The 57,671-nt window shown below is 40.8% G+C and carries 55 protein-coding genes and 1 other annotated feature (1 of these 56 running past the window's edge); of the genes, 30 read left to right on the forward strand and 25 right to left on the reverse strand.

Translation table 11 applies throughout. The annotated features are described in order from the left end of the window. Positions 1-155: 155 nt before the first annotated feature. On the forward strand, positions 156-371 hold the full coding sequence (locus CSV70_RS02615) for a hypothetical protein (RefSeq protein WP_099626680.1): 216 nt from the start codon (positions 156-158) through the stop codon (positions 369-371). Positions 372-464: 93 nt separating this feature from the next. Here CSV70_RS02615 and guaC read toward each other — a convergent pair whose 3' ends face one another. From guaC to CSV70_RS02650, 7 genes are all read right to left on the reverse strand, one after another. Beyond that, positions 465-1,448, reverse strand: a complete 984-nt coding sequence (gene guaC / locus CSV70_RS02620; RefSeq protein WP_085132109.1) for a GMP reductase — start codon at positions 1,446-1,448, stop codon at positions 465-467. Between the two features lie 95 nt (positions 1,449-1,543). After that, a complete protein-coding gene (locus tag CSV70_RS02625; RefSeq protein ID WP_099628499.1) occupies positions 1,544-2,308 on the reverse strand; it encodes an ABC transporter permease in 765 nt (254 codons plus the stop codon). Beyond that, the gene (locus CSV70_RS02630) at positions 2,305-3,210 is read right to left on the reverse strand and encodes an ABC transporter ATP-binding protein (RefSeq protein ID WP_233191748.1); all 906 of its coding nucleotides are present in this window, start codon (positions 3,208-3,210) and stop codon (positions 2,305-2,307) included. The genes CSV70_RS02625 and CSV70_RS02630 overlap by 4 nt, the downstream gene beginning before the upstream one ends. After that, on the reverse strand, positions 3,185-3,412 hold the full coding sequence (locus CSV70_RS02635) for a PLDc N-terminal domain-containing protein (RefSeq protein ID WP_099628500.1): 228 nt from the start codon (positions 3,410-3,412) through the stop codon (positions 3,185-3,187). Before CSV70_RS02635 ends, CSV70_RS02630 begins: the two co-directional genes overlap by 26 nt. After that, positions 3,409-4,509: a helix-turn-helix domain-containing protein gene (locus CSV70_RS02640; protein ID WP_099660788.1), complete on the reverse strand. Its 1,101-nt coding sequence runs from the start codon at positions 4,507-4,509 to the stop codon at positions 3,409-3,411. Before CSV70_RS02640 ends, CSV70_RS02635 begins: the two co-directional genes overlap by 4 nt. A gap of 150 nt (positions 4,510-4,659) precedes the next feature. After that, positions 4,660-5,256 (reverse strand): N-acetyltransferase, encoded by a 597-nt coding sequence (locus CSV70_RS02645; protein WP_085132105.1) that lies wholly within the window; start codon positions 5,254-5,256, stop codon positions 4,660-4,662. A 408-nt stretch (positions 5,257-5,664) separates the two neighbouring features. Beyond that, complete coding sequence (locus CSV70_RS02650) at positions 5,665-6,279, reverse strand: DUF421 domain-containing protein (RefSeq protein ID WP_085132104.1); 615 nt, start codon at positions 6,277-6,279, stop codon at positions 5,665-5,667. Positions 6,280-6,397: 118 nt separating this feature from the next. Between CSV70_RS02650 and CSV70_RS02655 the strand changes: the two genes are divergently transcribed. Then, positions 6,398-7,348, forward strand: coding sequence for a hypothetical protein (locus tag CSV70_RS02655; protein ID WP_099660789.1), 951 nt, complete (start codon positions 6,398-6,400; stop codon positions 7,346-7,348). Between the two features lie 6 nt (positions 7,349-7,354). Here the strand turns inward: CSV70_RS02655 and nhaC are convergent, their stop codons facing one another. Together nhaC and CSV70_RS02665 are read right to left on the reverse strand one after the other, a co-directional pair. Further along, entirely contained in the window at positions 7,355-8,734 is a 1,380-nt protein-coding gene (gene nhaC, locus CSV70_RS02660) for a Na+/H+ antiporter NhaC (protein ID WP_099660790.1), read from the reverse strand. 669 nt (positions 8,735-9,403) lie between these two features. Continuing rightward, the gene (locus tag CSV70_RS02665; protein ID WP_099660791.1) at positions 9,404-10,915 is read right to left on the reverse strand and encodes an APC family permease; all 1,512 of its coding nucleotides are present in this window, start codon (positions 10,913-10,915) and stop codon (positions 9,404-9,406) included. A gap of 235 nt (positions 10,916-11,150) precedes the next feature. On the opposite strand from CSV70_RS02665, the gene CSV70_RS02670 reads away from it, so the two are divergent. The 3 genes from CSV70_RS02670 to CSV70_RS02680 are packed head-to-tail and all read left to right on the forward strand — an operon-like array spanning position 11,151 to position 13,412. Beyond that, positions 11,151-11,972 (forward strand): amino acid ABC transporter substrate-binding protein, encoded by an 822-nt coding sequence (locus CSV70_RS02670; protein ID WP_099660792.1) that lies wholly within the window; start codon positions 11,151-11,153, stop codon positions 11,970-11,972. Beyond that, positions 11,962-12,678 (forward strand): amino acid ABC transporter permease, encoded by a 717-nt coding sequence (locus CSV70_RS02675; protein WP_085132099.1) that lies wholly within the window; start codon positions 11,962-11,964, stop codon positions 12,676-12,678. Before CSV70_RS02670 ends, CSV70_RS02675 begins: the two co-directional genes overlap by 11 nt. Next, positions 12,675-13,412: an amino acid ABC transporter ATP-binding protein gene (locus tag CSV70_RS02680; protein ID WP_099628506.1), complete on the forward strand. Its 738-nt coding sequence runs from the start codon at positions 12,675-12,677 to the stop codon at positions 13,410-13,412. Before CSV70_RS02675 ends, CSV70_RS02680 begins: the two co-directional genes overlap by 4 nt. Before the next feature lie 74 nt (positions 13,413-13,486). Here CSV70_RS02680 and CSV70_RS16335 read toward each other — a convergent pair whose 3' ends face one another. Both CSV70_RS16335 and CSV70_RS02685 read right to left on the reverse strand, forming a co-directional pair. Then, on the reverse strand, positions 13,487-13,780 hold the full coding sequence (locus CSV70_RS16335) for a hypothetical protein (protein ID WP_143560913.1): 294 nt from the start codon (positions 13,778-13,780) through the stop codon (positions 13,487-13,489). Between the two features lie 125 nt (positions 13,781-13,905). Next, positions 13,906-14,220, reverse strand: a complete 315-nt coding sequence (locus tag CSV70_RS02685) for an MGMT family protein (RefSeq protein ID WP_099628507.1) — start codon at positions 14,218-14,220, stop codon at positions 13,906-13,908. Positions 14,221-14,337: 117 nt separating this feature from the next. Here CSV70_RS02685 and kynU point away from each other — a divergent pair, with 117 nt between their 5' ends. The 4 genes from kynU to CSV70_RS02705 all read left to right on the forward strand — a co-directional run bounded on the left by kynU (position 14,338) and on the right by CSV70_RS02705 (position 18,761). Next, positions 14,338-15,609 (forward strand): kynureninase, encoded by a 1,272-nt coding sequence (gene kynU / locus CSV70_RS02690; RefSeq protein WP_085132095.1) that lies wholly within the window; start codon positions 14,338-14,340, stop codon positions 15,607-15,609. Then, positions 15,606-16,238: an arylformamidase gene (kynB, locus tag CSV70_RS02695; protein ID WP_085132094.1), complete on the forward strand. Its 633-nt coding sequence runs from the start codon at positions 15,606-15,608 to the stop codon at positions 16,236-16,238. Before kynU ends, kynB begins: the two co-directional genes overlap by 4 nt. Then, positions 16,235-17,053, forward strand: coding sequence for a tryptophan 2,3-dioxygenase (gene kynA, locus CSV70_RS02700; protein ID WP_099628508.1), 819 nt, complete (start codon positions 16,235-16,237; stop codon positions 17,051-17,053). Before kynB ends, kynA begins: the two co-directional genes overlap by 4 nt. Before the next feature lie 67 nt (positions 17,054-17,120). Beyond that, positions 17,121-18,761, forward strand: a complete 1,641-nt coding sequence (locus CSV70_RS02705) for an S-layer homology domain-containing protein (protein WP_099660793.1) — start codon at positions 17,121-17,123, stop codon at positions 18,759-18,761. Between the two features lie 106 nt (positions 18,762-18,867). Here CSV70_RS02705 and CSV70_RS02710 read toward each other — a convergent pair whose 3' ends face one another. After that, positions 18,868-20,100 carry a dicarboxylate/amino acid:cation symporter gene (locus CSV70_RS02710; RefSeq protein ID WP_099628510.1) on the reverse strand — a complete coding sequence of 411 codons (1,233 nt, stop codon included), beginning with the start codon at positions 20,098-20,100 and terminating at the stop codon, positions 18,868-18,870. A gap of 183 nt (positions 20,101-20,283) precedes the next feature. Here CSV70_RS02710 and CSV70_RS02715 point away from each other — a divergent pair, with 183 nt between their 5' ends. Further along, positions 20,284-20,703, forward strand: a complete 420-nt coding sequence (locus CSV70_RS02715) for a MarR family winged helix-turn-helix transcriptional regulator (RefSeq protein WP_099626689.1) — start codon at positions 20,284-20,286, stop codon at positions 20,701-20,703. Positions 20,704-20,715: 12 nt separating this feature from the next. Beyond that, the gene (locus CSV70_RS02720; protein ID WP_085132089.1) at positions 20,716-21,900 is read left to right on the forward strand and encodes an MFS transporter; all 1,185 of its coding nucleotides are present in this window, start codon (positions 20,716-20,718) and stop codon (positions 21,898-21,900) included. 48 nt (positions 21,901-21,948) lie between these two features. On the opposite strand, the gene CSV70_RS02725 is transcribed toward CSV70_RS02720, so the two are convergent. From CSV70_RS02725 to CSV70_RS02735, 3 genes are all read right to left on the reverse strand, one after another. Continuing rightward, positions 21,949-22,893: a GGDEF domain-containing protein gene (locus tag CSV70_RS02725; protein WP_099660794.1), complete on the reverse strand. Its 945-nt coding sequence runs from the start codon at positions 22,891-22,893 to the stop codon at positions 21,949-21,951. A 3-nt stretch (positions 22,894-22,896) separates the two neighbouring features. After that, entirely contained in the window at positions 22,897-23,709 is an 813-nt protein-coding gene (locus CSV70_RS02730; protein WP_085132087.1) for an alpha/beta fold hydrolase, read from the reverse strand. 124 nt (positions 23,710-23,833) lie between these two features. Beyond that, on the reverse strand, positions 23,834-25,024 hold the full coding sequence (locus CSV70_RS02735; protein WP_085132086.1) for a coenzyme F420-0:L-glutamate ligase: 1,191 nt from the start codon (positions 25,022-25,024) through the stop codon (positions 23,834-23,836). 112 nt (positions 25,025-25,136) lie between these two features. Here CSV70_RS02735 and CSV70_RS02740 point away from each other — a divergent pair, with 112 nt between their 5' ends. Next, positions 25,137-26,021 carry a LysR family transcriptional regulator gene (locus CSV70_RS02740; protein WP_099626692.1) on the forward strand — a complete coding sequence of 295 codons (885 nt, stop codon included), beginning with the start codon at positions 25,137-25,139 and terminating at the stop codon, positions 26,019-26,021. Between the two features lie 89 nt (positions 26,022-26,110). Here the strand turns inward: CSV70_RS02740 and CSV70_RS02745 are convergent, their stop codons facing one another. The 5 genes from CSV70_RS02745 to CSV70_RS02765 all read right to left on the reverse strand — a co-directional run bounded on the left by CSV70_RS02745 (position 26,111) and on the right by CSV70_RS02765 (position 31,105). After that, positions 26,111-28,183: a catalase gene (locus CSV70_RS02745; protein WP_199171586.1), complete on the reverse strand. Its 2,073-nt coding sequence runs from the start codon at positions 28,181-28,183 to the stop codon at positions 26,111-26,113. A 55-nt stretch (positions 28,184-28,238) separates the two neighbouring features. Beyond that, complete coding sequence (locus CSV70_RS02750) at positions 28,239-29,906, reverse strand: ABC1 kinase family protein (RefSeq protein WP_085132083.1); 1,668 nt, start codon at positions 29,904-29,906, stop codon at positions 28,239-28,241. Positions 29,907-30,020: 114 nt separating this feature from the next. Further along, positions 30,021-30,590 (reverse strand): manganese catalase family protein, encoded by a 570-nt coding sequence (locus tag CSV70_RS02755; RefSeq protein ID WP_085132082.1) that lies wholly within the window; start codon positions 30,588-30,590, stop codon positions 30,021-30,023. A gap of 36 nt (positions 30,591-30,626) precedes the next feature. Beyond that, positions 30,627-30,890, reverse strand: coding sequence for a spore coat protein CotJB (locus CSV70_RS02760; protein ID WP_085132081.1), 264 nt, complete (start codon positions 30,888-30,890; stop codon positions 30,627-30,629). Then, positions 30,890-31,105, reverse strand: coding sequence for a spore coat associated protein CotJA (locus CSV70_RS02765; RefSeq protein ID WP_085132080.1), 216 nt, complete (start codon positions 31,103-31,105; stop codon positions 30,890-30,892). Before CSV70_RS02765 ends, CSV70_RS02760 begins: the two co-directional genes overlap by 1 nt. A 279-nt stretch (positions 31,106-31,384) precedes the next feature. On the opposite strand from CSV70_RS02765, the gene CSV70_RS02770 reads away from it, so the two are divergent. The 7 genes from CSV70_RS02770 (at position 31,385) to CSV70_RS02800 (ending at position 40,007) form a co-directional block, all read left to right on the forward strand. Next, entirely contained in the window at positions 31,385-32,632 is a 1,248-nt protein-coding gene (locus tag CSV70_RS02770) for an EAL and HDOD domain-containing protein (RefSeq protein ID WP_099628511.1), read from the forward strand. Between the two features lie 185 nt (positions 32,633-32,817). Then, positions 32,818-34,503: a BCCT family transporter gene (locus CSV70_RS02775; protein WP_085132078.1), complete on the forward strand. Its 1,686-nt coding sequence runs from the start codon at positions 32,818-32,820 to the stop codon at positions 34,501-34,503. Between the two features lie 65 nt (positions 34,504-34,568). Continuing rightward, positions 34,569-35,345: an ABC transporter ATP-binding protein gene (locus CSV70_RS02780; protein ID WP_099628512.1), complete on the forward strand. Its 777-nt coding sequence runs from the start codon at positions 34,569-34,571 to the stop codon at positions 35,343-35,345. A gap of 109 nt (positions 35,346-35,454) precedes the next feature. Next, the gene (locus CSV70_RS02785) at positions 35,455-36,903 is read left to right on the forward strand and encodes a phospholipase D family protein (RefSeq protein WP_099626698.1); all 1,449 of its coding nucleotides are present in this window, start codon (positions 35,455-35,457) and stop codon (positions 36,901-36,903) included. A 113-nt stretch (positions 36,904-37,016) separates the two neighbouring features. Beyond that, positions 37,017-37,634 carry an NAD(P)-dependent oxidoreductase gene (locus tag CSV70_RS02790; RefSeq protein ID WP_085132075.1) on the forward strand — a complete coding sequence of 206 codons (618 nt, stop codon included), beginning with the start codon at positions 37,017-37,019 and terminating at the stop codon, positions 37,632-37,634. Positions 37,635-37,774: 140 nt separating this feature from the next. Then, the gene (locus CSV70_RS02795) at positions 37,775-39,346 is read left to right on the forward strand and encodes a sensor domain-containing diguanylate cyclase (protein ID WP_085132074.1); all 1,572 of its coding nucleotides are present in this window, start codon (positions 37,775-37,777) and stop codon (positions 39,344-39,346) included. A 49-nt stretch (positions 39,347-39,395) separates the two neighbouring features. Further along, positions 39,396-40,007, forward strand: coding sequence for an SAM-dependent methyltransferase (locus tag CSV70_RS02800; protein WP_099660795.1), 612 nt, complete (start codon positions 39,396-39,398; stop codon positions 40,005-40,007). Positions 40,008-40,033: 26 nt separating this feature from the next. On the opposite strand, the gene CSV70_RS02805 is transcribed toward CSV70_RS02800, so the two are convergent. The 3 genes from CSV70_RS02805 to CSV70_RS02815 all read right to left on the reverse strand — a co-directional run bounded on the left by CSV70_RS02805 (position 40,034) and on the right by CSV70_RS02815 (position 45,022). Beyond that, a complete protein-coding gene (locus CSV70_RS02805; protein ID WP_232319235.1) occupies positions 40,034-41,335 on the reverse strand; it encodes a uracil/xanthine transporter in 1,302 nt (433 codons plus the stop codon). 312 nt (positions 41,336-41,647) lie between these two features. After that, positions 41,648-44,065 (reverse strand): bifunctional diguanylate cyclase/phosphodiesterase, encoded by a 2,418-nt coding sequence (locus CSV70_RS02810; protein WP_099628513.1) that lies wholly within the window; start codon positions 44,063-44,065, stop codon positions 41,648-41,650. Positions 44,066-44,317: 252 nt separating this feature from the next. Then, positions 44,318-45,022, reverse strand: coding sequence for a pseudouridine synthase (locus CSV70_RS02815; protein ID WP_085132071.1), 705 nt, complete (start codon positions 45,020-45,022; stop codon positions 44,318-44,320). A 174-nt stretch (positions 45,023-45,196) separates the two neighbouring features. After that, positions 45,197-45,416, forward strand: a binding site (T-box leader). A gap of 88 nt (positions 45,417-45,504) precedes the next feature. Between CSV70_RS02815 and CSV70_RS02820 the strand changes: the two genes are divergently transcribed. From CSV70_RS02820 to CSV70_RS02865, 10 genes are all read left to right on the forward strand, one after another. After that, a complete protein-coding gene (locus tag CSV70_RS02820; protein ID WP_233191749.1) occupies positions 45,505-46,887 on the forward strand; it encodes an anthranilate synthase component I family protein in 1,383 nt (460 codons plus the stop codon). 65 nt (positions 46,888-46,952) lie between these two features. After that, complete coding sequence (trpD, locus tag CSV70_RS02825; protein WP_369802568.1) at positions 46,953-47,984, forward strand: anthranilate phosphoribosyltransferase; 1,032 nt, start codon at positions 46,953-46,955, stop codon at positions 47,982-47,984. Further along, a complete protein-coding gene (trpC, locus tag CSV70_RS02830) occupies positions 47,981-48,769 on the forward strand; it encodes an indole-3-glycerol phosphate synthase TrpC (RefSeq protein WP_085132068.1) in 789 nt (262 codons plus the stop codon). The genes trpD and trpC overlap by 4 nt, the downstream gene beginning before the upstream one ends. Continuing rightward, positions 48,766-49,398: a phosphoribosylanthranilate isomerase gene (locus tag CSV70_RS02835; RefSeq protein ID WP_099628515.1), complete on the forward strand. Its 633-nt coding sequence runs from the start codon at positions 48,766-48,768 to the stop codon at positions 49,396-49,398. The genes trpC and CSV70_RS02835 overlap by 4 nt, the downstream gene beginning before the upstream one ends. Then, positions 49,382-50,572 carry a tryptophan synthase subunit beta gene (trpB, locus tag CSV70_RS02840; RefSeq protein WP_085132066.1) on the forward strand — a complete coding sequence of 397 codons (1,191 nt, stop codon included), beginning with the start codon at positions 49,382-49,384 and terminating at the stop codon, positions 50,570-50,572. The genes CSV70_RS02835 and trpB overlap by 17 nt, the downstream gene beginning before the upstream one ends. Continuing rightward, on the forward strand, positions 50,569-51,363 hold the full coding sequence (gene trpA / locus CSV70_RS02845) for a tryptophan synthase subunit alpha (protein ID WP_085132065.1): 795 nt from the start codon (positions 50,569-50,571) through the stop codon (positions 51,361-51,363). The genes trpB and trpA overlap by 4 nt, the downstream gene beginning before the upstream one ends. 250 nt (positions 51,364-51,613) lie before the next feature. Beyond that, a complete protein-coding gene (locus tag CSV70_RS02850; protein ID WP_085133593.1) occupies positions 51,614-52,543 on the forward strand; it encodes a S66 peptidase family protein in 930 nt (309 codons plus the stop codon). Continuing rightward, the gene (locus tag CSV70_RS02855; RefSeq protein ID WP_085132064.1) at positions 52,544-53,653 is read left to right on the forward strand and encodes a mandelate racemase/muconate lactonizing enzyme family protein; all 1,110 of its coding nucleotides are present in this window, start codon (positions 52,544-52,546) and stop codon (positions 53,651-53,653) included. Continuing rightward, entirely contained in the window at positions 53,646-54,530 is an 885-nt protein-coding gene (locus CSV70_RS02860; protein WP_158232374.1) for a C40 family peptidase, read from the forward strand. Before CSV70_RS02855 ends, CSV70_RS02860 begins: the two co-directional genes overlap by 8 nt. A gap of 90 nt (positions 54,531-54,620) precedes the next feature. Then, positions 54,621-55,100 (forward strand): acyl-CoA thioesterase, encoded by a 480-nt coding sequence (locus CSV70_RS02865; protein ID WP_085132062.1) that lies wholly within the window; start codon positions 54,621-54,623, stop codon positions 55,098-55,100. 457 nt (positions 55,101-55,557) lie between these two features. On the opposite strand, the gene mscL is transcribed toward CSV70_RS02865, so the two are convergent. Both mscL and CSV70_RS02875 read right to left on the reverse strand, forming a co-directional pair. Beyond that, positions 55,558-55,956, reverse strand: a complete 399-nt coding sequence (gene mscL / locus CSV70_RS02870) for a large conductance mechanosensitive channel protein MscL (protein WP_099626705.1) — start codon at positions 55,954-55,956, stop codon at positions 55,558-55,560. A gap of 45 nt (positions 55,957-56,001) precedes the next feature. After that, positions 56,002-56,643, reverse strand: a complete 642-nt coding sequence (locus tag CSV70_RS02875; RefSeq protein WP_158232375.1) for a phosphatase PAP2 family protein — start codon at positions 56,641-56,643, stop codon at positions 56,002-56,004. Positions 56,644-56,948: 305 nt separating this feature from the next. Between CSV70_RS02875 and desA the strand changes: the two genes are divergently transcribed. Then, a protein-coding gene (gene desA, locus CSV70_RS02880; RefSeq protein WP_099628518.1) for a Delta(5) desaturase DesA crosses the window boundary here: on the forward strand, positions 56,949-57,671 show its 5' portion. Its footprint extends 324 nt past the window's final position; the window shows 723 of its 1,047 coding nt (coding positions 1-723); the start codon lies at positions 56,949-56,951; its stop codon lies beyond the right edge, outside the window.

Raw genomic sequence — 57,671 nt, forward strand, 5'->3', positions numbered from 1 at the left:
CCGCACGCCCTCCGGAACGCGTCCGGCTGCAACGCAGATCAACGGCTTCAAACTACTACTCCTTTATCATGAACGGTCTGCTGTAAAGGATCTTCACTCATGCAATCAAAGAAACAGGTTGTTAAGTTAAAAGTTATCCAAAAGGAGCAAACAGAATGGATGTATGGTTTATAATGAAAGAGCGTTATATGCTTCTTTCTATTTTTTTAATCATTATAGTAGTGAGCTTGTTTTTACTTATAGCGATTTGGAAAACTCGTTCTGATATGCCGAAAAGCCTAACCCTAATCATTACGATAATCTGTTCAATCATCATTGCCTTATCAATATTCGCATTGGTATTTGCGGTTTTGTTTGGATATAATTCTTAAAACCACTTCAATGACCTCTACGTTAAGTATAAATACAATACAATACGACATAAAAAACCGGTTAGAGAATAGTCTCTAACCGGTTGAGTTTCATCAAAATACTTTATCACCGTTGAAGATCGAGTTCTTTACAATCACATAATCGACAGTGCGAATTGAACTGAGTGTCTTGCCGCCTGAATAGGAAATAGCAGACTGAAGATCTTGTTCCATTTCAATCAACGTATCTTTCAATGGACCTTTATATTCCACGAACATTTTCTTGCCTTCCACATTCTTCTTTTCACCTTTTTGGAATTCAGAAGCTGAACCGAAGTATTCTTTATACAATTGACCATCTTGTTCTACAGTCTGTCCTGGCGATTCTTCATGACCGGCGAATAGTGAGCCGACCATGACCATGCTTGCCCCGAAACGTACGGATTTTGCGATATCGCCATGTGTACGGATTCCGCCATCCGCTATGATTGGTTTGGAAGCAGCTTTCGCACATAGGCGAACAGCTGCAAGTTGCCAGCCGCCTGTCCCGAAACCAGTTTTGATTTTCGTGATACAGACTTTTCCTGGTCCGATACCAACTTTTGTAGCGTCAGCGCCAGCGTTTTCGAGTTCACGAACAGCTTCTGGTGTGCCTACATTACCGGCAATGACGAAGCTCATCGGCAAATGCTTTTTAATGTGCTGGATCATGCGAATCACTTGATTGGAATGACCGTGCGCAATATCAATCGTGATGAATTCAGGAACCTGCGCGTCAATTGCAAGTTGCTCAACGAACCCATATTCTTCTTCTTTGACACCCACACTGATCGACGCAATCAAACCGCGTGCATGCATATCTTTAATGAAATCTACACGTGTTTCAGGATTGAATCGATGCATAATATAGAAATAGCCTTCTTCTGCTAATTGAATCGCAATCTTTTCATCAATGATCGTCTGCATATTGGCAGGCACGACAGGTAAACGGAACGTATGACCACCTAACATAACGGATGTATCACATTCTGAGCGGCTTTCTACCACACATTTTGCTGGAACTAGCTGAATATCTTCATAATCAAATACAGTTTCCATTACAATCACCTCTATAAACGAATGTTTTCATAAAAATTCATTGGATTGTTCGTCCTTTTGTAATTTACATGATTTTTAATTCGATGTCAACGCTTTCAAAGCAACTTTCTCTTGAATTGTGACATAGTTAGTAGAATGAATAGAAGCGCCGCGACTAGTGTAGTAGTATATGGAATCCATATGTCACTTGGCATGAGTTCCCCAGTTAGCAAGGGGATAGCTGCCGTCAAAAGTTCAAGTGGATTCCAAGAGGTGGACTTTGGAAATATAGCAGCAATAAATAAGATGACTACTCCAATTAAAGTAACGAGTATTCCCCCGTAAGAAGTAGCAAAAAGTGTGTTTCCCCATAATGTAACGGCTAGTAATAGTACCCCAAATACATAAAGACAACTAGCGGCAAACAATAAATGTTGCAGTTGGCTTTGATCCCAGTAATAAGCAGTGTAAGCGTAGGTGATGGTGAATGACAGTGCGATGGCCAGAGTCCAATAGCAAAGTGCCATAAAGAATTTAGCTGTGATTACGGTATTGCGATGTAATCCTTTTGTCAGTAAAATCACAAGCGTACCTTTTTCCAATTCCTTCGACATCATCGTACTGAATAATAGTATGAACACAACCAATCCCATCTGCGGAACATTTTTATAGAATTGTATCCATGAATCCAGTGCAGTAGGTTCAGGTAGATTGACGAATGCACCTTCAGGCATGAATTGTTCTAATAGAGCTGGAGTGATTTTCGCTGTAAACGGATTTAGTATGCCCAGAATTGAAAAAATCACGATAATGAGCAGTAACTTATACGTCTTCACACTCTCAAACCATTCCTTCTTCAAAAAGCCAAACCATTGATTCATCCAAGCACCTCCAATACGAGTTGCTCAAGCAAACGAGTTTTGGGTTGCATCGACTGTATCAAGATTTTCTCGGTAGTGAGTTCGTGCATGAAAGCCAATTGAGTACTTTCATCAGGTAAACTTACAACTAATTGCTCGTTGTCGATCTTCATGTTGAATGGGGTATGTCGCAATCGTTCATGTACTTCTGCGACGGGTATAGTAAATGTAAAAATAAATTGTCCTGTGATTTGCTGTTTTAGATTGGTCAGTTCATCTTGAAATATAATAGTTCCTTCATGCAACATCGCGACGTGATCACAGATTTGTTCCGCATCCGATACAATATGTGTTGAAAAGAATACAGTCGTCTCTGCTTTTGCCTGCTGTAAAATAGAAAGAATCTGTGCACGACCCGCTGGATCCAAAGCGGAAGTAGGCTCATCGCAAATGAGTAGTTTCGGACGATTTAATAGTGCCTGGGCAATTCCCAAGCGCTGTTTCATTCCCCTAGAATACGTACTAATGAATGAGGTCGTGTCAGCTAATCCGACTAGTTTCAATAGTTCCTGGATCCGTCCTCGTCGTTCTGTTTTCGTCATATTCGTAATAACGGCGCAGAGCTCCAAGTATTGCGTTGCGGTATAGAAGGGATAATATTCGGGAACGTCAGGCAAGTATCCGACATGTTGATTGGACTTTGTCTCGCCAAATGATACGGGTTCACCTGCAATTGTAATGGATCCTCCATTGAGTGGTAATAATCCCAGCATGCATTTCATCAGAGTTGTTTTGCCCGAACCATTTGCACCGACGAACCCAAAAACTGTATGTTCAGGAATATCAAGATGAATATCTTTCAGCACTTCACGATCGCCAAAACGCTTCGTCACACCATTAATTTGTACGACTATTGTAATCACCTCTTCCAAAAACGAAATAGATTAATGGACCGATAAATTGAATTAATAAAACAATCAGCAACCACATAACTTGATTGCCGAAGCGATAGTGAGGATGGCGAATAACATGTATCGCTGAGAAAAAAGCTAACCCTAATTGCAAAATGATAAGAGGAATTAAAAATGGTAGATACTCCATAAGTAAATCTGTGTCGTTATTCATGAACGTCCCTCCAATCCAAAGCGTAATCGTTGTCGTAACTCTTGCATTTCATCATCTTGCCTAAATGGTTCAAAGTAATCGGCATCCATCGATTCTATGATCGATCGCTTAATAATCTCTGTGTTGCGAAGTGCATTCGTTCCTAAATCTAATTGTTCTAACCAATCATCTAATAAATCGAAGTATTCATCCCCGCGTAATGAAAAGGGGAGTAGATCATGAATACATACATCCACGTACTTTTTAAGATACGGATAAAGTAGCTCATGGTTACCGGAGAGTGCAGCACATTGCGCAACGCTGAAATAAAATTGTAGACACATATTCGGATGAAGTGTACGCAAAGCATATAGCTCAATCAATCCATTGATTCGATGTATGGTTTCGTTAAAAGTTTGTGGATTGGACGTGGAAAGTCGTAAATAAAGCGGGCTACTGCCAACAAGTTGAATAACGTTTTGATACATCATGACTTGAATGACACGCTTCGCTTCCTCTTGATTGCCAAGTTGTTCGTAAGCAGTGGATAGTAAAATCTCATCCCCTATACTAGGCTTAATTACTCCGTCTAATAATTCCAATGTAGTTTCAGGATTGGACTGCATGAGGGAAACAGTAGCCTGTAAGGAATTTGCTTGACGCAAGACCCATACATCTTCACTTACTTGTCGAATTCGCTCCAACCAGCGATTGGCTTTCTGCAAAATAGAGGAGCTATCACTACTTAACATATGGTGATTGAGCAGTAATATACTCATCTGTAGTAAGAACGCAGGATCATGGTAGTACAATTTAACTTGTTCTTCTACGTCAATAAAAACTGATTCAAAAGATTCCTTACCGAAACGAGACGCGAATTCATAATAGTGGTGTTGGATGGATTCTTTAGAAAGCTGTCGTTCAAAGCCAAGCAGTTCATCAACAGTTAGTTCAAAATACGAAGCGATTTTCGGCAACAGCGTAATATCGGGATAGCTTAATCCTTTTTCCCATTTCGACACGGAAGCTTTCGATACTTGGCAATAAGAAGCTAGTGTTTCCTGGGTAATTTGAAGTCGCCTTCGTTCTTGTAGAATCACAGCGCCTATTTGAAGCATATCCTCACACCTTTCTCTTTTATTCAGTGTAAGGTTAAACGTTTGTTGATTCAATCAACTGTTAGGAGATTATTTAGAGGAGAAGTCAACTAACAAGATATTATGTATCAGTATACAAAAAAAGTCGGTCTATGAAAGACCGACATTTCCTCACACACTCACTGTTGTGAAAGGTTCTAGAATATTCTTTTTTGGTTTCGTTTGATAGTGTAGAACTTTGTCAGTAGAATCGTATGAATCTCCATAGAAATCTTGGTCTTTGTAGGTGTGAATTTCTTCGTAGGTTGTCTTCATCGCGTTGAATACATCTTGTTCATCCGCTTGTGATGACTGCGGGGGTGCCCAGTATAGAATTTCGAGGATGGTTTGTTCGCCAGTAGCTAATGAACGACGGTTATAACCGATTTTCTGTGCATGTGTGAATTTTTCACGTGCATAGAACTTTAGTCGTTTTTTAGTATCTGGTTCAGATTCGTCTACTGGTTCAACTTCCAGTAAGATCGGTTTTTTCTTGGTTTTCAACGAATCCAGCAGTGTTTTTCCTAACCCTTCACCACGTGCGGCTGAAGATACGAATAGATAGTCTACGAAAACGAAGTCCTCCGTTTCCACGTACATCAATACGTGTTTTGGTCCTTCTTCCTTGTAGTAGACATTCCCTTTATCGTTTAGCAATGTCTCCATATGTTCCTGTGACTTCATCTCTTCGATTGGAAAATACTCTTTCAATTTGTTGTACCAATGCATGTGTTAAATTCTCCTCCATAGGTAATGAATGTACCCGGAGCTTTTTGTTTGGGGATCAAACAATGTGAGGAAAAAAGAGGTCAGAAAAAAATCCTCATACGTAGTATACTCTTTTTTTAGTAATAAATAAACCTTTTTTATAAAATAAGTTTTACTTTTTCATTATAATAAATCAACCCCCATGTCAGATGACTATATGACATGGGGGTTGATTACGTATTACCTACGGCTTTTAGAGCCTGAATAAGCTTCTTTTTTCTTCTTCTCATTCATCACAGTTTTAACGACAGGATATAACACCATTCCCCATTTTACTAATTTTTTTATAACTCTTATCATATATGCTTCTTCCTCTCGATTTTGGAGTTGTTATAAGTAACTTCCCCCTTTCACTTGCTTATTAAACTTTTATTCAAGAGGTTTAGGGACAGAAGTGGGGTTTTCTATTTCTGTGAATAGGTTGGAATTCTCAATGATAGGTGTAGTCTTGAATGTGGAGGGAATAGTAAGTTCCAGTTGTTTGCTCATATCTTCCAACATCAGTTGAAGTCTTGCAATGTCTTCTTTTGTGGCATATTTCTTGCGATCAATTAAGACATAACCAAGCTGTCCACTCATTTCTATAGTCGCCCATTTTACATCATCAATTCTTTCAATCCCACTTTGTCGCAAATGCATTTCCAATTCATCCACAGTGAGGCGGAGTTTTTTCATAGTAGATATTTTGAGGATCCCATTTTCAATCACTACTTTAGATCTTCCACGTAAAATTCCTTCGAAAAAATTCCACTTCAATGCCAATAATTCAAATATAAATAGTGTCAGCACTAAAATAAGTGAAAGGAATAACGTTTGCCACAAATTTTTACTTGCTACAGGCTGAATTAGTAATGTACCGACCGCAATCATTAATACAGTTTGACCAATTGTCATTTGTGAAATCGATTTGCGGCCGGAAATATGCAACAAAACAATTCCTGCCACAATAATGAGTACCGCTTTCCAAATTGAATCAAATTCCATTAGGCTCACGTCTTTTCATGCGTTTAGCTTTAATATGGAATAAACTTTGAATAGTATGCATGAAGATTATGAATCCTTCCTTAATACATCATCGTATAGTAGGAAAGGAGTGATTAACATGCGGCAAGATATTCAAAAACAACAAAATACTCTACAGGAAAAACGAGTGAATCAGCGACGTTTGATGAAACGTTTAGAGCAGACGAACGAAAAACTACTCACTATGAAACAAAAACGTGATCAACTTCACCGTCAGTTAACGAAAGAACAGCGAGATATTGTGAAGCTTGGTAAGTTTTCATTTACGAAAAAAATTAGTGAATGGACAGGTAAATGGGACGAAAAGATGAAAAAGGAGATAGAAGAAGCAGCAGAAGTAGAATTGAAATATAATGAGGCAGAAAAAAACGTATTAGATCTGACTGCGGAAGTGGAAGATCTGCGTAATGAACTGGATAAACCAGATTTCATGCATATTGCTGAAGACTGGGAAGACTTCTTGAAGGAAAAAGAATCATGGATTCGTATGAATGATTCTGTTACTACTCAAACACTTCAGAAGATTTCCGACGATCGCGTACGTGTCTATTCTATGTTGCGTGAAATAGGGGAAGCGTTTGAAGCGGGGGAAAAGGCGGAACGAGCTTTGGCGGGCGCAATGAAGAAACTAGATTCAGCGGAAGGGATATCGATGTGGGACACATTTTTGGGAGGAGGAATTTTTGTTTCCGCATTAAAGTACTCCGAAATCAACAGTTCGGATGATCATGTCCATCAAGCACAACGAGCACTACGTCATTACGAGACAGAATTGATGGATGTGCAAGACGCTGCGACAGATTCTTACCAAGTAAATAAAAATGATATCTTTACATTCACAGACGTGTTTTTCGATAATATATTCTCCGACTGGATGGTCCATACACGAATAACGGACAGCAAAAAGAAGCTACACGCAGTCATGCAAGATGTCCGTCGCATACAGGACCGACTTGCAAGAAAACGTGCAGCTTTAGACGAAGAAATCCGACGACTTGATCAGCAGCAAGATGATATTATCATGTCGTAACCAGCGTTAAATACGGGTCAGCGTCTTCCCCAAATAGCCGAATAATACAGTTAAAATCGGGCTCAATAAACAGAAGAACGCAAAAGGTAAATAAGCAATCGTTGGAACATCAAGCACAGTCGTGATGAAAATTCCTGCCACACTCCATGGGACAAGAGGATTAATGACGGTTCCGGCATCTTCCATTACACGGCTCAAGTTTTTATTGGCTAGTCCAACCTTTTCGTAGCTGGATTGGAAGGCCTGGCCCGTCAATAAGATAGATAAATACTGCTCACCAATCAATACGTTGATGCCAACTGCGGTAAGTGCAGATGTCAAAATAACTGACGACACTTTACGTAACGCACTATCAATTTTTGCAAGTAAGCACTGGACAATACCTAATGTGAACAGCATGCCACCCATACTAAGTGCGAGCAGCACAAGCGAAATTGTAAACATCATGCCTTCCATTCCATCACTGCGAGACAGTAATTCATCTACAACTGCTACGCCTGTAGATCCTTCATAGCCACTAAATAAAATACTCAATACTTCGGAAACTCCATAAAACGTATGAATATATGCAATGACAATTGCGGACAATGCACTAACAGCCAGTGTTAAAATAGCTGGTACTTTAACGAATGTCAAAATGATCAGTACTACGACAGGGATCAATGTATACCAATGTATCAAGTTTGTACCGATGAGTGCATCACTGTATTTCTCAATTGTCGTAAAATCACTAGACGTCACGTTGGGTGATAATATGCCAAATAAGATAAGTGAGATGAAGAACGCAGGAAATGTCGTCCAACCCATATTTCGTATATGTTCGAATAAGTCTACACCAACAATTGAAGAGGCTAAATTGGTTGTATCAGACAATGGTGACATCTTATCGCCAAAGAATGCCCCAGAGACAATCGCGCCTGCCGCAATTGGCAAAGATAGCTCCAAAATATGCGCCATACTAATGAACGCCACGCCAATCGTGGCAACGGTTGTCAATGAACTGCCGACAGATAAGCCGATAACGGCCGTGACGATGAATACGATGGCATAGAAAAACGTTGGAGTAATGATTTGGAGTCCGGCATAGATCAGGGTAGGAATCGTTCCACCCATCATCCAGCTACTCACGAGAACTCCAATGAAGAAGAACAAGAACACCGCGCTCATTCCAGAACTTGCACCTTCTACCAATCCGCGTTCTAACTCTTTGTACGAGATCTTTTTCCATAATCCATAGCCGAATAATAAAAGAATAGCAAATAAAATGGGTACATGTGGTACAGATTCGAATACTACGATACTGGTACTAATCATTGCCACAATCAGCACAGTTAGTATGACAGACGCTTTAACGGTTGGCGTATGAATCGCCTTAATTGGAAACATGCTTATGACCTCCTGTAAATGTAGAAATACTCCTATCATCCCCTTAAAGGACGAAGGAGTATTCCGCTCTATCTCTCTACTGTTGCGAATGAAAACATGGAAGATATTGATTCATTATATAATAGATCGCTCTTTACATATATAGATAGTTATCGTTTTGAATTTTATCACGTCAGCAAGATAAGTCAATAGAGGAATAGACCGATTATCTGCATGTTTCAAAAGGGGAATGCAATAGAAAGTATGCAAAATAGAAGTGACCGTTCATGTAAGAAAGCAGACTGATACCAAAATTAGAAGGGGACTATCCGACGCTCCTCAAGGTGAAGCGTCGGATGCCTATCAATGCGATTGTAATCTAATTAGTTAAACACGAACCTTCTAAAACGCATCCTATTACAATGGTGTCCTAACGTTTTCCTAGCATAATCATTTTCAAGCTATTTTCCGAGCAGAGTTATTTGTAAAAAATAGGGTATTACTAGAATATAACTATATTATAGAAGGGAATGAATACTTGTGACAATGCATTTTTTACTGTCTTGAATTATCAAATTAAATGAGTAAACAATACAGCGCTAGGTATAATCATTTCAATCATGTTATATCATTGTAAGAAAGGACCGCCACAAGCAATGTAGATTTGTGACAGCCCTCTTATTCAGTATGCTACGTACGCGTGGCATTTGGAATTGGTAGATCTGTGTCTGGTTTTGCGGGCGCCGTATCCATCACTTCCGAGTCAATAGATTTACCTAATACGTAATACTCGGTTTCTTCTTGTGTCAGACTGTTATAACGTTTGCGAATGACCATGTAGAAGATTACGCCGACGATTGTCCAAGCGAATAATAGTAAGTAAGAAGGTGTAGTGAGTGTTGCTGGAGAATTTGGCACAAGTAATAATGCCAAGAACGATCCACTTGCCACCATACCTAGTAATGCCAAAAACTTTTTTAATGGTGCAATTTCGCGTCCGATTCCTTCTTTGCCCCAAGCCAGTACTTTAAATGCTGCAAGACAAGTGAAGAAGTAGGCTACGGATACGCCTGTTGAAGACATATCAACGATCCATGTCAATGCTTGGCGGCCAAACCATGGTGTCGGCAATGTAATGAATGCTACGAACCAGATTCCCCATTTAGGTGTTTGGTTTGCCGTCATCTCACGGAAGAAGTTAGGTAATGCACGCGCGCGCGCCATAGAAAATAATAGACGACTTGACGACATGAAGAATCCATTCAAACCAGTGAAGATTCCCATGACAATCGCTACTGCCATCACAGCTAATCCACCGATTCCTAGTGCGGATCGAACCACATCACCTGTTATCCATAAATCCCCGCCTCCGATATTTGCCGATGCAGGGTATGTCCAGCTAGTTAAACCAATCATGATTGCATAGATTATGAAAGAAGTGAATAGTGACGCTACGATCAGCATAGTTGCTTTACGGGGAGAAAAGTTAAATTCTTCAGCAGCTTGTGGCACATTATCGAATCCGACGTATGCCCATGGTGCAATTGCCAATACTACAAGTATAGAAGTAATAATGGACTGATTACCTTTGAACAAAGGTTGCATATTCGCAAGCGGTTGTTCGGCCCCAGCGAATGTGAAAATACCAAGTGCGATGACACCAACAACAAGTAAAACGCTGAAATAAAATTGAATCCGTCCTGAAATACTTGTTCCCGTAGTGTTAATGAATGCGAATGCCAAAATCAGCAAACTGGCAATGATAATTTCGGGTATGTAGACGTCCCAACCTGCAACGCTATAGAGAAATCCTTGTTTCATAAATCCAGGGACTAAAAATTTCAGTAATAAAGTGAGTGCAGAAGCATTTAAAGCAACGATGGATATATATCCAAGTGATAAGAACCAACCGCAAATAAATGCCCATACTTTCCCTGCCGCAACAAAAGCATATGTAAATCCCCCTCCGGAAACCGGAAATTTCTTGATCATTACGCCATAGCTGGAGGCGATGATCATCATCACGAGTGCACCAATTCCTAATCCAATGATTGCGCCTAGTGGTCCGGAAGATTGGATCCAATCTCCTGGCAAGATGAACGCGCCCCAACCTACAGATGAACCGAGTGCGATTGCAAAAACCCAGGATGGCTTTAATGTTTTATTTAATTTCCTTCTTGCGTTCTCAGATCCTTGATCCATGTGATCCAACCCCTAAGTTAGTAGTATAGCGATTGTATGCCCCTTCTGTAGGCAATCAAAACGTGTTAGGCACAATATTACTATTTTAATATCTTAAGACAGAAGTATTTAATTTTGACTAACAATTCTGTATAGTGTAATAACATATGATGCAAGCTTTACATGTTGACAGAGTCTACTCAATCTTTTATGATTCTAAACAACAAATACTTATAAGAATAGTGGGGTTTTATAAATGAAGAAAGTTCTCATACCATTTATGATCGTTTTATTGGCTGCTTTTTTGGTAGCATGTGGTGGTAAAGAAGAAAGTAAGCCCAACGACTCCGCTGAAAAACCAGCAGAGCAAGACGGTCTGCTAGAAGATGTACTCGCAACCGGAGTACTCAATGTAGGAACAGAAGGAACATACGCGCCTTTCTCATTTCATGATGAATCAGGAAAGCTCACAGGGTACGATGTAGAAGTTACACAAGAAGTAGCTAAACGTTTAGGCGTGGAAGCAAAGTTTTTTGAAACACAATGGGATGCAGTTTTCGCGGGATTAGATGCAAAACGATTTGATATGATTGCTAACCAAGTCGGTGTTAATGAAGAACGTAAAGCGAAATATGAATTCTCTCAAGCCTATACGCATTCGAACTCTGTCTTGATCGTTCGTGAAGATGCTGATCTTGCGTTTGATGGAATGAAAGGAAAGAAAGCTGCACAGACATTGACAAGTAACTATGGCGAACTAGCGAAGGCGAATGGTGCGGAAATTATAAAAATTGATGGATTCAACCAAGGCGTCGACCTAGTCATTTCAAAACGAGTAGATGGTACGTATAATGATAAACTTTCTGCACTCGACTACTTGAAGCAAAAACCTGATGCTCCTATTAAAGTTGTTGAGGAAGAAGAAATCTCTAAAGAAAATCAATCAGAGAGCGCCTTTTTATTCAGACAAGGCAATGAAGACTTAATAGAAGAAGTAAACAAAGCGTTGGATGCGATGCGTGAAGATGGTACATTGAAGACGATCTCCGAAAAATGGTTCGGCGAAGATGTATCTTAATACGATTGCACTCAGTCCCGAACGGATACAAAGATTCCAGGAAATCGCATCAACATCCATCGGGCCATTGATTGAGGGGGCTATTAAGTATACGATCCCCTTGGCAATCATCGCATTTAGTATTGGATTGATCATTGCAATCTTTACTGCATTGGCAAGAATTTCATCTAACAAATTGTTACGAGCAATAGCGCGGATTTATGTATCCATCATCCGTGGAACACCTTTGCTTGTACAATTATTTATCATATTCTACGGGTTGCCAACAATCGGTATAACCATTGATCCTTTCCCGTCTGCGATCATAGGATTTTCATTGAATGTCGGTGCTTATGCCTCAGAAATCATTCGAGCAGCCATACTGTCCATTCCTAAAGGGCAGTGGGAAGCAGCCTATTCTATTGGGATGAATTATTCGCAAGCATTGCGGAAGATTGTTTTACCACAAGCTGCTAGAGTATCCGTACCACCGCTTTCGAATTCCTTTATTGGATTGGTAAAAGATACTTCTCTCGCAGCTACGATTTTAGTAGCTGAGACATTTAGGCGGGCGCAAGAAATTGCCTCTATGAACTATGAGTTTTTATTCGTTTATATCATGGCGGCTCTTGTTTATTGGGTGATTTGTTTCATCTTGTCGATTGTTCAAGGCAGAATTGAAATACGCCTGGATCGTGTTGTCGGTAAGTCAGGGGGATTAACATGATTACTATACAGGGACTGAAAAAGTCTTTCGGATCGCAAGAAGTGATAAAAAATGTAGATTTAGAAATCGAGCAGGGAAAAGTGGTCGTTATAATCGGTCCATCGGGTTCTGGTAAATCTACGTTGTTACGTTGTTTGAATGTGCTTGAAACACCAAATGGCGGTGTACTGTCTATAGATGGACAGAAGTTAGACTTTAATTCATCGGTCTCGAAAAAGTCAATCAGTGCTTTTCGTCGGTTGACAGGAATGGTATTTCAGAGCTATAACCTGTTTCCACACCTCACAACAACAGGTAATGTGACAGAAGGACTCACTACAGTCAAAGGTCTATCACATAAGGAAGCCGTAAAGAAGGCAGAACTATTACTAGATAAAGTAGGACTAGCTGATCATAAAGACAAGTATCCTTTTCAACTTTCAGGCGGTCAGCAGCAGCGTGTTGCGATTGCGCGAGCGCTTGCGATGGATCCAAAAGTCATGTTGTTCGATGAACCGACATCCGCTCTGGATCCTGAACTTGTCGGTGAAGTACTTCGAGTCATGAAAGATTTAGCGCATGAAGGTATGACGATGGCTGTCGTAACACATGAAATGAGGTTCGCCAAGGAAGTGGCCGATGAAGTAATCTTTATTGATGATGGCGTCATTGTAGAACGCGGTGCACCAGCTGAGATTTTCAACCATCCAAGGCATGAACGAACGAAGAAGTTTTTGAGTTTATTACAAGTATAGATATAGATAACGCTTGGCATATTTGATGCCAAGCGATTTTTTTATGTTGAAATTTGCTTTTGCGCGCATTCTTACTATGAATGATCATAGTTCATCGCTAACCGCTCTATCGGCATGGTCGAGCGCTCATACTGCCGCGTTAACCGCTCAATACAGTTGGACGACCGCTCTATCAATTCCCGTGACCGCTCTATCAGCATGGCCGAGCGCTCATACAGCCGCGTTAACCGCTCAATACAGTTGGACGACCGCTCTATCAATTCCCGTGACCGCTCTATCAGCATGGCCGTGCGCTCATACAGCCGCGTTAACCGCTCAATACAGTTGGACAACCGCTCTATCAATTCCCGTGACCGCTCTATCAGCATGGCCGTGCGCTCATACAGCCGCATTAACCGCTCAATACAGTTGGACGACCGCTCTATCAATTCCCGTGACCGTCCCTCTATCAGCTTGCCCAAGCGCTCATATCGACTTCATAACCTACTTCCATTCAGTCGGGATGCCAGCGATACGTATCGAGGGAGACACGACCGTTTGCGTTGAATTGAACACCTTCCGCGAGCAATCGTTCCCGCTGCGTCTCGCCTTTACCTTCAGCATTTTCCGGGGTAGAGATTCCACCTTGTGCGTTAATAATGCGATGCCAAGGTAATTCATATTTAGCACTCATGGAATGTAAAATACGTGAGATTTGTCTTGCGCCACGAGGGTTGCCTGCTTCTGCGGCCACTTGTCCATAGGTCATCACACGACCTGGAGGAATTGCTTGGATAATTGCTATGGCCTGTTCTGTAAATGTTTCCATAGTGAAAACCTCCTTTTCAATAAAGTCTAGCATAGAATATCATGGGCAGTCATGCCAATATTCAGACGACATCGAATGCTATTATGGTATTCTTTATTTAAAGAAAGGAGAATATATATGAACTCCAATACACTTGAGTATGCAAAAATACTAGATCAACAAGATTTACTTGCACCTTACAGAGAGGAATTTTATTTGCCGCTAGAGAAAATCTATATGGATGGTAATTCACTTGGATTATTATCAAAACGTGCAGAGAAGAAGTTATTCGAACTGTTAGATACTTGGAAAACACTTGCCATTGATGGCTGGACGGAGGGAATGCATCCGTGGTATTACCTGGCAGAACAAATAGGCGGAAGAATGGCACCACTAGTTGGAGGGGAAAAGTCCGAAGTGATTGCGACAGGTTCCACTACGACAAATTTACATCAAATGATTTCCACGTTTTATCGGCCTTCAGGGAAACGAACGAAAATAGTAGCGGATGAATTGAATTTCCCCTCAGATATCTATGCATTACAAAGTCAGCTTCGTGTACGAGGCCTTGATCCGGAAGAGCATCTGATTCGTGTGGAAAGTGAAGATGGTCTGACGTTGGATGAAAACCGAATTATTGATGCAATGACGGAGGACGTCGCGTTGATTGTACTTCCATCCGTTTTATATCGTAGTGGTCAGGTGCTGGATATGGAAATGCTTACGCAAGCGGCAAGAGAAAGAGGTATCCCCATTGGATTCGATTTATCGCATTCGGTTGGATCTGTGATGCATGCACTCCACGAATGGAACGTAGATTTCGCTTTTTGGTGTACATATAAACACTTGAATGGCGGACCTGGATCTGTTGGCGGTTTATTCGTCAACGAACGACATTTTGGTGTAGAAGCAGGGCTTGCAGGATGGTTCGGCTCTGATAAGACAAGGCAATTTGATATGAATCATACGATGATGCCTGCAACAGATGCAGGTGCATACCAAATCGGCACACCGCATATATTGAGCCTGGCTCCGCTACTCGGTTCACTCGAAATGTTCGAGGAGCTTGGAATGGAGGGGATCCGTGAAAAGTCATTGAAACTGACCAGCTTTATGTTGAGTTGTATAGAGAATGAACTCGGTGCGTATTCATTTAGTATCGGAAATCCACTAGACGATTCGCGTGGAGGCCACATATTACTTCAGCACAAGGAAGCCGCAAGAATATGTCAAGCATTGAAAGCACAAGGTGTCGTTCCAGACTTCCGTGCACCTGATGGTATTCGACTAGCACCTGTTGCATTGTATAATTCATTTGAAGACGTTTGGCAAACGATACAAATACTCAAAAAGATCATGCAAGAAGATGTATATAAACAGTTTCCGAATGAACGCGGGGTGGTTGCATGACGAATCAGTGGATCGACATTACACAGCCTTTGAATCAACGTATTGCGGAGTGGCCTGGTGACACACCGTTTAGCTATGAAGTGACCGTGACGAAAGAGCAATCCGGCTCTGTTAATATTGGTAAATTAACAATGAGTACGCATATCGGCACGCATACGGATGCACCTTTTCATTATGACGATGATGGGTTGAAAATTTTGGAATTACCGGTGGATTTGTATATAGGTACAGCTTTTTTAGTAGATGTAACAGGAGTTAGTTGTGTGACAAGGGCAGACTTGGAGTTGTTTGATTTCGGCGGTGCTGAACGATTATTATTGAAAACTGGGAGTCACCCAACACCAACGAAGTTTCCTGAGAACTTCACGGTCATTGGAGAGGATGTCGGACCGTTATTGAAAGAGCGGGGTATACGTCTAATCGGTGTAGATACGCCTTCTGTTGATTCGGAGACTAGCAAAGATCTACTTGGTCATCATTCATTATATCGTAATAATGTAATCATCATCGAAAATCTAGTATTGCATTCATTGGAAGAAGGGAGTTATGAGTTAATTGCATTGCCATTAGCATTAGAAGATGCGGATGGAAGTCCTGTCCGTGCAGTTGTCAGGAGGTTACAGTCATGAAGGAAAAGGGGATCCATACCGACTTTCGGGAATCGATGACGTATGGTGAATATTTGCATTTAGATAAGGTGCTATCGAGCCAAGAGCGTTTGTCTGGACATCATGATGAAATGCTTTTCATCGTGATTCATCAAGTAAATGAATTGTGGATGAAGCTCATTTTGCATGAGTTGGAAACAGCAATCAAATCGATTCAGCATGACGAGTTGCCGGAAGCGTTCAAAATGCTTGCTCGCATCTCTAAAGTTCAGACTCAGATTATTCAGGCGTGGGATGTATTGGCTACGTTGACGCCTGCCGAATACATGGAATTTCGAGACAGTTTAGGTAAGGCCTCAGGATTCCAATCCTATCAAAATAGGCTAATAGAGTTTGCTTTAGGTTATAAACAACCACAAATTATTAAAATCTATCAAAAGGATTCTGAGCTGTCAGAGAGATTGGCAAAAGCGTATCAAGCGCCAGGAATTTACGATGTAACCATTCAAGCTTTGGCACGTACAGGCTTTGCTATCAATACGAACTTACTAACACGTGATTTTTCAATTACGTATGAAGGAGATCCGAGTGTAGCAGCTGCATGGCTTGAAGTCTATCGGGATGTAGATCAATATTGGGATTTGTATCAATTGGCAGAAAAGCTAGTGGATATCGAAGACAGCCATCAGCAATGGCGCTTTAGGCATATGAAAACAGTGGAGCGCATCATTGGCTTTAAGCAAGGTACAGGCGGCTCATCGGGCGTACATTATTTAAAATCTGTACTTGAACATCGCTTTTTTCCAGAACTGTGGGACGTCCGAACTAAAATTTGACAAACTGGCAAGCTAGCGATTATCATTAATTTTATAATAATCTGAAAATGGAGAGGTGGTATGTATAATGACCAAAAAGTCGATTAGCTATGTTGTGATGGCATTTGCCTTAGTTTTACAAATAGCCGTTATGCCGTTACAAGCGTCTGCTGCAGATCCTGAAAAAGCCCCTACTTGGATTTCTCCTATTAATTATTTAGCATTAGGGGATTCATTAGCAGCGGGTGTCACACCGAATAACGAATTGGGTAAAGGCTATACGGACTTTTTAGCAGAGGAATTGGCTACGAGTGAAGTATTGCAAGCAAGTAATAAAGGATTTTCGTACCCGGGCTATAAAACAGATGATGTCTTAAAAGATTTTGAGATGGACGTCACGAAACCAATTATAGGTATTGGACATTCCGAAAAAACTGCTACTCTTCGTCAATCGGTGAAAGAAGCCAATCTCATTACGTTAACAATTGGTGCAAATGATGTGTTGCCAAAGTTTACGTTTGACGACAAAGGTACCCCGCAATTCAACGCGGAGGAATTACAGGCAGCTATAATGAAAGTCGGGATGAATACGCAAAAAATCTTGGCGGAAATTTATCAACTGAATCCGAGTGCACAAGTATATGTGATGGGCTATTACAATCCATTCCCTTACTTGAGTCCACAGAATCAACCGATAGTGAATCAGCTTGTCATGACGTTAAATGATGCAATTAAAAAAGGTATGACAGGCACTATAGCGCAGTTTGTTGACACATCAAAGAAAATCGCTGAAGATCCTTATACGTACCTGCCTAATCCTGAAAATATTCATTTAAGTCAAGCGGGTTACAAAGTAGTAATGGAGGCTTTCCACAAATCATTGATGGAGAACTATTCATGGTTTGCTAAAGATGCACTTACTGTCTCAGCTAAAAATGCCACAACAGTAGAGCTAAACTGGAAACCGGTTATTGATACGGGAATGATTTCGACGTATCAAGTCTTTATTGGCGATAAAATGGTAGGCGAAGTGATGTCACCTGTATTATCTTATGAAATGACAGATCTTGAGCCGAATAAAGAGTATCACTTCTCTGTTCAAGCTGTTGATCAAAACGGTAAAAAGAGCAAGCAACACTTGCATACTAAATACACATTAGAGAAAGTGCCGGCAGAACCAACAGTGATGTTTACAGATATCACAGATCACTGGGCTAAAGATGTAATTGAAATGGCGGCAATGAAAGGTATTGTGAGTGGTTATGCGGATCATACGTTCCGACCGGAAAAATCACTAACACGTGCACAAGCTACGTCAATTATTGTTCGTGCACTGGATTTAAAGCCTAAAAGCAAAAAATGGGCATTTAATGATTTAGCAGACTACGCAGATAGCACAAAAGTGGATATTCAAGCGGCCTTTGATCATGGCTTAGTAAGTGGAGTAAATGGACACTTCATGCCAAATAAGCCCATCACTCGTGCGCAGTTAGCATTAGTACTTAGCCGAACGTATGAAGTAGCAACTGGAAAGCCGTTTGCGCCAACAGTCGCTGCACCGTTTACGGATATTAAGAAGTTCTCAAAAGACACGCAGTGGGCAATAGCAGGTCTTTACCAAATGAACATAGCAACAGGAGACAATGGTAAGTTCATGCCAAACCATGCCACAACGCGAGCGCATGCTGCAAAGATGATCGTTCATTCTATGGAAGCATTTGGACAATAATTAATAATGCAAAAGTCAAAAGGCAAACCTCGCATTGAGGTTTGCCTTTTGACTTTTGTCCTATTTTAGAAAACGACATTAGTTAACCGTCGATCAACGGTGCGGTTTATGCAAATTTCTTACGCGGTGTTTTCTTATCCACAACAGCGGCACCGACGATATCCCCCATGACGTTAGAAGCGGTACCTGCCATACCAATCAATGCATCGACTCCGGCAATCAGAGCGACGATCTCAAGCGGTAATCCGAACATAGTGAGTACTGCAGATAGAGTAACCAATCCGGCAGCGGGTACGCCAGCTGTTCCAATAGAAAGTAAGGTTCCAATCGCGATAATAACGATAAAATCTACAGCAGAAAGATTCAAGTTCGTAATATTTGCTGCGAAAACGAGGGAAATCCCCATGCGCAATGCGCCGCCGTCGGAATTGAAGACTGCACCGAGCGGTAAAGCAAAGTTTGCTGTATTCTCGGAGACACCCGCTTTTTTAGCAGATTCAATCGCTATTGGCAACGTAGCAATACTACTAGAAGTAAAGAATGCCGTTGTATAGGCATCTCTCGTATTACGATAAAAAGGCAATACTGGATTTCCAAAAAGTTTTAGAAATCCACTGTAGACAAATAACCAGAGAATCAAAACGCCAAGATAGAATACACCTACGAATGACAATAGTCCAAGTAAGGTTTCCCATCCTTGTTCACCAAAAGCGGTGGCACTGATCGCGAAAACACCAATTGGTGCATATAACAAAACACCTTCAAGAATTTTATAGAACATCGTATTAAGTGCGTTAAAGAAACGGTCGAGAAAACTTCCCATTTCAACGAGCTTCGTATCTTTGGAAAACTTCATGGAAGACATGGCCATACCGATGATGATGGCAATGAACAAAATGGCCATCAAATCTCCAGAAGTAAAAGCTTCAAATATATTACTTGGCACAATTTGTAACAGGATTTCTGAAAATCCAGGTGCATGTGGAGGTTCCACTACTGCGTCAGTAGGTAAAGTCAAATGTCTACCCGGCTTGATCCACATCGCCAGTGAAAGTCCGATTAATACAGCGGCGGCGGTAGTCGCCATATAATAGAGAAGTAACTTACCGCCCATTTTGCCAAGTTGGGCTAAATTCATTTGATTAACAGCTAATACAACCGTCAAGAAGATTACAGGAATGGCAACCAAGCTGAGTAAATTTAATAACAAGGTTCCAAACGGTTTGAGGAAAGTAGTGTATTCATTAAAAAAGATTCCAAGGATGGTGCCCGCAATAAATCCAATCGTGATTTTAGCGACAAAAGGTGTGTTCTTATACGTATTCCAAATGGGTACCACTCTCCTGTTCGTGACGTATTCCCTCCGTTAGTGAATAAATGGATGAGAATATTATTTTATCATATCATATCCGCATAAATAGGTTACGTTATGTATCTTGGTATTGCTTTACTTTCCATTAGAAAAGATTTAGAATAATGCCAATGATTAACTAGACTAACTAAAAATAAGAGGTGTAAATGTTTGAAGCAATCACAACAGTTTTTTGCAGAATATGTTCAACTCTATCGTCCATTGTTGAATCGACTAAATAATTTGCTAGCACCATATCAATTATTTCACTCACAATGGGGAATACTGAAGCTATTGTGGATAGAAGGTGAAATGACGTCAGCAGAAATTGCAGTACGTAGACAAGTTGAAAAGCCAAGTGTTACTAAAATTGTTCAGCGTCTATTGGAAATGGGTTTAGTAAGTGTCCGTCCCGGAACAGACCGTAGGGAGAAATGGATTGGTCTAACTGAACAAGGACAAGCTACAGTATCAAATATTATAGCGGGCTTGGAAGAGTTTTATGAGAATTTACTTGAGGGTGCCACAGAAGAGGATTTAGAAGCGGGCATTCATATATTAAAACAAGCAAATAAAAATCTTCATAAATGAGAGAGTGGTTAAATGGATAATAAAACGATTTGGACAAAGGACTTTATCGTTACATCAATCATCAACTTCTTTTTAATGTTAGTAATGTATTTACTTATAGTTACGATTGCGCCTTATTCAGTGAAAGAGTATGGCGTATCAACCAGTGTTGCAGGTCTCGTGTCAGGTATTTTCATCATTGGAACACTAATTGCACGCCTTGCTGTAGGTGGTTTAATAGAAAAGGTCGGCAGCCGGAATATTTTATTGATAGGATTGTTAGTCACTGTATTAGCATCCGCCTTTTATTTCGGAGCAGTAAACTTACCGTTATTGATGGCGAATCGATTCTTCCATGGAGTTGGACTAGGCATTTCTTCTACCGCAACAGGTACGATGGTAGCTCAGATGCTTCCTCCTTCACGTAGAGGTGAAGGAATTGGGTATTTCAGTTTAAGCACGGTTCTTGCTACAGCTGTTGGACCATTTTTCGGTATTTTCTTAAGTCAGCACTATCATTTCAATGTACTCTTTACGTTTTGCCTGATACTCAGTATCGGTTGTGCGGCCATGTTCATGTTTGTTAAGAAAACACCCACAGTCATGCCTAAAAAGAATGTACAGGCGACAGCAAAGAAATTAGGAATTCGCGGATTATTTGAAGTGCGGGCATTACCGATTGCATTTGTAACATTGTTAGCTGCTATTGCTTATTCTGGTGTACTGTCATTCATTTCGTTCTACGCAGAGGAAATTAACTTAGTGAGTGCAGCCAGCTTCTTCTTTTTAGTATACGCCATCGCTGTACTGCTCTCGAGACCGTATACCGGTAAACTATTGGATGTGAAGGGTAATAAGTTTGTTGTCTATCCTTCGTTGTTAATATTTGCTGGTGGATTGTTATTATTAAGTGAGGCGAGTGCAGGTTGGATGCTATTGCTTGCGGGTGGTGTGCTTGGGCTTGGATTTGGGAACTTCCAATCATGTGCACAAGCGATTGCATTGCAAGGTGTTAAACCAGAGCGTTTGGGTGTTGCTACATCCACGTTCTTCATTTTCTTAGACTTTGGTTTTGGCTTTGGTCCATATGTACTCGGGTTACTTGTACCAATCATCGGCTACCAACAACTGTATTTGGTTCTCATGGTTGTAGTACTTATCGCGCTTGGCTTATTCATGCTATTCAGTCGGATGCACCAACGTGCTAGCGTGAAATGAAATTGATAAACTACACAAAAGACACTACATAATATTAGTAGTGTCTTTTCATATGTGTGTTAATCGATTTCGACCATTACGTTTAGAAGTATACTGTGCATCATCAGCTCTGCCATAAATATACTTTGATTGGTCGCCTTTTTGGAAACTCGTAATTCCCATACTGACGGTTATCGAGATGCTACCCAATTCGGAGTTCTCAATATAGCATCGAAGCTCTTCCGCTCTTTCACAGTTCTTTTGGTGATCAGGATCATCAAATAATATTGCGAATTCTTCGCCGCCAATTCGAGCTACTATGTCGGGAAAATAAACTTTGTGCTCCAACTTGCGTGCTAATTCCCTCAGTACATCATCTCCGACCTGATGACCATATGTATCATTGACAGTTTTGAAATGGTCGATATCAAACAACAATAAAGAGAACGAACGTATCGTATAGAGTTCAGCACGCTCGATCGCAGCGTCTAGACTTCTTCGAAATACACGACGATTATAGAGTCCTGTTAATTCGTCTCGTGTAGCTAGTTCTTGAAGTTCTCCATTCAATTCGAGAAGTTGCTGTTGCTTGGACTCTACTTCCTCAAGCAATCCAAGTAATTTATTGTACGCTTCATCCGTCTGTTGTTGAATTTTTTCTGCTTCTCTTTTTGATTTTAATAACTGATTTTCATATTCATCCCGTACTTTAATCTGGACAACTATGCCTTCATACAATCCATTACGTTTAGTGACATTCATCAATACAGGAAGGGGGCATTTATCCACTTTAAAGTTTAAATACATTTCCCGTATTTCATGGTGCACAGAAATGGACGGCACGAAGTAAGTTTGGAAATAGACTTTAGATGGAACTGTTAGCACGTCATGCATATGTCGCGGCATGTTGTCTAGGCATAATATATCTCGCATCGTCTTATTCATTTCAACAAACTCCCAATCATTTGTTAAGACGAAATATCCGCAAGGCAATAAGTCTAACCGCTCGTCCATAATTTATACGCTCCTATCCTCTTCGAGAAAACGTTTAATCTCTTCAATTGTTTCATTAGGGTGACTAATATGTGGGTTATGTCCTTTTGCTTTCATGATGACTAGTTCACTGTCCGGAAGGCGCTCATGAATATAGTGTCCTACTTCAACCGGTACAATAGAGTCTTCGGTCGGCTGTAAAATAAGCGTTCTTGTGGAAACCTTATATAGTTCCTCACGAACATCTGACATGAATGTTGCTTCTGCAAAGTGACGTGCGATACCAGGATCATTCGTACATAGCATAGACTCGAACTCTTCGGAGAGATGTGGTCGATCTTCATTTTTCATCGAAATGGGTGCTAAATATTTGGTGAACTCTTTATAGTTCATCTCCATCATATCGAGCAATTCATCAATATCTTCACGTTCAAATCCGCCATAGTAGTCAGGTTCATTCAAGTAATGGGGGGAAGGGCCGATCATGATCAGCTTTTCCATCAAGTCAGGTCTTTGAATAGAAGCGAGCACACCAATCATTCCGCTTACTGAGTGACCCACATAGATAATATCTTTTAGTTCTAGTGCGTCACATACTTCGATTACGTCTTGTGCGTAGCCGTGTAATGATGCATAGCGCTCTACTGAGTAAGCTGTCTTATCGCTTTTACCAGAGCCGACGTAATCAAACGTCACAATCCGATACTGTTTTTCAAATGCAGCAATGACCTGATTCCATACCGTTTGATCACAGCCAAAACCGTGTGCAAAGACTATCGTTTGTTCGCCGGAACCTGTTATATGTACAGCGTTTCTTCTTTTAATATCTATTGTCATAAACTCAAATCCCTTCTTCTGAACTTCAAGTAAATTATTACCATTGTAGCATAGAAAGATTCTTTTATAATACTTGTGCGATAAAATAAAAAACACCTGTGAGAATTCTCACAGGTGTAATTTCTTAGTTTGTGAAGTTATCGAAGTATCCTTGAATAAAGACAATAGGTGTGCCTTTGTCTCCACTACCTGAAGTCAAGTCGGATAACGATCCGATTAAATCTGTTAGCTTACGAGGAGTTGTTCCTTGTGAAGCCATTGATCCCATTAGATTAGTGTCTTTGTTCTCGATGAAATCGGACACGGCTTTCTTTAATTCATCTCCGCGTAACTCAGAGAAATCATTATCAGCTAAGTATTTTAGTTTCACTTCATTGGGAATACCGTCAAGCCCATCTGTATAAGCAGGGGATACGACTGGATCAGCAAGTTCCCAAATCTTACCTACTGGGTCTTTGAATGCGCCATCTCCGTAAATCATCACTTCAATATGCTTGCCTGTTTCTTTTTTTAACATGTTCTGAATGTTATCCACTATCGGCTGACAGCTATGAGGGAACAATTTGATACTGTCCTCTTGAGCTTTGTTTGCGCCAAGTAAGCCGAACTCTTCATTGTAGCCACTGCCGTCGACAGAAGTTGCCAAGATATCATCCAAACCATAAATCTTCTCGGCGCCGTTTGCTTCCAAAATACGCTTTGTTCTGAAACGTGTATGGATATCGCAAGTCAATACAGTTTTCGTATAATCTAAAATCGTTCTCGCATTATTGGAGAAGATGACTTCATGTTCTACACCGAACTCGTCCATCAATGATTTATAGTATTCAATGTAGTCAACGCCCGTGAATGGGTGTTTGTTATCGCCAAAATGTTCGCGGAACTCAGCTTCAGTCAATACATCAGTCCAAGGGTTAACTCCCTTTTCATCTAGACGATCGAGCTCAACTAAGTGATTTCCGACTTCATCGGAAGGATAGCTAAGCATTAAAATGATTTTCTTTGCACCTTTTGCAACACCGCGTAAGCAGTTTCCAAAACGGTTACGACTTAGAATAGGGAAAATGACACCAATAGTATCATCGCCGAATTTTGCTTCGATATCTTTTGCGATATGATCGATTGTTGCATAGTTTCCTTGCGCACGCGCTACAATTGACTCCGTGATAGATACAATATCTTTATCTTGAAACGTGATATTTTCTTTTTTAGAAGCTTCTAATACACTATCCACTACGATCTGATCAATATTGTCACCTTCATTAATAATCGGACAACGTAATCCTCTAACAACCGTTCCTACAACTCTTCCCAAAACAATCGCTCCTTAGTGAAACTCAATTTGATCACTCTTCTTTGTATTATAACGTCCATTTATGGTATAAGTAAAATTAATATACTTAATAGGGGATATAAGGAGGGTTTATATGTCAATCAACTTAGAGTGGTATAAAGTCTTCCGTACAGTTGTGCATAATGAAAGCTTCTCGAAAGCCGCCCGAAGTTTATTTATGACACAACCTGCTGTTAGTCAAATTATATCGCAACTAGAAGGTGCATTGGATACACGTCTATTCAACCGTACATCCAAAGGAGTGACATTGACCGACGAAGGCTCCTTGCTATACGAGTATGTCAATTCAGCACTAAATTTAATCGTGGCAGGCAATGAAAAGTTGCTGGAGTTGAAGAATCTATCATCTGGTGAATTAAAAATAGGGGTAGGGGATACGATATCTCGTTATTATCTGCTACCTTATCTGGAAGCTTTTCATACGAGTTTTCCGGGTATCCGATTCAAAATTATTAATGGTACTACGTTAGAGCTAATCGCCGCGTTGAAATCAGGCGAAGTGGATATAGCAATTTGCAACTTTCCAATTGAAGACGATTCGTTGGAGAAGCGCGCTTGTTTCGATGTGCAAGATACCTTCGTTTATGGCGAACGGTTTAAGAAGTTGTTCTTGAAACCTGTGCCTTTGCACGAGCTTTCGAAGTTGCCGTTAATATTACTGGAGTCGAAATCCAATTCGCGTCAGTATGTAGAGGATTTTCTGTTGAGAGAGGGTGTAAAAATTCACCCTGAATTTGAACTGGGTTCGCATGAGCTATTGCTGGAATTTGCCCAAATCAATTTGGGCATTGCGTGTGTAGTGAAAGAGTTCTCGGAAGAATACTTGGAACGTGGCATGCTTCAGGAAGTAGAATTTCTGAAACCCATACCTAAGCGGAGCATCGGTGTATGCTACTTAAAGGAAGTATCGTTATCACCAGCTGCTTCAAAGTTTATTGGCATATTGGAGAAGAATTAAATAAGTTACACGTGACGAATTAATAACTTAAAACGGTACATATAAAGCTGCGGCAAGAAGTGGATCTTCTTGCCGCAGCTTTGGTTTGATTATGCGTAAATATTACGATCCCAGAAGCGGTGGTGTGCAACAGCCTCTACCCATTGCTCGCCTTCACCTGAAACTTTCAAGTCTGTCAGAATGCCAGGACCTGGTTTTACTTTCGTCTTCTCCATTAACTCTTTAGCTGCTGAAGCAGAGCCGATCGGTTTGAAGTGCATATACGCTTCGTTAACGAAATCAGCGACATCCGCCTCGAATTTCTGTTGTTGCTTCGCCTGTCCGCCAACGACATATAACGCGTCATATAAGACGGAGTGAACTGTCAACAACGTTTCATCTACATCAACTGTAGCTCCATTTTTGCCAGTTAGCTTACCGAACTTCTCGCTCACAATATCGATTGTCATACCTGCATCTAATGAGGCCTTTAAAAATGGCTCAAGTGCTTCATCGTCAAACTGGTCCGTGATCAATACCGCCACTGAACGAGTATCGGGTACCTTCACCGTGTTTTCCTGACTAAGGGCTGGGGAGGACTTGGATTCAGTGGACTGCGTCACATCTGTTGGTGCATCGACACCCACTGCATCTGCAACTTGAGTGGCCATATCCAGATCAACATTAGCAAACATATCTACCGCTTGTTTTCTCACATTCATATCATTCACTTTTCCAATTTCAAAGCTGAATGCTGCGATAATATGCTCTTTTTCTGCGTTAGACATACTGTTCCAAAATAGTCGCGCTTGTGAAAAGTGGTCCTTAAATGAATCACTTCGAGCTTGTACTTTACGGCCTTCCACTTTCTCTTGATAATGTACGTATCCGCCATTTTCCTCGGGAGTCGTATCCGGTTTATTGTTGGATAAAGAATTATTATGATAGTGAGTTTGTCCCACGTTGATTGTCTGTCTGCCATATCCGTCACGCTGGTTATTGTGGAACGGACAGACTGGTCGGTTGATAGGTAACTCATGGAAGTTAGGTCCGCCTAGACGGATTAACTGTGTGTCTGTATAAGAGAACAATCTACCTTGTAGCAATGGATCGTTGGAGAAATCAATTCCTGGTACAACGTTACCTGGGTGGAACGCAACTTGTTCCATTTCCGCAAATACATTGTCTACATTGCGGTTTAATGTCATCTTCCCAATAATTTTTACTGGAATATCTTCTTCAGGCCATAGCTTGGTAGGATCTAGAATATCAAAATCAAATTTGAATTCATCTTTTTCTTCTAGTAACTGTATGCCTAGTTCAAATTCTACGAAGTTTCCATTTTCAATCGATTCCCATAAGTCCCGGCGGTGGAAGTCAGGGTCTTTTCCGTTAATCTTCTGCGCTTCATCCCAAACTAATGAGTGGGCACCGAGCTTTGGTTTCCAGTGGAATTTTACAAAATGCGCTTCACCTTGGTCATTTATCAATCGATAGGTGTGTACACCAAAACCTTCCATCATACGGAAACTTCGTGGAATCGCACGGTCGGACATTTGCCACATGACCATATGTGCAGATTCCTGATTGTTCGCAACGAAATCCCAGAATGTATCATGTGCAGATGCGGCCTGCGGCATTTCATTATGTGGCTCAGGCTTCACAGCGTGAACTAAGTCAGGAAATTTAATAGCATCTTGAATAAAGAATACCGGTATATTATTTCCGACTAGATCATAGTTTCCTTCTTGCGTATAAAACTTCACAGCAAAACCTCGTGCGTCACGCACAGTTTCAGCAGACCCTTTACTTCCCGCTACAGTAGAAAATCTGGTGAATACAGGAGTTTTGATACCGGGTTCTTGTAAAAATCCTGCTTTCGTATATTTCTTCATAGACTCATATACTTCGAATTCGCCATGCGCCGCAAAGCCTCGTGCGTGAACTACCCGCTCTGGGATCCGTTCGTGATCAAAGTGCGTCATTTTCTCTCGGAAATGGAAATCCTCCATCAACGTTGGACCACGTGTCCCTACTTTTAGTGAATGTTCATCTTCTGAAATTTTCAAACCTTGATTTGTTGTCATAGAATGTTCGTTGTCATAGGCACGGAACGTTTCCAATTGTTTGTTTTTACTTTCTTCGTTTAGTTGATGATCTTTCTTCACATAAAATCCTCCCATCGTAAATAGTAATCTGCTTTTCTTATTCCCCAATTGCGTGGGGATAAACAGAGGACTATATTCTTCCGGAACGTATGATAGAAAATAGCAGATAAATAAACATTAACGATGCAATGACCGCGCCGACTTCAATAAGAGGTAATTTTAAGAAGAGCGCGGTTTGACCAGAAATGGCAGAACCGATAATCAGACCGACCATAAGAATACTGAATGCCAACAACACAATACTTAATGAAAGACGGTTGGCAATTTTGTCGAGTCGGCGAAAAATGATATTTGTTTGCTTTAAGCCTACATCCAATTCCACTTTACCTTTTTGTATAGTTTTGACGGCTTTTTTCATCTCGTTAGGCAATTCAGACAAAATTTCCGCATTCTTGATAAAAGAGTGCCAACCATTTTCTAGTAAGTAGCGTGGGTCAAATTGTTTGAATACCATCTTTTTACCGTACGGCTCAATAGCTTTCATAATACTGAATGACGGATCCAGCTTTCCTAGTACACCTTCAAGTGTAAGAATCACTTTTACTAGAATAGCGATTTCATTCGGTAAACGTATGCGGTGTCGATAGGCAATGGAGAAAATTTCCATAAATACATCGCCTAGCCTTAAATCTGTAAGTGACGTTTCATAATACTTTCGCTGAATAATCTGCAAGTCACGATATAATGCATCCGTATTAGTATTTTCATGCAAAATATTCATAGTATCAAAGACATCAATTATTCTAGTAATATTTCCTTTTTGCAATGCAATAAGTAATGAAATGAAATGGTAAGTCATTTCCTTACTTAGTTGACCGACCATACCAAAATCTAAATAATGGATAACGTTTCCAGGGGCAATAAAGATATTACCGGGATGAGGATCACCGTGGAAAAATCCATTCTCCATTACCTGGGAAAGCATAGAATTCGCAATTCTTTCTGCAATAACTTGGCGATTATATCCTTCGCGGTCCAGTTGTTCGACGTTGCTCACTTTAATGCCGGTGACTAGTCCTGTTGTTAAGACAACACGCGTAGTGTATTCATCGTAAACAAATGGAACTTCAATAGTGGGGTCTTTCGCAAATTGTTGTGAGATTCTTTCTGCGTTACGGCTTTCCAGTTGATAGTCCAGTTCTTCCCGTAGAGAATGAGAGAACTCATAGATTAAATCCTTAATATGATATGCTTTCGCCCAGTCCATATTCTTTTCGAGAAATCCTGCCAGGTCGTGCAAGATGGCTAGGTCTGTATTTACTTGTTGTTGAATATTAGGTCGCTGTATTTTCACCGCTACATGTTCTCCACTAGGCAAGCGAGCGGTATGCACCTGGCCTATGGAAGCCGAGGCAAGCGGTTTTTCATTGAATTCCAAGAAGAGTTCTTCAATCGTTCCACCTAATTGATACTCGATTATTTCTCTTACGACTTCAAATGGAAATGACTCTACATGGTCTTGAAGTTTTTCAAGCTCTGAAGCGATTTCCTCTGGTACTAAATCACGGCGGCCGCTGGCAATTTGTCCAAGCTTAACGAAAGTTGGTCCGAGTTGTTCTAATGCCGTTCTTAATTTTTTGCCGACATGGTATAAATTCAAATCTACTTGTTCATCTGCAGAAGTAAACTTTCGATCTGTCAGTCCAAGCCGGAATAAGATATGACTGAATCCATTTCTCAAAAAGACATTTAGGATTTCTTGTGAACGCTGTGCATTTTTCATTCTTCTTTTTAACAAAAAGAACACCTCCGTATCTACCCTCTCTACAAAAGATACCATTGAATACCTGAAATTAAACACTAAAAAGGTCTCCTTCTCTTTATTGAAAAAAGAAAAGAAGACCCTTTCATATTAAAAGATTTTTTTCCTGTCACGTTCTTCTTTCAGGACTTCGACCGCTTCTCGAAAACGCAGCGAATGCACGTTTTCTCTCTCTCTTAGAAATTTAAGAGAATCATTAATCCATGCATCATCTGAGATATCGATGATCCATTGATACGTAGCGCGCGCTTTTTCTTCTGCTGCGATATCTTCATACAGATCAGCTATTGGATCTCCTTTAGCCTGAATATACGTAGTCGTGAAAGGCACACCGCCTGCATTTTCATAAAACAACGCATGGCCGTGATTGACGTAATGTGCACCAAGCCCGGCTTCTTCAAGTTGTTCAGGTGTCGCATCTTTCGTTAGTTTATACATCATTGTGGCAAGCATTTCCAAATGGGAAAACTCTTCAGTCGCAATGTCATTCAGTACACCGATAACTTTATCGGGAACGGTATACCGTTGATTCATATAGCGTAATGCAGCAGCCAGCTCGCCATCTGCGCCACCATATTGCTCTGCAATGTATCTCGCAAGTTTTGGGTTACACTCTTTGACTTCTACCGGATACAATAACTTTTTTTCATAGACCCACATCAATATTCCCTCCAGTAACCTAGTGCATATTTGAGACTACATTTGCCACGGCCAAGGTGCTTGGTTCCAACGCCAGCCTGTATCCAGTGCTTGTTCTGACGGTACAGAATGTAAGGAAAGCGGTCCAAAACGCTTTTCGTACATTTTTCTCAGACTTGCCGCTTCTTTAATCGCAAGTCGCCATTGCGTAAGTGCTTCCTCATCGTCAGGATGCGTGTTGGTGTAGAGTGTTAGTTCGACTACCACAAAATCGGCTTGCTGCACACTCTTCAACATATCTCTTCGTTCAGTTGCATCCATCAGGAGATCCCCTCCCTTTTTGAATAGCCGTCGACTAGTGCTGGCCACAGTGACCCGTGTTGTAGAGCTTCAGCTGGTGAAAATTGTGGAAGTGAAGGAGGTTGGAAATTCATGAAAAGCTGAGGCGGTAAAGAAAACGTTTTGACTTTGACAGGTGGACACGGATCCCATGGAGATATATACGGTTCATAACTTCCTCTGAACGTATAATCCATTCATTATCAACTCCTCTACGCAAGATATGCAGCTATTTCTCGGTGTATGAATGAACCCACTCTCTCTAGCACACAAATAATTTGCAGTAACAATAGGCTCTTAGACCAGAACAGTTACAACTAATTAATATATTTATTAATAACTTGCATTCTAGTACAATGGAAGGAGACATATATGAACTGGTTGAATGAATAATGGGGATATGCAACTTCAGTAGTTCTCTAGGATGAATATATACAATGAAGGAGACGTTCAAATGAAACGCGGAGATGGACTAGATGAATGATTACTCCATATTTATCGGAAGGCAGCCGATCCTAAGCCGATCTGGTGAGATTTATGCATATGAACTACTGTACCGAAATAGCGAAGAAAACTTCTTTCCAGATATAAATCCTGAACAGGCTACAATCGGTCTATTAATCAATACTTTTCTCTCTGTTGGAATAGATCAGGTAACGAGTGGTGTGCGTTCGTTCATAAACTTTTCAGGAGAACTGCTGGCGCAGGATATATTTATGAGTCTGAATCCCGATCAAGTAGTGATTGAGATTCTAGAAGATGTGGAAATAACGCCTGCTTTGTTGCATCGGCTGCGCATGTTTAAGGAAGCGGGATTCACGCTGGTGCTGGATGATTTTATTTTACAGGACCAATATATAGTATATACCCAGTTATTTGAACTCGTGGACATTATTAAAGTGGATTTCATACAAACGAGTATAGAGGAGAAACATCACATTACCACGTTTTTAAAAAGGTATCCATCGATTATTTTATTGGCAGAAAAAGTTGAGACGGAGGCTGATTATCAGCTTGCATTAAAGAGTGGCTATGACTTGTTTCAAGGCTATTTTTTCGCGAAACCTGACATTATTAAAAGTGCCGAAATTCCATCCAATACATTAGTCCATCTGCGAATTATTGATTATTTCCAAAAGGATTCCCAATCCATCAATCAGCTATCGGATTTAATTATGCAAGATGTATCGATTTCTTATAAATTATTGCGCTTTATAAACTCATTAGCCTTCGATATACCACGTCAAATCAGCTCCATCAAACAAGCGATAATGATGATTGGACTAAATGAAACGAAGAAATGGTTACAAGTCTTAATGCTATATGATTTAGGCCAAGATCTACAAGATGGTCGTGTGAAAGCACTTATTGAATTATCGCTTCGTCGTGCACGAGCATGTGAACTGCTAGCGAAGTATAATAGAAAACCAAATAAAGACGAATATTTTCTCACAGGCATGTTTTCATTGATTGATGCAGTGATGAAGCGTAAATGGGAAGATATTTTGCCGTTACTTTCTTTGTCTGATGTCATTATGGATACGTTAAATGGAAAGCAAACGGAAATGAGCCCATACATGGAACTAATAGAATCGGTAGAACGTTTTGAATGGAAAACAGTAGAGCGACTTTCACGTGAATTGGAAATCCCTAAAAAAGAGTTAAGCGATATCTTTCTACAAGCCTTGCACTGGTCGCATGGAATAGAGGATGAAATACACTGAATACATATGGAAAAAGACATTTTCTCTTGAAGATGTCTTTTTTGATGTGTAATATAGACAGTTATAATCTATTTGGTAATTTCTTGTTCTGTAATTTATATAGGCAGAAGTACGTTATATCTCTTGAAATCGGGGTAAAGAGTGTAGTAAGAAAGTTACCAAATGAACACTAGGAGTCGATAAGTTTGGACAAAAAGTTCTGGAAAAATCCCGTGTTCTCTATTTCTGCCGTATTTATTCTTATACTCGTCATATTAGGAGCGACTATACCTGTACCGTTTGGTGTGGTTGCCGAAAGGCTTTATCATTTCACGACAGATAACTTTGGATGGTTCTATTTACTTGCTGTATTTATTGTCATTATATTTTTAGTTGGGTTGGCAATTAGTAAATTTGGGGCCATTCGTTTAGGTGGAGATACAGAACGCCCAGAATATCCGTTTTTCACGTGGATTGGTATGCTCTTTTCTGCTGGTTTCGGTGTAGGGCTAGTGTTCTGGGGTGTGGCGGAACCGATGAGTCACTATTTCAAGTCACCTATTGCAGGTATTGACTCACATACAGAAGATGCAGCACGTGTTGCGATGGGGTATTCTTTCTTCCACTGGGGCATTTCACAATGGGCCATTTTTGGTATAGTAGGGCTAGTTATTGGGTTTCTCCAGTTCCGAAAGAAGAAAGACGGTTTGATTTCAACAGCGCTTGAGCCTTTGATCGGAAGCAATCGTCACGTGAAGACAGGCATCGATTCATTTGCGGTTATAGCAACTGTCATGGGTATTGCTACTTCGTTAGGTATGGGTGTCCTACAGATGAGTGGTGGCCTAGAGTATGTCTTTAATATTAAGAGTACGTTTACGATTCAACTGCTGATCATTGCCGTTGTGTTCGTTGCCTATATGACGTCTGCTGCTTCAGGTCTAAGTAAAGGTATTGCATATCTAGGTAACTTTAACTTGGGTATGGCGATTGCATTATTACTATTCTTCTTTTTAGTAGGACCGAAAGTATTTATATTGGAAACCTTTACGCTGGCCATTGGAGATTATATTAATAACTTCATTACGTACAGTTTACGTCTTCAGCCTTATCAAGGCGGTACTTGGGTGAAAGATTGGACTATTTTCTACTGGGCTTGGACGATCGCTTGGTCTCCTTTCGTTGGTGCATTCGTTGCACGTGTATCGAAGGGACGAACAATCAGAGAGTTTATCATGGGTGTTATGGTCATTCCACCAGCATTTTCTTGTATGTGGATTGCAACGCTCGGTGGAACTGCACTATACAGTGATTTACGTAATGGTACACAAATCGCACAAGAAGTAGACAAGGATGTTACGTCAGCTATTTTCGCGACGCTTCAACATATGCCGATGACAGGGATCGTATCGTTCCTGGCCATTGTCTTAATCTTTACATTCTTAATTACGTCTGCTGACTCAGCTACGTATATTCTAGCGAGTATGACAACGCGAGGTAGTTTGTTCCCTCCATTAATTGTGAAATTCGTCTGGGGATTCTTGATGACTGCAATCGCGGCTGTATTATTATATGCAGGCGGATTAGAGGCTTTGCAATCCGCGTCACTCGTGTCTGCCTTACCGTTTACCTTACTTCTACTATTACTAATCTTTTCGTTGGCCAAACTACTGGCCAGAGAACCGATTACAGTCAGACCGACAGATATTCGTCAATTTGAACACGTAGAAGGTGAAGTCAAGAAGAAACGTAAACGGAAAGAAAGTGAAAAAGAAAAGAGAATGCGCAGAGAAGCGGAAAAGGCAAGAAAAATAAAAGAGAAAAACGATAGAAAGTATCAAGAACTTGAAAAGAAAAAGTATCGTGAAGTAGAGAAAGAAAAGAACGAATAGAAGAAAAGGCCGGTTCGTAGCATCATAGCGCGAACCGGTCTTTTATTAGAGAGAGGAGAATTTATGTGGCGATTGTAAAAGTTGAAGACGTTCAGTTTAAAAGGGGAGATAACCAAATCTTGCAAGATATCACTTGGGAGATTGAGCAAGGACAGCAGTGGGGGATGCTTGGCTTAAATGGTTCTGGCAAGACTTCGTTATTATCGATTATTTCTACTTATGAAATTCCTTCCAGTGGCGAAGTAGAGGTGCTAGGTAAACAATTTGGGAGTGCCTATTTGCCTGAATTACGTAAAAAAATTGGCTTTGTGAGCAGTTCTTTAGAAAAATTCTCAGACTACTTCTGGAATGAATCGATTGAACGGATCATCATTAGTGGTAAATTTGCGAGCTTCGGCATTTACGATGAAATAATAACTGAAGACTGGATACGTGCGGATTATTTAGTGAAGGAATTTCGGTTGGAGCCTGTCAAAGGAAAGAAGTTCAAACTACTCTCTGAAGGCGAAAAACGTCGTGTGCTGATCGCACGAGCTATGATGGGTGATCCAGATTTATTGATTTTGGATGAGCCGTGTTCGGGGTTGGATATTTTGGCAAGAGAACAATTTCTTGAAGCAATTGAAACAGCTACAAAAAATAATGTGCATCTCGTTTATGTTACACATCATATAGAGGAACTCGTTCCCGAAATCACTCACGCGCTATTATTAAAAGAAGGAAGAATCGTAGCGAGTGGTCCTAAAAAAGAAGTGTTGACGGATGAACTGCTATCCGAAACGTATCAGGTTCCTGTAACTATTGAGTGGCATGCTGAACGACCCTATCTTTCGATGAAATAACGAAGACCTATACAGTTTATTACAAGATAGAAAGGGAATATCATAATATCTTAGACGAAGTGTTCGTGAACTGGTATTCCAAATAAGTGAGTGAAAGAGGAGAGAGCTTGTGACGAAAGAGAAACGTAAAATGACTAAAAAACGTATAGCCTCCTATGTGCTGCTTTTCGTTGCATTGCTTTATATGGGTGTCATGCTTTGGCAAACGTATAAGCCATTGCCACCCGGTATTTCCTATAAAGGGGATCTTCATCAAGTAGAGGATGTGGAGTTCATCTATGATTTAACGTACTCTAAGACGAAGTCGAAAGATCACTACAAATCAGAACTTCGTATATTCAATGAAGTATTTCAAATGATTGAAGATGCACAAGAGTTTGTCGTACTCGATTTCTTTTTAATGGATGATTACTACGATGAAAAAGAAGATTTTCCTCAAATTGCGGATCAACTAACAGATGTCCTTGTCAAGAAAAAGGAAGAGTTCCCTGACATGCCAATCGTCTACATAACGGATCCAGTGAATACCGGCTATGAATCCTATGAGTCAGAATGGTTTAAAGCATTGGAAAAAGCAGGTGTACAAGTAGTGTATACAGACTTGGAGCCTTTGCGTGATTCGATGCCTCTATACTCTGGGATATACCGCATCTTCCTTCAGTGGTTTGATTTTAATGGGGAAAACCGTTTCCCGAACTTCTTGGCGAGTGATGCGCCTGACGTGAAGTTTTCATCTTATCTGAAGTTGTTGAACGTTAAAGCAAATCACCGAAAAACTCTCGTGACAGAACAAGCGGCATTAGTTACCTCATCCAATCCTCACGCAGCTAGTGGTCGTCACGGAAATGTAGCATTCAAAGTGAAAGGTCCGATCCAAAATGATATATTGGAATCGGAAGAAGCAGTGCTTCAGTATTCTTCAGGCGGAAAGTTACCGCGTATCGAAACAGGAGAACAAAAAGGGCCCTATCAAGTTCAGTACTTGACCGAGAGCAAGGTAATGGATGCTTTAGTGAGCGATATTAAGAAAGCGAAAAAAGATGATATTATCCGTATGGGCATGTTTTATCTTTCTGAGCAACAAGTAATCCAGCCTTTAGAAGAAGCGGCTAATCGGGGGGTACATGTAGAGATTGTCCTGGATCCAAACGAAAACTCATTCGGTAGTAAAAAATCAGGTTTACCTAATCGTCCAGTCGTTCAAGAAATAAGAGAAAATACAGACGATAAAATCAAAGTGCGTTGGTACAATACCGTAATCGGTCAATATCACACCAAGTTAGTAACGGTACAGACCGCAGACAAAACATATATTACAAACGGATCTTCCAATATAACGGAGCGCACGTTACGTGATTATAACTTGGAGGCGAATCTGCGCATTATAGCACCAACCGACAGTGAGCTGACGGATGAAATCAACGCGTATTTCGATAGGATATGGAATAACGAAGATGCATTATACACTCTAGATGTAGAAGAATACCAAAATAGCCTGACATTCTTCCAACGAGGAATTTACGCATTGCAACGCTGGGCTAAGCTTACATCCTATTAACATTCGATAAGCACCGTAAATTGTTAACGATGTATTAATCATATTTGATGCAAAGTACGAACATAAAACATGCACAGTTTCTAAAACGAAGAAAAAGATTGGAGATGTAGTAGATGAAGATTGTACTATTTGGAGCAACAGGTCGTACAGGTAGTGAGATCGTTCGTCATGCATTAACTGACGGTCATGAAGTAACAGCTTTGGTTCGATCACCTGAGAAGTGCAAACCTCAAGAAAAGCTGACGATTATTGCAGGAGACGTACGGGACGCCGATACAGTAAAAAAAGCAATGGCGGGTGCTGACGCAGTCGTAAGTGCGCTTGGCACTGACAAAACAACCACATTGACAGAAGCAATGCCAGCCATTATTGAAGCGATGAAAGAATACGGAATGAAAAGGATTGTAACGATTGGAACGGCAGGTATATTGAATAGTAGAACAGAACCGACCAAATTACGTTATCAATCGAATGAATCCCATCGTAAATTGACATTTGCGGCAGAGGAGCATCATAAAGTATATACTATGTTGAAAGATTCTGGCTTAGACTGGACGATAGTTTGCCCAACCTATTTACCAGATGGGGAAGCGGTCGGCAATTATCGAATCGAAAGAGAGTACTTGCCAATTGATGGTGCGCAAATATCTACCGGCGATACTGCTGCGTTTGCTTATAATGAACTATCTAAACAAGAGCATAAGGGATATAGGGTAGGAATTTCATATTAATAAATATATATATCTATGTGAGATTGTGTTCTAAGTATTGGTAGTTTTTGTATTGAAAATTAAAAAGGCTCATAAATAGTCCCTTACCGTATGATATAATAGGAGGATAGCACCACAGGGAAAAGGGGATTGGGAAACAGATGAGATGGTCCTTGAAAAATTTAATTCAAGTCGTGGCGTTACTAGCAATTGTCTTGACCTTTCTAACGAGTACAACGATAGGGTATCGTGTGAATAAGCAAGCGATAATAGATTCTACATTAGAAACCAATTATGCTTATGCCGAGAAATTGTCTTCCACAACAGATATTTATCTACGTGAAACACTAAAAATTCTTGAAGCGAATACTGATGAAATACTACCATTTATTGATCAAGAAAATGCCCAGGCGCAGTTGGGTAATATTGCGGAGCGTGTCAGATCACAGACGAGTACGTTTAATTCTGTTGTAATTTCTTCAGCAGAAGGCATTGTGCTCGGAGTTTCCCCACCCAATCTGGAAGTGCTAGGGGAAAAACTGACATCTGTTGGAGCCCAGCAAGCTGTTAGAGAAAGAAAACCCATGATATCTCAACCCTATATAGGACTCACAGGAGAACTGATTATTTTTATTAGTGTGCCGATCATTAAAGAGGACGAATATAAAGGGTTTATAGGTGGCGCAATTTATCTTAACAAACCAAACATTTTAGAGACTCTTCTAGGTGAACATTTTTATAAGAATGATTCATATGTATATGTTGTTGATGCGCAAGGAAGATTAATCTATCATCAAGAAGACGGTCGTTTGAAGGATGATGTCTCTAGTAATATAGTGGTCCAGACAGTCGTTACAGGAGAAAGTGGTTACAAAGAGTTGATCAATACAAAAGGTGTACCTATGTTGGCAGGATATGCATATGTACCCATTGCCAAATGGGGAATCGTAGCACAAAGACAACTAGATGTATCTGTTGCCCCTGCAAAAGAAATGGTGTTGGAGATGGCATTAAAGTCTTTGCCGTTATTACTCCTATCATTCTTCTTGGTTAGGTATCTATCTAGAAAGATTGCGTTGCCACTCCAAAGATTAGCTTACTATACCGAAAACAGTACAGAATCTGATCAAAAAGTAAAGATGGTAGGAATCTCTGACTGGTATTATGAAGCAAAACAATTAAAAGGAGCTATGTTACATAGTTTGGATTACTTCAAAAACGAGATGAACTACTTCATTCATCAATCCACAACAGATCCTTTGACGAAGTTAACGAATCGCCGAATGATGGATAGCTACATGAAGCAATGGGTAGACGAAGGGACACCATTCGCTTTAATTATTTTTGATATAGACAAGTTTAAACGTGTCAATGATCGTTACGGTCATGCAGTTGGCGATAAAGTACTGATCTACTTGGCAGACTTGATGCTACGAACGGTTCGCGAGCAAGATGTATGTTGCCGCTACGGTGGAGAAGAATTCGTCATCTTATTACCGAAGTCGGATAAAGTTACTGCTTATCTGACTGCAGAACGCCTGCGTGAAAAATTGGAAGACACAGTCAGTCCTTGCGGTGAAGTCATTACAATTTCAGCTGGAGTAGCTGCTTATCCACTTCACGCAAACCATCCAGCGCGACTTACGGAGTTGGCTGATCAAAGTCTGTATGAAGCCAAACGTACCGGACGTAATAAGACCATCGTCGTTTCCGATGAACCTCGGCATGAGTAATATGCCGAGGTTTTCTTTACTAGTAGATCAATAGGAAGGTGATAGAACAATGCCGGAGCACTTTATGGATAAACGCTTACACATCAAAACATTTGGTATTAGAGAATGGATTCATCAGTCATCTCATTATAATCGTTATGAAGCAACACCTTACGAGATGCTAGATTATTTATTTGCCGAACATGACCTTCTAAAAGAAGGGAGCTTGATCGACTTTGGCTGTGGAAAAGGAAGAGTACCTTTTTATGTGAATCATCTATTTTGTTTGGATACGATAGGTATTGAAATGAATAGTGTGTTACACCAAAATGCAATGAACAACTTGATGGATTATCGGCAAGCCTTTCCTAAGAGACCTGGATCTATTTCATTTGAATGCTGTATAGCGGAGAGTTACATCATTCCGGCAGATGCCGTGACGTTCTACTTTTTTAATCCGTTTTCTTTGGAAATTTTTCGAACTGTAGTTCAACGGATTCTAAAGTCAGCCGAAAACTCCCCTCGTGCATTGGAAATCATTCTATATTATCCGACCGACGAGTATGTTTATTTCTTGCATCGTCACCCATTATTCGAAAAGATAGCGGAGATACCGATTACACATTTGCAAATTCACTACAAAGCAGAGCGTTTCTTAGTCTATACGTACAAACAGCCCTGATCATTTAGATCAGGACTGAATTATTTTCATGTAGAAAGACTGAACCGCTGACCAATCCAGAAAATTAATTCCATCAAGAGTGCAGCTAAGATTCCTACTAGCAACCCGCTTGATAAGAGAGGTTGAACGAGCTCAGGAAGTGAAGAAAACACAGTAGCTGGCAATGTCATAATAGATAACCCGAGAAGTGCAGGCAATGCAACTCGATATATGGTTTTAGGTTCGAAAGTTAATCCTTCCACGCTGCGCAGAGCAGATCGAAATAATTGTAAATATGCTACGAATAATACCGTGTTTCCAACGCTTTGAGGAATAGTGGAAAAAAATGCACTTAAAGGCGGTACGAGTCCAAGGATTATAAACAGAATGGAGCCGATAAAGAAAGGGGCTCTGTCCTTTATCCCACTGGACTGTAGAAAACCGATGGATGAAGCATAAGGTGCATACGGAACGAGACCCAGTGCACCCGCTCCAATATTCATGCCTCCTGTAATGAGAAATGAAGTTTTATACTGACTTTTAGTAGTTTCTTTTTCATATATATCTTCCGCACCTTTTAGGGTAGCGATGGTATTCGTCGTATTCAATAAACCTGTAATGACCACTGTAATCACGATACCGATTTCAAGTGTCGGCTCACCCCAAGGAAACCATTGGATAAACGGCGTAGTTTTTATCGTTTCAGTAGCTACTTGCGGAAAAATCAGCACAGCACTAACCCAACCAACGGTCATACCGATGAGCAGATTCAAACTGCTGATGATCCCTTTTCCTTTCACATGAATCAGAATCGTCAAACCTGCTAGAGCGAATGAAAATATAGTCTTCGACAAACTGATGAATTCACCGTCATTGAGACCAATCATTCCTTTTAAGAAGATGGTAATCAACTGATTAGCCAACAATAGCAAAAACACGAACATTACAGCAGGTGTAAACCACTTCTTCAGAATATCACCCATGCCGAGCATACCCAGTGTAGCTACCAGAACACCGGAAATCATGGCGCCTACTGCAATACTGCCACCAACTGTAGTTAGACTTAAGCCCATCGCACTCGCAGTTCCGGCCAAGCTGAGTACCACACCCCACCATAAACCTGATTGACCTTCCATCAATGCCAATCGATGTCCAAATGCACCTTGTAGTAAACAAGCCATTCCTGTGAAAATAAATGAGCGCTGTATAGCAGAAACGATTTCTATCTGCTCAAGCTCAAAAGCAGTACCGACCGAAATGGGGATTACCACTGTATTAGCGAACATAAAGAACAACCATTGAAATCCAGCTAACGCAGTAATTGAATACCGCATTTGAGTAGTACCCATTCTCATCTCTCCTTGTAGTTATTTATCTATGTATGTCAAAAAAATTGAAATATAAAGAAAACTATAGCACAAAATCAATAGGAAGAATAATATTTCTAGTACTACCTTGATGAAAAAGTAATTTATCGTTGATCACATATAAAAGTAGTGAGGCTGGGACAAAACCCAAAAATGCATGAAGGATCATTCTTCTCCTTCATGCATTTTTCTTTTTGACTACGTATTTATAAAAGTAACTTTTGAGATACAGGAGCGTGCCTTTTATAGCGTAGGAGAGCGGACTATTTTCTAGTGATATCCCAGCCTCATATTTCAAGACTTTATATTATTAAGTAACTGTAGAAGTTCGTTAGGCGGCACGGGTCTAGAATACAAGAATCCTTGTGCTTCATCACATTCTAGTTTCTTGAGGAATTCGGCCTGTTCGTAAGTTTCGACCCCTTCAGCAATCACCCGTAAATGTAAGTTCTTAGCCAAATCAATAATAGCTTTGACAATCACCGAATTTGAATGCAATTCTCTGACGAAAGATTGATCAATTTTAAGATGAGTCAGAGGAAACTTAGTTAAATAACTTAATGAGGAATAGCCTGTTCCAAAATCATCGATGCTAATTTTAATACCGATATCACGTAGCTCTTGTAAAATACTTTGGCAATAATCCACGTCAGATGTCATACTCTCTGTAATTTCAATATTCAAGTATTGTGGCTGAAGGCCCGTTTTATGAAGTGTGTTCTTAACATCTGCCACGAAACTACTACTTTTAAACTGGCGTAAGGAAACATTCACGCTCATCAATAGTGAAGTGTAGCCTAAGTCTTGCCACTCTTTCGCCTGTCTACAAGCAGTCTCTAGCACCCATAAACCAATAGCAAGAATCATCCCGGTTTCTTCAGCTATAGGTATGAATTGTCCGGGAGGTATCACTCCTCGAGAAGGGTGTTGCCAGCGTACTAATGCTTCTATACCAATCATATTTCCTGTGTTGAATTCATATTGCGGCTGGTAATGTAATGACAATTCCTTTTTTTGAAGTACTTGACGTAATTCCATCTCTATTAACGTTCTTTCCATCAAGTCTTTATAAAGTTCTTCTGTGAAAAATTGATAGGTGCTTTTACCAGATTGTTTTGCTAAATACATAGCAGAGTCTGCATTACGAATAAGCGTATTGTATTGTGCCCCATCGTCTGGAAACATGCTGATCCCGATACTTGGAGCAATAAAGACTTCTAAGTAATCGATAAGGAAAGATTTTGATATTTCATTGACGATTCGCTGAGCCACCATTTGTGCACCTTGTTTCGTCGTAGAAGAACACAGAATAAGAAACTCGTCTCCACTAAGTCGACCGACCAAGTCATTTTGTCTGACGAGTGTTTGTAATCTTGCACCAACCGCTTTAAGCAGTTGATCACCTACAAAGTGCCCCATGGAGTCATTGATATTCTTAAAACGATCCAAGTCCATATAAAGCAGGGCAAAAGGTTGTTGGTTGTTTAAACGGGTCTCAATTAAGTCTTCCACTGTCTGTTTCAGTAACCTTCTATTTGGCAATCCAGTTAGATGGTCGTGAAATGCCATATGTTCTACTAAACGTTCAACTTCTTTACGATCGGTAATATCACTGGCGGTACCGACAACTTCGACTACATTCTCACCTTCAAAAATAGGAGAGAGATAAACTAGAAAAGTTCTTGAGTGATAGTCAATTTCAAACTGTCCAACTCGGCCCAGTAAAGCTCCAAGAAGCTGTCGCTTAAATGTAGACGACATGAACGCTTTATTCGTTGTGAGCTGGTTAAGTGTATTCGCAGTGATACCCAGTTGTTCGGCTACTTTTCCTTCTAGTAATGTAATATTGATTTGATTATTTTCATCAAAAGAATATTTAAAAATAGCATTTTGAAGATTTTTCACGGTCATAGTAAAATCATTTTTTAATGCCAATTCCAGTGATTTTTCCGCTTCCATCTGAGAGGTCACATCTTGGCGTATGGAAATATATTGAAATGGTTTACCGTCTTGGCCGATAAACGGAACAATAGTAGTATGGACCCAATAAAAGTTTCCAGACTTAGACTTATTACGGATTACGCCTCTCCATACTTGTCCGGACTGAATCGTTTCCCACATATTCACAAAGAAGCTTTTAGGATGTGTACCTGAGTTGACTACACGATGTGTTTTGCCGATCAGTTCCTTACGTGAGTACTCCGAAAGGATACAGAAGCGATTATTGACATAAGTAATTACGCCTTGAGGATTAGTAATAACGACTACTGCTGATTCATCCAGTGCATATTTAAAGTTTTGCAAGTCGGTACGGGTTTTGTCATACTCGTTTGATACCAGTTTGGATCGGGTGACATCAATATCGAGAGAGAGATAACCCGTTAAGTTTTCGGCAGAATCATAAATGGGAACAATATTGATATCCAACCAGTGCACTGTACCTGACTTAGAATAAATTTGTATAGACTCTTGATAGACGGTAGCATGGAGAAAATGCTTTGTAAGCGTATAAAGCATCTCTTCAACAGAGAGACTTTTATTTAACTTTTTCCACGTCCTACCTATCAATTCATCTTCGCTATAGCCTGTCAGCTCACAAAAATTCTGATTTACATAGGTGAGATGACCATTTACATCGATGAGTGAAATACAGAACTTTTCATCAAGTAATGTGGACAGATGTGAAGAAATACTAGGAGTATATAACGCCATAAAGGCACATCCTTTCTTTAAGTAAAGTTAGGGGATAGAATAGTCCTTGATTTGGAAGCTAAGAGTTGTGAAATTATATAAAAATACCTAATAGGTAGAAGTAAATACATCAACTGTCTGATTATAACATGAACAAGAGAGTTTTGAACTAGTTATTGAAGTAAATAAATGTAGGTTATTAGAGGTATTAGAAATATTAGAGCATTGCATAGGAAAAAGATCATGGAAGCTTTGTAGGGCCTCCATGATCTTTTATCTTTTCGGTTCGTATTGAAGTGTTTTGAATAACTTATCACGCTCTGTATCTGTTAGTTCTCGCCATTCACCAATCGGGAGATCACCCAGTTCAATAGTAAGTATCCGCACACGTTGCAAGCGGCGTATATGATAGCCGAGAGCTGCGCACATTCTACGGATTTGACGATTTAAACCTTGCGTCAATATAATAGAAAAAGTTTTAGGACCGAGTTTTTTCACCGTACAAGGTTTCGTTACAGTATCGAGAATCTTCACTCCGTTTTCCATTTGTGAAATAAATGAGGCGGTTAGGGGACTATCCACGGTCACGATGTATTCCTTTTCATGACCGTGTTCTTCTCTCAGGATTTCATTGACGATATCACCATCGTTTGTTAATAGTAATAAACCGTCGGAATCTTTGTCCAAACGTCCGATGTGGAAAATTCGTAATGGGTGGTTAACAAAATCTACAACATTACCTTCAATATGACGTTCTGTTGTACTAGTGATACCTACTGGTTTATTCAGTGCAATATACACTAACTGCTCTTCTTGTTCGACTAGTTTTCCGTCGACCTCTACTTGATCGCCTGCCTCGACTTTACTTCCAAGCTCTGCCAATTGTCCATTGATTTTCACACGACCGTCGGCAATCCACTGATCTGCACCTCGTCTGGATACAATACCTGCACCACTTAGAAATTTATTGATCCGCATAAAGATTCTCCTTCCGCACTTTTTACCATAAGCTAATTATAGCATTTTTCCCGTAAGAAATTGTTGACATTAAAGATTCAGCATATTAAGATAAGTATAATAACTAGATGGACAGAAGGTTTCGATAGCGGAATCGTCCCGGCAGATGAGATGAGTTAGCAGAGAAGAGAATAGCGAAAAGATATGAATAAGAAGAGTAGCGATTGCATGTGCTTCCTAGAGAATCAGTGGTTGGTGAAAACTGATACACATCATTCGTGAATGGACTTATGGCAGCTGTTTTGATGAAAAACAGACGTTTGCCCGCGTTAAGGGCAGTGTGAAAACACATAAAGTGGGAGTGCTTCGGTGCTTCAATTTGAGGTGGCAACGCGGTTACATAATCGTCCTCTGCAACAGGCTAACTGGCTCTGTTTGCAGAGGGCTTTTTCTATTTAATTATAAGAACTATACAGCAGTCCATAGAGAAGAGGAGAATGATTATGATGACAGTGCAGAAGAACTTACGGGTAACGACGCGAAAGATTGAAGGAGATTCCTTAACTCCTATTTTGATATTTAGAAGATTGAAAGGAAACCATAAGTTCCTATTGGAGAGTTCTTCGCAAGCAGATGGGTCAGGGCGCTATTCATTCATTGGACTGAATCCGCAAAAAGCCTATCGTGGTCGGGATGGTGTAGTAGAAGAGATCGTCTACTCAACGAATAGAACCTATACGCATGAAGGAGATCTGTATACTTTATTGAAGCGTCTCATGCCTCGTATTACGGAAGATGCAGGATTTCCGTTTACAGGCGGTGCGGTTGGTTATGTAGGATACGGTGCAGCTAGGAATGGTGAACAACGAACAGCTGATGATCTTCAAATGCCGGATGTCTACTTTAATATTTACGATACGATTGTGATCTATGACCATCAATTGCACGAAGTGACATTACTGCATACAGAAATCAATCCGGTATACGAAGCACCCGACTTGGACGCCATCGAAGACATGATTGTTAATGGCTCCGTCGATAAAGAGGATAGTGTTTCTCTATCTGATTATCGTTGTGCTATTTCCAAGGAAGAATTTGAGCGTCGTGTTCAGATTGTTATTGATGCAATTAAAGAAGGACAGGCGGAACAAGTCGTTCTGTCACGTCGCTTTGAAGCAGATATTACAGGTGATCCATTTGCGTTGTATCGTAAACTGCGTCGCCGCAATCCATCTCCGTATATGTATTACATGGAGTTTGAAGATCATACAGTAATCGGAACGTCGCCCGAAAGTCTTGTGCGTGTCACTGGAGATAAAGTATTAACAAATCCGATTGCGGGCACACGCAGAAGAGGGCGAGATCAAGCGGAAGATGAAGCGCTCGAAATCGAATTACGCCATGATCCGAAAGAGCTGTCCGAACACGATATGCTAGTGGAAGTAAGCAAGAAAGAATTGCAACAAATCTGTCGTCCCGAAACGATTGAAGTCTCAAATTACTTGGAAACAGTTCGTTATGAACATGTTATGCACTTAGTTTCCGAAGTGATGGGTGACCTGGCTCCAGGATTACATGCACTGGATGCGTTAAAAGCGACAATGCCAGCGGGTACTGTAACCGGTTCTCCTAAAACGGTCGCCATGGATATGATTGATGAACTGGAAGATCAGCATCGTGGAATTTATGGAGGCGCTATCGGCTACATTGGTCTAAACGGTAATATTGACTTCGCATTAACGATCCGTACAATGCTCGTAAAAGAAGGCAAAGCGTATGTCCAGGCAGGTGCCGGCATAGTAGGGGCTTCTGTCCCTTCACTAGAATATAAAGAAACGTCCAATAAAGCTCGTTCTTTACTAGAAGCAACACAAATGACAAAGTGATTACCAAGACACAGGCATTACTGAAAGATCACGTAAACATCTAGACGAGAAGGGAAGAGATGAGTATGGAGAGGTTTTTAAGCATAGTAGAGAAGCAACGTCACCTTATGTATGAAGAGATGAGAGAAGCCGCTGAGCTGATGTTTAATGAAGCAACAGATGAAGATCAAATTGCACAGTTTTTGATCGCGTTATCAAAAAAAGGTGAAACATCACATGAAGTAGCGGCATTGGCAGCCGTTATGAAGTCATATGCAAATGATCTAACACCTAAAGAGGCACGTTATCTAGATAACTGCGGAACGGGTGGAGACGGAGTCAATACATTCAATATTAGTACGACAGCTGCATTTGTGTTGGCGGGTGCTGGGGTCCAGGTTGCGAAACACGGTAACCGTAAAATTTCCAGCGCATCAGGAAGCCAAGATGTCCTGGACGCACTTGGCATTCATTCCGACTTCCAGATAACTGATATGCAGAATCTGCTGGAACAACAAGGAATTGCATTCTTATTCGCACCAGCTGTTCATCCGAAAATGAAACGAATTGGTGCTATACGAAACAAAATTGGTAAAACAACGATCTTCAACTTAGTTGGACCTTTGACGAATCCTGTATCACTTGAAACGCAATTTACTGGTATTAACCGTCCGGATTTCATCATGGAATATGCCTCAGTACTCAGGATGCTAGGACGGGAACGAGCAATTGTGGTTAGTGGGGCAGGCGGAATGGATGAAGCATCTCTCGCCGGCCAGAATGAATTCGTACTTCTCGATCATGGGGATTTAATTCCATTTTCATTAACGGCGGATGACGTAGGGCTGGAATATGCGCCGTTGTCAGCGATAAAAGGTGGAGACGCAGTAGAAAATGCCGCAACTACTCGGTCAATCTTAAGTGGAGAACGTGGACCAAAGTTTGATACAGTGGTGTTGAATGCGGGAATCGGTTTATTTGCAAATGGCCGAGTTTCCACCATTCAAGAAGGTGTGAAAGTAGCTACTGAAAGTATCTTATCAGGCAAAGCGTTAGAAAAATTAGATGCGGTCGTCGCATTCAGCGAAATGATTCGGCAAAAGGCGGTTATCCAATGACGATTTTAGATAAGATTATTGCACAGAAGAAAATAGAAGTAGATCAATTGCTAGCAAGCAACACAATATTTCCAGAACGAGAGATTTCACGTCCGTCACTCTATCAGACATTGATAAAAGCGAAAAAACTGCAAGTCATTTCTGAGATGAAACGTGCATCTCCTTCTAAAGGTTTGATCGCAGAAGGTGCAAATCCGGTTGAACAAGCGACTGCTTATTATGAAGCAGGTGCTGCGTGTATTTCAGTATTGACTGATCGGGAATTCTTCAAAGGATCATTTGAAGACTTGTCTGCAGTAGCGGATGCCGTGCCAATCGCATTGTTATGTAAAGACTTTATGATCCATAAAATTCAGATTGACCAAGCGAAAAGCGCAGGTGCATCTGTTATTTTATTGATTGTGGCTGCACTTGATGACGAAACACTCGGAAGTCTGTATACGTATGCCAATGAAGAAGGCTTGGATGTGCTAGTGGAAGTGCATAACACTGAAGAGTTGCACCGCGCATTGTCAATCGATGCGAGAATCATTGGTGTCAACAACCGGGATTTGCATACATTCGAAGTAGATCTAGCGCAAACAGAACTAATCGCGTCACAGTTCCCGTTCGATGAAGAGCGTGTGTTCATCAGTGAAAGCGGGATCTGGGGACCTGAGGATGCAGAACGTGCGGCAAAAGCTGGAGCGAGTGCAGTACTTGTCGGAGAATCGTTAATGCGCAGTGATTCAGTAAAAGAAGCTCTACAAGCATTGCAAGTAGAAAAACACGTGATTCGTCCATGACAAAAGTAAAGATTTGCGGATTGATGAAACCGGAACATGTACAAGCAGCTGTTGATGCAGGCGCGGATGCTATAGGTTTTGTATTTGCACCAAGCCGCAGGGAAGTGACGATAGAGCAGGCGCAGAAACTGGCAAAACTCATTCCACCATCTGTTTTAAAAATTGGAGTCTTTGTTGATGAAACGAAAGAGCAACTAGTAAAGATATTTAATGAAGTACCATTGGATTACATCCAGTACCATGGCGATGAGACTCCTGCTTTTATTCAACAAGTAGGGTTACCTTCTATTAAAGCACTTGCTATCGAAAATGAAGACGATGTGAAACTCGCTGCTACCTATGACGTGGATTATTATTTATTCGATACACCAGGCGTTGAATACAAAGGTGGTAGTGGTAAGACGTTCAACTGGTCATTACTTGAAAATGTAGGAGTATCAAAAGAACAGATTATTTTAGCCGGTGGTCTGCATGCAGCAAATGTGCAGGAAGCGTTGAGACAAGTGAACCCATATATGGTTGACGTATCAAGTGGAGTGGAGATAGAGAAGCAAAAAGACACGGAACGTATTCAGACGTTCATTCATACAGCGAAGGGTAGGAGAAATCGTCATGACAACAGAAACTAAAGGACGCTACGGTAAATTCGGAGGGCAGTTCGTGCCGGAAACATTGATGACCGCCTTGCAGGAGTTAGAAACTGCTTACGATGAAGCACAGCAAGATCCTGCCTTTTCAAAAGAACTGGATTATTATCTAAAAGAGTTTGTAGGTCGTGAAACGCCTTTGTTTTTTGCAGAGCGTTTAACGAAGCATGCGGGTGGCGCGAAAATTTATTTGAAGCGAGAAGATTTGAATCATACAGGTGCTCATAAGATTAATAACTCTCTAGGCCAGGCCTTACTTGCGATTCGTATGGGCAAGAAGAAAATTGTAGCAGAAACAGGAGCGGGTCAACATGGTGTGGCAACTGCTACTGCTTGTGCGTTACTCGGTCTTGAATGTGTTGTATTCATGGGCAAAGAAGATATCCGTCGTCAAGAACTGAATGTTTTTCGTATGGAACTACTCGGTACGCAAGTAGTTTCCGTTGATAAAGGTTCAGGTACATTGAAGGATGCGGTCAATGAAGCATTGCGCTATTGGGTTTCGAATGTAGAGGATACACATTATATTCTTGGATCGGCTTTAGGGCCGCATCCATTCCCGCAAATCGTCCGTGATTTTCAGCGAGTAATCGGTGATGAAACACGTAAGCAAATTGTGGAACACGAAGGACGTTTACCTAATGCGGTCGTAGCTTGCATTGGTGGGGGGAGTAACGCGATCGGTATGTTCCACCCATTCGTCGAAGATCAAGATGTAAAGTTATACGGAGTAGAGGCGGCTGGTAGTGGTATTTCAACAGGCAAACATGCGGCCGCTATTGCGGGTAAACAAGAAGGCGTTTTGCACGGTGCATACATGTACGTGTTGCAAGATGCTGATGGATTTATTCAAGAAGCGCACTCCATCTCTGCAGGTCTCGATTATCCTGCAGTAGGACCTGAGCATTGCCATTTAGCTGATATCCAGCGTGTACAATATGATTCCGTTACGGATCAACAAGCACTTGAAGCGGTGCAATTGCTTTCGCGTGTAGAAGGAATTATTCCGGCCCTTGAAAGTGCGCACGCCGTGTATTATGCAGTGCAGTTAGCGAAAGAAATGCAAGAAGATGAGCTACTCGTTATCTGTTTATCAGGGCGCGGTGACAAAGACATGCAAACAGTACGTGATGCGCTAGGAGGTCAATCTACATGACAAAAAAGTTAGTGACACAAGCGATTATGCAGTGTAATGAACAGGGAGACAAGGCGTTTGTACCTTATATCATGGCGGGTGATGGTGGATTACAGACGTTGAAGAAAACTATATTATTCTTGCAAGAAGCAGGTGCAACAGCGATTGAAGTAGGGATACCATTTTCCGATCCGGTAGCAGATGGCGATGTGATTCAGCAAGCTGGTGAGCGAGCGTTAGCTGAAGGCATTACATTACGAAAGATTATGAAAGAACTTGCTTCATTCAAAGAAGAAGTGAAGATTCCACTAGTCATCATGACGTATTTGAATCCGGTGCTTAGCTATGGTTTGCAGTCAATAGCAGCGGATTGTGAAGCAAGTGGTGTCTATGGTTTAATCGTTCCGGATCTGCCGCTTGAAGAAAGTGGCTTACTGAAAGAAGCGCTGAAGAATAGCGATGTAGCGTTAATTCAATTAGTTTCTCTAACGAGTCCAGCTGAACGAATTGAAGCCATTGCGAAAGCAGCAGAAGGTTTCATTTACGCAGTGACAGTCAACGGTATCACAGGTGTCCGTTCATCATTTACAGAAGGACTCGAAGGTCACTTGAAGCGTTTAAAGGCAGCAAGTTCCGTGCCTATTCTCGCTGGGTTTGGTATATCTACTCCGGAACATGTTCGCACACTTGGCGGACTTGCTGACGGCGTTATCGTTGGAAGTGCGATCGTGACGGCCCTTCATGAAGGAGATTATGAAAAGGTTCGGACATTAATTAACGCATCGAAAAATCAACTCACCAATAGCCAATAATGTTGCGGACAACTGATACATTTCAGTTGTCCGTTTTTTCATGTTATAAAACTATCCACAAAAGAGAAATTGTGAATAACTTTTTCTGTTAGTTAAGTAATTTTATATGAAGTATACACAATACTTGGGGATTGGCTGTTCATAAAGGGGATAACTTTAAAATTACCCACAATCTATTTCAATTGTATTAGAAATCTCGTGATGACGATGGTGTTTCTTGAATATGATAAAGTAGGACGTAGAAAGGGTGATGAGTAGAATGATTCGTCCAGCACATTTAGTAAAAGGTGATGTAATTGGGATTGTGGCACCTGCTAGTCCTGTAGAGCGTGAAGTATTGGAGCGTTCATTTCAATTTTTGGAGCAATTGGGTCTACGCTATAAAGTGGGCCAGTCTGTGTATAAGAAAAATGGTTATTTGGCAGGGACTGATGAGGACCGGCTTGCTGACTTGCATGAGATGTTTAAAGATCCTGAAGTGAAGGGAATTCTCTGTGCAGGTGGCGGTTACGGCTCGGCGCGTTACGCAGAACAACTAGATCTCGATTTGATCCATGACCATCCGAAGGTATTTTGGGGGTTCAGTGACATTACGTATCTACATACCGCGATTCGTCAAGGAGCAGGACTAGTTACATTCCATGGACCGATGCTCGCATCATGTGTCGCACAAGATGGGTTTCATGAAATGTCTGGCAAAATGTTTGGACAATTATTTACGCCAGTTGAAATTCATTACTCGGAAGCCATCTCGCCACTCGAAACACTTGTAGGCGGTGTTGCAGAAGGCGAAGTGGTCGGTGGTAATTTGACACAACTAGTCAACAGTCTAGGTAGTGAGTTTGAGATTAAGACAAATAATCGATTGCTTGTAATGGAAGATGTCGGTGAAGAGCCTTATAAAGTAGATCGGCTGCTTAATCAATTACGACTAGCAGGTAAGCTTCGTGAAGCAGCAGGTATCGTGATTGGTGATTTCGCCAAAGCGACACCGAGCAAGCCAAATGCTTCCCTCACGATGGATGAAGTGTTTGAACAGTATTTCGGCAAACTAAATCAGCCTGTCGTAAAAGGATTCCGTATCGGCCATTGTGAACCGAATATCGCAATCCCATTTGGCGTGAAAGGACGTTTGGATGCAAATAGCAAGACGCTGACTATCTTACCGGGAGTGGAGTAATTGCAAATTCGCACGGTGGAAACATTCCTCGTGTCATCTTTATTACGTAAACCATTTATCACGGCATTGCGAACTGTTCATACGGTACAATCGGTCATTATAAAAATAACAACTGATGACGGCCGGATTGGCTGGGGAGAAGCGGTGCCAACGCATGTCATAACAGGCGATTGCATCGTTGGTATTCGTTATGTCATTGATACTATTCTTGCGCCCCTATTGATTGGCCAAGATATCATACAGCGAGAAGTAATGATGGAAAGAATGCGACAGGCCATTATAGGAAATACGAGTGCAAAGGCCGCGGTTGACATGGCGGTACATGATTTATTCGGACAGCTTTGCGGGTTACCTTTAGTACAAGTGTTAGGTGGCTACCAGCAAAGCCTAAAAACGGATTTGACGGTCAGTGTCGGGGAACCTATTGAGATGGCCAAGGAGGCGGCAGAACATGTTGCCAAAGGTTTTGATACGCTAAAAGTGAAAGTCGGTACAGGTAGTTTTCAACAGGAAAGAGAAAGGATTCATGCTATTCGTCGAACCGTCGGCCAAGATATTACGATTCGTCTTGATGCCAATCAAGGGTGGAAACCAAAAGAAGCCATTCGCCTCATTCGCCAGTTGGAAGATGACGGAATTGATTTGGAATTAATAGAACAGCCAGTTGCCGCATATGATGTAGAAGGCTTGAGAGACGTGACAAGACAGACAAGCACGCTAATCATGGCAGATGAATCATTATTTTCAGCAAGAGATGCAAAGAAGTTGCTGGAGATGCGCGCAGTGGATGTACTGAATATCAAATTGATGAAGTCGGGAGGGATCCGAGAAGCTTTGAAAATCAATGCAATGGCTGAAGTAAATGGCGTAGAGTGTATGGTCGGAAGTATGATGGAGACAGCAATTGGGGTGACGGCAGCTGCCCATATAGCAGCGAGTCACCCCAATATAACACGAGTAGATTTAGACGCGCCCCTGTTATTGTCAGAAGGATTTTCTGCTGGCGGCGTGTTCTATCAAGGATCGCATATGGAGTTTAGCAAAGAGTCAGGACTAGGTTTTGATTCAAAACGGATGATTCAATGGGTAAAGGAGCATGCGTGTGAATGAGAAATGGATGTGTGCGGTCAGCGTTGCGACGGTATGGACTGACCCTGATTCTCCCCGTGTGGCCGATCTTCCTGCCTTGGACCATCCCGTGCAAATCGATAGATGGCTTTCCCAGTTATCCTATGAAGAACGTCTAGCGCTGAGTGACAAAAACCGAATTCAGACGCAATTATTATATGGTGAATCTGTGATTGTCGAAGAAGTAGTTGGTGACTGGGCGCGCATCATTGCGATCTCCCAGCCAACTAGCAAGAATTCACGAGGCTATCCGGGGTGGGTACCACTTGTTCAGCTTTCCATGAAGAAACGAATACAGACAGAAGAGTTTGTCAGAGTGATGAATCCAAAAGCAACACTGTTTGATGAATCCGGCACATTCTTTTTACGTGTTTCTTTTAATACAATTTTTCCTTTTGTAGAAAGGCGCGGCAAGAAGATACGTGTCTGGACACCGCATGGTTGGAAACTGCTAAATGCATCTGATGTCGAGCGTGTGGGAGAAGAATCTATTCACCGTCCGCTAACTGTAGGAAGACGGTTCATTGGCTTGCCGTATTTATGGGGCGGCATGTCTGCCTGGGGTTTTGATTGCTCAGGATTCGTCCGTACTATATGGAAAGCGTGTGGCATTTGTTTGCCACGTGATGCAGTAGATCAGGCGGAAGAGGGTAGGCCGATCTCGCTCGACTCTGCGGATTGGCAAAAAGGTGATTTAATCTTTTTTAAGAATGAAAAGAAGTATATTCATCATGTAGCCATGTACGTAGGTAACGGAAAGATACTTCATGCACCTTCAACTGGGAAATTAATTGAACAAATTGATCTGAGAAATTCCGTTTATGCCGATCATGTGTGTAGTGTACGTAGAATTATCTAATCGAATAGGCAATACATTTAGCGAATATTGGCGTCAACTCCCTTCTTTTATGTATACTTAAATGAACGTACTAAAAAGGGAGTTGTCGTAATGTCTGAACGAAAACCTATGAGCGAGTCAAGAACGATCCAAAGTAAGCTAGTCTTACCACCGGACACGAACCATATTGAATCCATCTTTGGAGGGAAAGTCCTCTCATATATCGATGAGATTGCAGCTATTTCAGCTATGAAACATGCGGGGACTAGAGCTGCGATTACCGCTTCGATCGACTCTGTCGATTTTGTTTCTCCAGCCCTGCTTGGCGATGTCATCGAACTTGAAGCGGTAGTCACTTCTGTTGGTCGAACATCTATGGAAGTCTTTATTTCAGTTCATTCCAAAAACTTGGTAACAGGTGAAGTGAAGTTGACGACGGAATCATTCTGTACAATGGTTGCGGTAGATGACACAAATCGTCCGATACCGGTGGTGGGAGTGTATCCCGAAACAGAAATGGAAAAACGTCTTTTTGATACTGCCCCTGCACGACGTGAACTTCGTAAACAGCGTAGATTGATGAAACATTAATAGTAGCGCAAGGAGAGACGGGTTTCTCGTTTCTGCCTTGCGCTTTTTATGTAAAGTAATCCTCTATCATTCTTTAAAGGATTGGATACGACGATGAGTGAAAATATATCAGAAAATCTTATTCGTTTCACGAAAAGTGTGAACTGGATGCGAGCACATAGATGATTTCTTAATTTCGTCAGTGACTTTAGTGTATATAAAAACAGCAGTGGATGAATAGGCTATAGCCCCTCATTCACTGCTGTTATGTTGTATTAGTTATTACTGCTAAACGTACGGACTAGTCCAAGTACTGTTCCACCAAGAATAAATGCAAACAATGCATACATGATATAGACGAACCACATGAATATCCACTCCTTTGATCAGTATCCTGCCTATCATTGTAACACCTTGTCAGGCGCGTTGCAATGGACTTTACATGACAACTGTGTCAGCTGTCGGATCAAATGAATAACTAGCAATTATTTTGTCGTTCGCTTTTCAATAAATCGCGGATCTCAGTCAGTAATTCCTCTTTTGCATCCAGTGATTTCTCTTGAGGTTTTTCCTCAACAGGGTCTTCTCTTTTAATCTTTAGCTTAATAAGCAGACGAAGAAAGAGGAATAAAGAGCCTGCTACAATTAAGAAATTAATGACAGCTTCGATGAATTTCCCATACATAATTTCAGCGTCACGATATTCAAAACTTAAATTTGAGAAATTTAAGCCGCCCGATAATATCCCAATAATCGGAGATATAATATGTTCTACCAGCGAAGAAACAATAGTACTGAATGCTGCGCCGATGACTACTCCGATAGCCAAATCAAAAATATTTCCTTTAAATGCAAATTCCTTAAACTCTTTCCACATAGATAGTCATTCCTTTTTACAAACATTACATTTCATTCATCAAATTTATTTACCCTTTTTTCTCTGGAATCTCTGATACATCGCAATTGATGTGAACAACCATACTGAACTAGCCAGTATTCCCCCCACTATATCGCTTGGGAAATGAACCCCTAAATAAATTCTACTGACCGCAATCATCACAATCATAAAAATCGCGACAATTACGATTGCAATTCGGCTTCCTGTAGTTTTTAAATTTCTCCATATGATATAAGCAAGTACCGTATAGAGGCTGAATGCCATCATCGTGTGTCCGCTAGGGAAGCTATAACCACCAATGTCGATCAGACGATTAAAATCAGGACGTGCCCGTTTGAAGATGAGTTTGAGTACTTGATTTAGAATGCCTGTCCCAATCAGTACTATAGTGAATAATACTGCTTGAGCGCGATATTTCTTCCATAACAACACTCCAAGTGTCAGTATGCCCAGCAGAGTAACGGATGTAGTAGAACCGATGGTAGTAAATAATTTCATAATAGACGTCAGCCCCGGGGCTTCTGCGCTTTGCACAAAGTCGATTATAGGTTCATCAAAACTAGAGATCGTTTGCAAGTGAATAGATCGAGCAATATAGGCAAAAAATCCGGTAAATAAAATACAAATAATCCAAACGGATAATAAACGAATTGATAATTCACGCACAGTATACATTCCTTTCTATAGTTGTATATTCTGAACGATTATAAAAAGAATGTACAGCGAAAGGTAGAAGTATTTGAGGATAAATATCGGTTTGTTATGCGGGGAGTAAGAAGCGTATACTTCACAACTCAAGTTTACACTACTAAGTTATGCAACAACCTAACACATGTATCGTGTATTATTATGCCAGTCTCAAAACATATGACAATTGTCATCTCAAAGTCATGACATCTATGTCTACCTCTCCTGCTGTAAACAAGTTATTCTTAATGTACTAGCAAACCCAATAGGAGGGAAAGTCAAACATGAGTAAAGAGCAAACGAAGCAACTGCATAAAGACGTCGCACCTTTCGCGAAGTCTGATTTGAAAAAGAGTATCGTTCAAATGATCAATACAATTCCACCAATATTTATCTTATGGTTCTTGGCATACCAAAGTCTAAGTATATCTGTCATATTAACGGTTGCGTTGTCAATCGTTGCAGCGTTTTTTGTAGTTCGCACATTCATCATCTTCCATGACTGCACGCACGGTTCATTCTTCCGCAATAAAAAAGCGAATAGCATTGTAGGAACAATCACTGGCGTGTTGACATTATTCCCATATGAAAAATGGAAAAGAGAACATTCGATTCACCACGCAACTAGTTCCAATCTAGATAAACGCGGTGTTGGAGATATCTGGGTCATGACTGTTGAAGAGTACAAAAATGCTTCTAAGTTTGAGCGTTTCAGCTACCGTGTCTACCGTAACCCTATTGTCTTATTTGGATTTGGACCTTTATATTTGGTGCTAATCGCAGGTCGTTTTAACCGTAAAGACGCGCGTAAGAAAGAGCGTATGAACACGTATTTGATCAACATCATTTTAGCTGCAGTATATACAGTATTAATTGTAGCTATTGGCTGGAAAGCATTCTTGCTAATTCAAGGTACTATGATGTTCACGGCTGGTGCTCTTGGTATTTGGTTGTTCTACATCCAACATACATTCGAAGATTCTTATTTTGAAGAGGAATCTGACTGG

It is taken from the genome of Sporosarcina sp. P25, assembly GCF_002743235.1.
Lineage (GTDB): Bacteria > Bacillota > Bacilli > Bacillales_A > Planococcaceae > Sporosarcina > Sporosarcina ureae_B.

What these genes read in the sequence shown, in the direction of transcription:
- trpB (WP_085132066.1), top strand. Translation starts at nt 49,382, where the DNA reads ATGACAACAGAAACTAAAGGACGCTACGGTAAATTCGGAGGGCAGTTC.
- CSV70_RS02800 (WP_099660795.1), top strand. Translation starts at nt 39,396, where the DNA reads ATGCCGGAGCACTTTATGGATAAACGCTTACACATCAAAACATTTGGT.
- CSV70_RS02795 (WP_085132074.1), top strand. Translation starts at nt 37,775, where the DNA reads ATGAGATGGTCCTTGAAAAATTTAATTCAAGTCGTGGCGTTACTAGCA.
- kynU (WP_085132095.1), top strand. Translation starts at nt 14,338, where the DNA reads ATGAACTCCAATACACTTGAGTATGCAAAAATACTAGATCAACAAGAT.
- CSV70_RS02755 (WP_085132082.1), bottom strand. Translation starts at nt 30,590, where the DNA reads ATGTGGGTCTATGAAAAAAAGTTATTGTATCCGGTAGAAGTCAAAGAG.
- trpA (WP_085132065.1), top strand. Translation starts at nt 50,569, where the DNA reads ATGACAAAAAAGTTAGTGACACAAGCGATTATGCAGTGTAATGAACAG.
- CSV70_RS16335 (WP_143560913.1), bottom strand. Translation starts at nt 13,780, where the DNA reads ATGCTGATAGAGCGGTCACGGGAATTGATAGAGCGGTTGTCCAACTGT.
- CSV70_RS02765 (WP_085132080.1), bottom strand. Translation starts at nt 31,105, where the DNA reads ATGGATTATACGTTCAGAGGAAGTTATGAACCGTATATATCTCCATGG.
- CSV70_RS02675 (WP_085132099.1), top strand. Translation starts at nt 11,962, where the DNA reads ATGTATCTTAATACGATTGCACTCAGTCCCGAACGGATACAAAGATTC.
- CSV70_RS02665 (WP_099660791.1), bottom strand. Translation starts at nt 10,915, where the DNA reads ATGGATCAAGGATCTGAGAACGCAAGAAGGAAATTAAATAAAACATTA.
- CSV70_RS02670 (WP_099660792.1), top strand. Translation starts at nt 11,151, where the DNA reads ATGAAGAAAGTTCTCATACCATTTATGATCGTTTTATTGGCTGCTTTT.
- CSV70_RS02615 (WP_099626680.1), top strand. Translation starts at nt 156, where the DNA reads ATGGATGTATGGTTTATAATGAAAGAGCGTTATATGCTTCTTTCTATT.
- CSV70_RS02635 (WP_099628500.1), bottom strand. Translation starts at nt 3,412, where the DNA reads ATGAATAACGACACAGATTTACTTATGGAGTATCTACCATTTTTAATT.
- CSV70_RS02850 (WP_085133593.1), top strand. Translation starts at nt 51,614, where the DNA reads ATGAGTAGAATGATTCGTCCAGCACATTTAGTAAAAGGTGATGTAATT.
- nhaC (WP_099660790.1), bottom strand. Translation starts at nt 8,734, where the DNA reads ATGTTTCCAATTAAGGCGATTCATACGCCAACCGTTAAAGCGTCTGTC.
- CSV70_RS02745 (WP_199171586.1), bottom strand. Translation starts at nt 28,183, where the DNA reads ATGGGAGGATTTTATGTGAAGAAAGATCATCAACTAAACGAAGAAAGT.
- CSV70_RS02835 (WP_099628515.1), top strand. Translation starts at nt 48,766, where the DNA reads ATGACAAAAGTAAAGATTTGCGGATTGATGAAACCGGAACATGTACAA.
- CSV70_RS02730 (WP_085132087.1), bottom strand. Translation starts at nt 23,709, where the DNA reads ATGACAATAGATATTAAAAGAAGAAACGCTGTACATATAACAGGTTCC.
- CSV70_RS02725 (WP_099660794.1), bottom strand. Translation starts at nt 22,893, where the DNA reads ATGGACGAGCGGTTAGACTTATTGCCTTGCGGATATTTCGTCTTAACA.
- CSV70_RS02625 (WP_099628499.1), bottom strand. Translation starts at nt 2,308, where the DNA reads ATGAATCAATGGTTTGGCTTTTTGAAGAAGGAATGGTTTGAGAGTGTG.
- CSV70_RS02655 (WP_099660789.1), top strand. Translation starts at nt 6,398, where the DNA reads ATGCGGCAAGATATTCAAAAACAACAAAATACTCTACAGGAAAAACGA.
- CSV70_RS02815 (WP_085132071.1), bottom strand. Translation starts at nt 45,022, where the DNA reads ATGCGGATCAATAAATTTCTAAGTGGTGCAGGTATTGTATCCAGACGA.
- CSV70_RS02805 (WP_232319235.1), bottom strand. Translation starts at nt 41,335, where the DNA reads ATGGGTACTACTCAAATGCGGTATTCAATTACTGCGTTAGCTGGATTT.
- CSV70_RS02790 (WP_085132075.1), top strand. Translation starts at nt 37,017, where the DNA reads ATGAAGATTGTACTATTTGGAGCAACAGGTCGTACAGGTAGTGAGATC.
- mscL (WP_099626705.1), bottom strand. Translation starts at nt 55,956, where the DNA reads ATGTGGAAAGAGTTTAAGGAATTTGCATTTAAAGGAAATATTTTTGAT.
- CSV70_RS02705 (WP_099660793.1), top strand. Translation starts at nt 17,121, where the DNA reads ATGACCAAAAAGTCGATTAGCTATGTTGTGATGGCATTTGCCTTAGTT.
- CSV70_RS02810 (WP_099628513.1), bottom strand. Translation starts at nt 44,065, where the DNA reads ATGGCGTTATATACTCCTAGTATTTCTTCACATCTGTCCACATTACTT.
- kynA (WP_099628508.1), top strand. Translation starts at nt 16,235, where the DNA reads ATGAAGGAAAAGGGGATCCATACCGACTTTCGGGAATCGATGACGTAT.
- CSV70_RS02645 (WP_085132105.1), bottom strand. Translation starts at nt 5,256, where the DNA reads ATGCATTGGTACAACAAATTGAAAGAGTATTTTCCAATCGAAGAGATG.
- CSV70_RS02650 (WP_085132104.1), bottom strand. Translation starts at nt 6,279, where the DNA reads ATGGAATTTGATTCAATTTGGAAAGCGGTACTCATTATTGTGGCAGGA.
- CSV70_RS02720 (WP_085132089.1), top strand. Translation starts at nt 20,716, where the DNA reads ATGGATAATAAAACGATTTGGACAAAGGACTTTATCGTTACATCAATC.
- guaC (WP_085132109.1), bottom strand. Translation starts at nt 1,448, where the DNA reads ATGGAAACTGTATTTGATTATGAAGATATTCAGCTAGTTCCAGCAAAA.
- trpC (WP_085132068.1), top strand. Translation starts at nt 47,981, where the DNA reads ATGACGATTTTAGATAAGATTATTGCACAGAAGAAAATAGAAGTAGAT.
- CSV70_RS02865 (WP_085132062.1), top strand. Translation starts at nt 54,621, where the DNA reads ATGTCTGAACGAAAACCTATGAGCGAGTCAAGAACGATCCAAAGTAAG.
- kynB (WP_085132094.1), top strand. Translation starts at nt 15,606, where the DNA reads ATGACGAATCAGTGGATCGACATTACACAGCCTTTGAATCAACGTATT.
- CSV70_RS02820 (WP_233191749.1), top strand. Translation starts at nt 45,505, where the DNA reads ATGATGACAGTGCAGAAGAACTTACGGGTAACGACGCGAAAGATTGAA.
- CSV70_RS02680 (WP_099628506.1), top strand. Translation starts at nt 12,675, where the DNA reads ATGATTACTATACAGGGACTGAAAAAGTCTTTCGGATCGCAAGAAGTG.
- CSV70_RS02685 (WP_099628507.1), bottom strand. Translation starts at nt 14,220, where the DNA reads ATGGAAACATTTACAGAACAGGCCATAGCAATTATCCAAGCAATTCCT.
- trpD (WP_369802568.1), top strand. Translation starts at nt 46,953, where the DNA reads ATGGAGAGGTTTTTAAGCATAGTAGAGAAGCAACGTCACCTTATGTAT.
- CSV70_RS02740 (WP_099626692.1), top strand. Translation starts at nt 25,137, where the DNA reads ATGTCAATCAACTTAGAGTGGTATAAAGTCTTCCGTACAGTTGTGCAT.
- CSV70_RS02760 (WP_085132081.1), bottom strand. Translation starts at nt 30,890, where the DNA reads ATGGATGCAACTGAACGAAGAGATATGTTGAAGAGTGTGCAGCAAGCC.
- CSV70_RS02640 (WP_099660788.1), bottom strand. Translation starts at nt 4,509, where the DNA reads ATGCTTCAAATAGGCGCTGTGATTCTACAAGAACGAAGGCGACTTCAA.
- CSV70_RS02770 (WP_099628511.1), top strand. Translation starts at nt 31,385, where the DNA reads ATGAATGATTACTCCATATTTATCGGAAGGCAGCCGATCCTAAGCCGA.